Annotated in this window: 59 protein-coding genes, 1 tRNA gene and 2 pseudogenes (2 of these 62 running past the window's edge); 30 read left to right on the top strand and 32 right to left on the bottom strand. The window is 64.8% G+C overall.

What is annotated here, in order from left to right:
• The 6 genes and pseudogenes from rpe to ABDW49_RS00865 form a co-directional block, all read left to right on the top strand.
• A protein-coding gene (gene rpe, locus ABDW49_RS00890) for a ribulose-phosphate 3-epimerase (RefSeq protein WP_343609007.1) crosses the window boundary here: on the top strand, nt 1–180 show its 3' end. It extends 483 nt beyond the left edge of the window; only the last 180 of its 663 coding nucleotides appear in the window; its start codon lies off the left edge, out of view; its stop codon occupies nt 178–180.
• A 3-nt stretch (nt 181–183) separates the two neighbouring features.
• Nucleotides 184–2,136, top strand: a complete 1,953-nt coding sequence (locus tag ABDW49_RS00885) for a heparinase II/III family protein (protein WP_343609005.1) — start codon at nt 184–186, stop codon at nt 2,134–2,136.
• A gap of 390 nt (nt 2,137–2,526) precedes the next feature.
• The gene (gene purH / locus ABDW49_RS00880) at nt 2,527–4,101 is read left to right on the top strand and encodes a bifunctional phosphoribosylaminoimidazolecarboxamide formyltransferase/IMP cyclohydrolase (protein WP_343609003.1); all 1,575 of its coding nucleotides are present in this window, start codon (nt 2,527–2,529) and stop codon (nt 4,099–4,101) included.
• Between the two features lie 211 nt (nt 4,102–4,312).
• Nucleotides 4,313–4,456, top strand: coding sequence for a hypothetical protein (locus ABDW49_RS00875; RefSeq protein WP_343609002.1), 144 nt, complete (start codon nt 4,313–4,315; stop codon nt 4,454–4,456).
• A gap of 13 nt (nt 4,457–4,469) precedes the next feature.
• Nucleotides 4,470–5,184, top strand: a pseudogene (msrA, locus tag ABDW49_RS00870) (peptide-methionine (S)-S-oxide reductase MsrA).
• 277 nt (nt 5,185–5,461) lie between these two features.
• Nucleotides 5,462–5,935 (top strand): transcriptional repressor, encoded by a 474-nt coding sequence (locus ABDW49_RS00865; RefSeq protein ID WP_343609000.1) that lies wholly within the window; start codon nt 5,462–5,464, stop codon nt 5,933–5,935.
• A gap of 4 nt (nt 5,936–5,939) precedes the next feature.
• On the opposite strand, the gene ABDW49_RS00860 is transcribed toward ABDW49_RS00865, so the two are convergent.
• Both ABDW49_RS00860 and ABDW49_RS00855 read right to left on the bottom strand, forming a co-directional pair.
• Nucleotides 5,940–6,323 (bottom strand): VOC family protein, encoded by a 384-nt coding sequence (locus ABDW49_RS00860; RefSeq protein WP_343608998.1) that lies wholly within the window; start codon nt 6,321–6,323, stop codon nt 5,940–5,942.
• A 79-nt stretch (nt 6,324–6,402) separates the two neighbouring features.
• The gene (locus ABDW49_RS00855; protein ID WP_343608997.1) at nt 6,403–8,172 is read right to left on the bottom strand and encodes a peptide MFS transporter; all 1,770 of its coding nucleotides are present in this window, start codon (nt 8,170–8,172) and stop codon (nt 6,403–6,405) included.
• 171 nt (nt 8,173–8,343) lie between these two features.
• Between ABDW49_RS00855 and ABDW49_RS00850 the strand changes: the two genes are divergently transcribed.
• The 3 genes from ABDW49_RS00850 (at nt 8,344) to ABDW49_RS00840 (ending at nt 9,312) form a co-directional block, all read left to right on the top strand.
• Nucleotides 8,344–8,691, top strand: a complete 348-nt coding sequence (locus ABDW49_RS00850; RefSeq protein ID WP_343608996.1) for a GntR family transcriptional regulator — start codon at nt 8,344–8,346, stop codon at nt 8,689–8,691.
• 191 nt (nt 8,692–8,882) lie between these two features.
• The gene (locus ABDW49_RS00845) at nt 8,883–9,167 is read left to right on the top strand and encodes an integration host factor subunit beta (protein WP_343608994.1); all 285 of its coding nucleotides are present in this window, start codon (nt 8,883–8,885) and stop codon (nt 9,165–9,167) included.
• 60 nt (nt 9,168–9,227) lie between these two features.
• A tRNA-Leu gene (locus tag ABDW49_RS00840) sits at nt 9,228–9,312 on the top strand.
• Nucleotides 9,313–9,537: 225 nt separating this feature from the next.
• Here ABDW49_RS00840 and ABDW49_RS00835 read toward each other — a convergent pair.
• The 3 genes from ABDW49_RS00835 to ligK form a co-directional block, all read right to left on the bottom strand.
• Nucleotides 9,538–10,413 (bottom strand): amidohydrolase family protein, encoded by an 876-nt coding sequence (locus tag ABDW49_RS00835; RefSeq protein ID WP_343608993.1) that lies wholly within the window; start codon nt 10,411–10,413, stop codon nt 9,538–9,540.
• A gap of 21 nt (nt 10,414–10,434) precedes the next feature.
• Entirely contained in the window at nt 10,435–11,496 is a 1,062-nt protein-coding gene (locus ABDW49_RS00830) for a 4-oxalomesaconate tautomerase (protein WP_343608991.1), read from the bottom strand.
• A gap of 242 nt (nt 11,497–11,738) precedes the next feature.
• The gene (gene ligK / locus ABDW49_RS00825) at nt 11,739–12,410 is read right to left on the bottom strand and encodes a 4-carboxy-4-hydroxy-2-oxoadipate aldolase/oxaloacetate decarboxylase (protein ID WP_343608990.1); all 672 of its coding nucleotides are present in this window, start codon (nt 12,408–12,410) and stop codon (nt 11,739–11,741) included.
• 103 nt (nt 12,411–12,513) lie between these two features.
• Between ligK and ABDW49_RS00820 the strand changes: the two genes are divergently transcribed.
• The 11 genes from ABDW49_RS00820 (at nt 12,514) to ABDW49_RS00770 (ending at nt 22,560) form a co-directional block, all read left to right on the top strand.
• Nucleotides 12,514–13,686 (top strand): LysR family transcriptional regulator, encoded by a 1,173-nt coding sequence (locus ABDW49_RS00820; RefSeq protein WP_343608989.1) that lies wholly within the window; start codon nt 12,514–12,516, stop codon nt 13,684–13,686.
• Nucleotides 13,687–13,753: 67 nt separating this feature from the next.
• Entirely contained in the window at nt 13,754–14,587 is an 834-nt protein-coding gene (locus tag ABDW49_RS00815) for a DUF1932 domain-containing protein (RefSeq protein ID WP_343608987.1), read from the top strand.
• Nucleotides 14,588–14,644: 57 nt separating this feature from the next.
• A complete protein-coding gene (locus ABDW49_RS00810; protein ID WP_343608985.1) occupies nt 14,645–15,673 on the top strand; it encodes an amidohydrolase family protein in 1,029 nt (342 codons plus the stop codon).
• On the top strand, nt 15,666–16,139 hold the full coding sequence (gene ligA, locus ABDW49_RS00805) for a protocatechuate 4,5-dioxygenase subunit alpha (protein ID WP_343608984.1): 474 nt from the start codon (nt 15,666–15,668) through the stop codon (nt 16,137–16,139). The genes ABDW49_RS00810 and ligA overlap by 8 nt, the downstream gene beginning before the upstream one ends.
• Before the next feature lies 1 nt (nt 16,140).
• On the top strand, nt 16,141–16,983 hold the full coding sequence (locus ABDW49_RS00800) for a class III extradiol dioxygenase subunit beta (protein ID WP_343608983.1): 843 nt from the start codon (nt 16,141–16,143) through the stop codon (nt 16,981–16,983).
• A gap of 11 nt (nt 16,984–16,994) precedes the next feature.
• Nucleotides 16,995–17,954, top strand: coding sequence for a Gfo/Idh/MocA family oxidoreductase (locus ABDW49_RS00795; protein WP_343614074.1), 960 nt, complete (start codon nt 16,995–16,997; stop codon nt 17,952–17,954).
• Nucleotides 17,951–18,955 (top strand): aldo/keto reductase, encoded by a 1,005-nt coding sequence (locus ABDW49_RS00790; RefSeq protein WP_343608982.1) that lies wholly within the window; start codon nt 17,951–17,953, stop codon nt 18,953–18,955. The genes ABDW49_RS00795 and ABDW49_RS00790 overlap by 4 nt, the downstream gene beginning before the upstream one ends.
• Nucleotides 18,956–19,086: 131 nt before the next feature.
• Entirely contained in the window at nt 19,087–20,325 is a 1,239-nt protein-coding gene (locus ABDW49_RS00785) for a glycosyltransferase family 2 protein (protein ID WP_343608980.1), read from the top strand.
• A gap of 1 nt (nt 20,326) precedes the next feature.
• On the top strand, nt 20,327–21,031 hold the full coding sequence (locus ABDW49_RS00780; RefSeq protein ID WP_343608978.1) for a class I SAM-dependent methyltransferase: 705 nt from the start codon (nt 20,327–20,329) through the stop codon (nt 21,029–21,031).
• Complete coding sequence (locus tag ABDW49_RS00775) at nt 21,032–21,463, top strand: GtrA family protein (RefSeq protein WP_343608976.1); 432 nt, start codon at nt 21,032–21,034, stop codon at nt 21,461–21,463.
• Nucleotides 21,460–22,560, top strand: a complete 1,101-nt coding sequence (locus ABDW49_RS00770; protein WP_343608974.1) for a glycosyltransferase family 4 protein — start codon at nt 21,460–21,462, stop codon at nt 22,558–22,560. Before ABDW49_RS00775 ends, ABDW49_RS00770 begins: the two co-directional genes overlap by 4 nt.
• Before the next feature lie 242 nt (nt 22,561–22,802).
• Here the strand turns inward: ABDW49_RS00770 and ABDW49_RS00765 are convergent, their stop codons facing one another.
• The 11 genes from ABDW49_RS00765 to ABDW49_RS00715 all read right to left on the bottom strand — a co-directional run bounded on the left by ABDW49_RS00765 (nt 22,803) and on the right by ABDW49_RS00715 (nt 32,447).
• Complete coding sequence (locus ABDW49_RS00765) at nt 22,803–23,339, bottom strand: demethoxyubiquinone hydroxylase family protein (protein ID WP_343608973.1); 537 nt, start codon at nt 23,337–23,339, stop codon at nt 22,803–22,805.
• Nucleotides 23,340–23,342: 3 nt separating this feature from the next.
• On the bottom strand, nt 23,343–23,810 hold the full coding sequence (locus ABDW49_RS00760) for a disulfide bond formation protein B (protein WP_343608972.1): 468 nt from the start codon (nt 23,808–23,810) through the stop codon (nt 23,343–23,345).
• A gap of 11 nt (nt 23,811–23,821) precedes the next feature.
• Nucleotides 23,822–25,168, bottom strand: coding sequence for a S41 family peptidase (locus ABDW49_RS00755; protein WP_343608971.1), 1,347 nt, complete (start codon nt 25,166–25,168; stop codon nt 23,822–23,824).
• A 269-nt stretch (nt 25,169–25,437) separates the two neighbouring features.
• Nucleotides 25,438–26,658, bottom strand: coding sequence for a peptidoglycan DD-metalloendopeptidase family protein (locus tag ABDW49_RS00750; RefSeq protein WP_343608969.1), 1,221 nt, complete (start codon nt 26,656–26,658; stop codon nt 25,438–25,440).
• The gene (locus ABDW49_RS00745; protein WP_068091992.1) at nt 26,658–27,080 is read right to left on the bottom strand and encodes a 23S rRNA (pseudouridine(1915)-N(3))-methyltransferase RlmH; all 423 of its coding nucleotides are present in this window, start codon (nt 27,078–27,080) and stop codon (nt 26,658–26,660) included. Before ABDW49_RS00745 ends, ABDW49_RS00750 begins: the two co-directional genes overlap by 1 nt.
• Before the next feature lie 49 nt (nt 27,081–27,129).
• On the bottom strand, nt 27,130–27,534 hold the full coding sequence (gene rsfS / locus ABDW49_RS00740) for a ribosome silencing factor (protein WP_343608964.1): 405 nt from the start codon (nt 27,532–27,534) through the stop codon (nt 27,130–27,132).
• Between the two features lie 18 nt (nt 27,535–27,552).
• Entirely contained in the window at nt 27,553–28,239 is a 687-nt protein-coding gene (locus tag ABDW49_RS00735; RefSeq protein ID WP_343608962.1) for a nicotinate-nucleotide adenylyltransferase, read from the bottom strand.
• Between the two features lie 12 nt (nt 28,240–28,251).
• Nucleotides 28,252–29,562, bottom strand: coding sequence for a glutamate-5-semialdehyde dehydrogenase (locus ABDW49_RS00730; protein ID WP_343608961.1), 1,311 nt, complete (start codon nt 29,560–29,562; stop codon nt 28,252–28,254).
• A 369-nt stretch (nt 29,563–29,931) separates the two neighbouring features.
• Nucleotides 29,932–30,651, bottom strand: coding sequence for a DUF1013 domain-containing protein (locus ABDW49_RS00725; RefSeq protein WP_343608959.1), 720 nt, complete (start codon nt 30,649–30,651; stop codon nt 29,932–29,934).
• Nucleotides 30,652–30,813: 162 nt separating this feature from the next.
• Entirely contained in the window at nt 30,814–31,440 is a 627-nt protein-coding gene (locus ABDW49_RS00720) for a glutathione S-transferase family protein (RefSeq protein ID WP_343608957.1), read from the bottom strand.
• Nucleotides 31,437–32,447: an NAD(P)H-quinone oxidoreductase gene (locus ABDW49_RS00715; RefSeq protein ID WP_343608955.1), complete on the bottom strand. Its 1,011-nt coding sequence runs from the start codon at nt 32,445–32,447 to the stop codon at nt 31,437–31,439. Before ABDW49_RS00715 ends, ABDW49_RS00720 begins: the two co-directional genes overlap by 4 nt.
• 94 nt (nt 32,448–32,541) lie before the next feature.
• Here ABDW49_RS00715 and ABDW49_RS00710 point away from each other — a divergent pair, with 94 nt between their 5' ends.
• A complete protein-coding gene (locus ABDW49_RS00710) occupies nt 32,542–32,754 on the top strand; it encodes a DUF1192 domain-containing protein (RefSeq protein ID WP_343608953.1) in 213 nt (70 codons plus the stop codon).
• A gap of 279 nt (nt 32,755–33,033) precedes the next feature.
• The gene (gene clpA, locus ABDW49_RS00705) at nt 33,034–35,406 is read left to right on the top strand and encodes an ATP-dependent Clp protease ATP-binding subunit ClpA (RefSeq protein WP_343608952.1); all 2,373 of its coding nucleotides are present in this window, start codon (nt 33,034–33,036) and stop codon (nt 35,404–35,406) included.
• Between the two features lie 305 nt (nt 35,407–35,711).
• Here the strand turns inward: clpA and ABDW49_RS00700 are convergent, their stop codons facing one another.
• The 4 genes from ABDW49_RS00700 to hemB are packed head-to-tail and all read right to left on the bottom strand — an operon-like array spanning nt 35,712 to nt 38,077.
• The gene (locus ABDW49_RS00700; protein WP_343608951.1) at nt 35,712–35,993 is read right to left on the bottom strand and encodes a DUF167 domain-containing protein; all 282 of its coding nucleotides are present in this window, start codon (nt 35,991–35,993) and stop codon (nt 35,712–35,714) included.
• On the bottom strand, nt 35,993–36,550 hold the full coding sequence (locus tag ABDW49_RS00695) for a gamma carbonic anhydrase family protein (protein WP_343608950.1): 558 nt from the start codon (nt 36,548–36,550) through the stop codon (nt 35,993–35,995). The genes ABDW49_RS00700 and ABDW49_RS00695 overlap by 1 nt, the downstream gene beginning before the upstream one ends.
• Complete coding sequence (locus ABDW49_RS00690) at nt 36,547–37,077, bottom strand: GNAT family N-acetyltransferase (RefSeq protein ID WP_343608948.1); 531 nt, start codon at nt 37,075–37,077, stop codon at nt 36,547–36,549. Before ABDW49_RS00690 ends, ABDW49_RS00695 begins: the two co-directional genes overlap by 4 nt.
• Nucleotides 37,070–38,077: a porphobilinogen synthase gene (hemB, locus tag ABDW49_RS00685; RefSeq protein WP_343608946.1), complete on the bottom strand. Its 1,008-nt coding sequence runs from the start codon at nt 38,075–38,077 to the stop codon at nt 37,070–37,072. Before hemB ends, ABDW49_RS00690 begins: the two co-directional genes overlap by 8 nt.
• Nucleotides 38,078–38,356: 279 nt before the next feature.
• Here hemB and xth point away from each other — a divergent pair, with 279 nt between their 5' ends.
• Nucleotides 38,357–39,130 (top strand): exodeoxyribonuclease III, encoded by a 774-nt coding sequence (gene xth / locus ABDW49_RS00680; protein WP_343608944.1) that lies wholly within the window; start codon nt 38,357–38,359, stop codon nt 39,128–39,130.
• Nucleotides 39,131–39,326: 196 nt separating this feature from the next.
• On the opposite strand, the gene ABDW49_RS00675 is transcribed toward xth, so the two are convergent.
• The 11 genes from ABDW49_RS00675 to ABDW49_RS00625 all read right to left on the bottom strand — a co-directional run bounded on the left by ABDW49_RS00675 (nt 39,327) and on the right by ABDW49_RS00625 (nt 46,363).
• Nucleotides 39,327–39,698, bottom strand: coding sequence for a glutathione S-transferase N-terminal domain-containing protein (locus ABDW49_RS00675; protein ID WP_343608942.1), 372 nt, complete (start codon nt 39,696–39,698; stop codon nt 39,327–39,329).
• A 113-nt stretch (nt 39,699–39,811) separates the two neighbouring features.
• Nucleotides 39,812–40,423 (bottom strand): cell wall hydrolase, encoded by a 612-nt coding sequence (locus tag ABDW49_RS00670; protein ID WP_343608940.1) that lies wholly within the window; start codon nt 40,421–40,423, stop codon nt 39,812–39,814.
• A 208-nt stretch (nt 40,424–40,631) separates the two neighbouring features.
• Nucleotides 40,632–40,970 (bottom strand): DUF1491 family protein, encoded by a 339-nt coding sequence (locus tag ABDW49_RS00665; protein ID WP_343608938.1) that lies wholly within the window; start codon nt 40,968–40,970, stop codon nt 40,632–40,634.
• On the bottom strand, nt 40,967–41,413 hold the full coding sequence (locus tag ABDW49_RS00660) for a PaaI family thioesterase (RefSeq protein WP_343608936.1): 447 nt from the start codon (nt 41,411–41,413) through the stop codon (nt 40,967–40,969). Before ABDW49_RS00660 ends, ABDW49_RS00665 begins: the two co-directional genes overlap by 4 nt.
• 22 nt (nt 41,414–41,435) lie before the next feature.
• Nucleotides 41,436–41,897 carry a PTS sugar transporter subunit IIA gene (locus ABDW49_RS00655; RefSeq protein ID WP_343608934.1) on the bottom strand — a complete coding sequence of 154 codons (462 nt, stop codon included), beginning with the start codon at nt 41,895–41,897 and terminating at the stop codon, nt 41,436–41,438.
• Between the two features lie 251 nt (nt 41,898–42,148).
• On the bottom strand, nt 42,149–42,718 hold the full coding sequence (raiA, locus tag ABDW49_RS00650) for a ribosome-associated translation inhibitor RaiA (RefSeq protein WP_343608932.1): 570 nt from the start codon (nt 42,716–42,718) through the stop codon (nt 42,149–42,151).
• A gap of 36 nt (nt 42,719–42,754) precedes the next feature.
• Nucleotides 42,755–43,447, bottom strand: coding sequence for a DNA polymerase III subunit epsilon (dnaQ, locus tag ABDW49_RS00645; protein ID WP_343608930.1), 693 nt, complete (start codon nt 43,445–43,447; stop codon nt 42,755–42,757).
• Nucleotides 43,448–43,501: 54 nt separating this feature from the next.
• Complete coding sequence (gene coaE / locus ABDW49_RS00640; protein ID WP_343608928.1) at nt 43,502–44,098, bottom strand: dephospho-CoA kinase; 597 nt, start codon at nt 44,096–44,098, stop codon at nt 43,502–43,504.
• The gene (gene aroE / locus ABDW49_RS00635) at nt 44,095–44,925 is read right to left on the bottom strand and encodes a shikimate dehydrogenase (RefSeq protein WP_343608926.1); all 831 of its coding nucleotides are present in this window, start codon (nt 44,923–44,925) and stop codon (nt 44,095–44,097) included. The genes coaE and aroE overlap by 4 nt, the downstream gene beginning before the upstream one ends.
• Complete coding sequence (locus ABDW49_RS00630; RefSeq protein WP_343608925.1) at nt 44,922–45,521, bottom strand: nucleoside triphosphate pyrophosphatase; 600 nt, start codon at nt 45,519–45,521, stop codon at nt 44,922–44,924. The genes aroE and ABDW49_RS00630 overlap by 4 nt, the downstream gene beginning before the upstream one ends.
• Nucleotides 45,518–46,363 (bottom strand): pyruvate, water dikinase regulatory protein, encoded by an 846-nt coding sequence (locus tag ABDW49_RS00625; RefSeq protein ID WP_343608923.1) that lies wholly within the window; start codon nt 46,361–46,363, stop codon nt 45,518–45,520. The genes ABDW49_RS00630 and ABDW49_RS00625 overlap by 4 nt, the downstream gene beginning before the upstream one ends.
• A 345-nt stretch (nt 46,364–46,708) precedes the next feature.
• Between ABDW49_RS00625 and hemE the strand changes: the two genes are divergently transcribed.
• From hemE to rho, 3 genes and pseudogenes are all read left to right on the top strand, one after another.
• A complete protein-coding gene (hemE, locus tag ABDW49_RS00620) occupies nt 46,709–47,734 on the top strand; it encodes a uroporphyrinogen decarboxylase (protein WP_343608921.1) in 1,026 nt (341 codons plus the stop codon).
• Nucleotides 47,735–47,749: 15 nt separating this feature from the next.
• On the top strand, nt 47,750–48,193 hold the full coding sequence (locus ABDW49_RS00615; protein ID WP_343608919.1) for a CopD family protein: 444 nt from the start codon (nt 47,750–47,752) through the stop codon (nt 48,191–48,193).
• A gap of 428 nt (nt 48,194–48,621) precedes the next feature.
• Nucleotides 48,622–49,882 (top strand): annotated as a pseudogene (gene rho / locus ABDW49_RS00610) (transcription termination factor Rho).
• Between the two features lie 320 nt (nt 49,883–50,202).
• Here the strand turns inward: rho and ABDW49_RS00605 are convergent.
• Complete coding sequence (locus ABDW49_RS00605; protein ID WP_343608917.1) at nt 50,203–50,901, bottom strand: dienelactone hydrolase family protein; 699 nt, start codon at nt 50,899–50,901, stop codon at nt 50,203–50,205.
• 113 nt (nt 50,902–51,014) lie between these two features.
• Here ABDW49_RS00605 and ABDW49_RS00600 point away from each other — a divergent pair, with 113 nt between their 5' ends.
• The 4 genes in view from ABDW49_RS00600 to rsmG are tightly spaced (at most 57 nt apart) and all read left to right on the top strand, a layout consistent with a single transcriptional unit that may run on beyond the window.
• Complete coding sequence (locus ABDW49_RS00600) at nt 51,015–51,260, top strand: DUF6489 family protein (protein ID WP_343608915.1); 246 nt, start codon at nt 51,015–51,017, stop codon at nt 51,258–51,260.
• A 13-nt stretch (nt 51,261–51,273) separates the two neighbouring features.
• Nucleotides 51,274–52,563 carry a tRNA uridine-5-carboxymethylaminomethyl(34) synthesis GTPase MnmE gene (gene mnmE, locus ABDW49_RS00595; RefSeq protein WP_343608913.1) on the top strand — a complete coding sequence of 430 codons (1,290 nt, stop codon included), beginning with the start codon at nt 51,274–51,276 and terminating at the stop codon, nt 52,561–52,563.
• 57 nt (nt 52,564–52,620) lie between these two features.
• A complete protein-coding gene (gene mnmG / locus ABDW49_RS00590; RefSeq protein WP_343608911.1) occupies nt 52,621–54,468 on the top strand; it encodes a tRNA uridine-5-carboxymethylaminomethyl(34) synthesis enzyme MnmG in 1,848 nt (615 codons plus the stop codon).
• On the top strand, nt 54,465–54,520 hold the 5' portion of the coding sequence (gene rsmG, locus ABDW49_RS00585; protein ID WP_343608909.1) for a 16S rRNA (guanine(527)-N(7))-methyltransferase RsmG. It continues 622 nt past the right edge of the window; 56 of the gene's 678 nt are visible here — the first part of the coding sequence; the start codon lies at nt 54,465–54,467; its stop codon lies off the right edge, out of view. Before mnmG ends, rsmG begins: the two co-directional genes overlap by 4 nt.

Here is a 54,520-nt window from a genome sequence, read left to right as displayed (position 1 = left end):
AAGAAGATCGAAGCCACCGGCAAGGCCATTCACCTTGAGGTGGATGGCGGTGTCGATGTGGAAACCGCTCGCCAGTGTGTATCCGCGGGGGCGGATGTGCTGGTGGCGGGAACGTCCAGTTTCCGGGGTGGGCCGGAACATTATGCCGCGAACATCGCGGCGCTGAAAAGGGCCGGGTAAACGATGTGGGAGGTCGAGGGAACGTCAGGTGCCAGTCCATCGGGTTCCCGCGAAGGGACAGCGCGTTCGCGCGCCATTCCCCTGACCTCCGCCCAACCCTCGCATGAGGAAACCGCGCTGCTGGCCGATGAGCGCCAGAGCGACGAACGGCAAAATGGCGCCCGCCCGCGTGATGCCCGGCTGATCGAGCCCAGCCGCGCGCTGGCACTGGCCGATTTCGGCCCGCCGAAAGTCGGCGCGGGTGAACGGCTGATCCGCATGGCCTATCGCATGGGCGTGTCGGGCGGCATGCTGGCCGCACCTTTCCGCAAGCCCGCGCGACCGCGCCTGCTGGCCGCCGTCGCCAATCCGCTGCCGGGCGATCGTACCTCCGGCATGGCGCTGCGTTCGGGCCATTTTCTGGTGCATGGGCTGAGGCTGCCGATCATGCAGGTCGATTTCGCGGGCGTGGCGCGTCTGGCCCCGCCCGTCGAGCAGGCGGTGCATGGCTTTGGCTGGCTGGCCGATCTGGAAGCGGCGGGTCAGGTCGACCGCGCCGGGCAGGTCGATCGCGATGGCCGCGATCAGGTCACTCCGGTGGCCGAGCGTATTCTGGGCGCCTGGATGCTGGCCAACCCCAAGGCGCCCTCGCGCCCCGGCAAGGGCCCGGCGTGGAGCGTGGACAATGCGGGCAACCGGCTGCTCAACTGGCTGGTGCATGCCCCGCTGATCCTCTCCGGCCCCGACCGGGCGCAGCGCGAACGCATCATGGAGGCCATCGAGGGCACCGCCCGCTGGCTCGACCGCAATGTGGGCCGGGGTGAGGATTTGCTGGCGCAGGTGATCGGCTGGACCGGCATCGTCGCCGCCGGGCTGCTGCTGCCCGATGGCCGCCCGCGCCGCCTCTATGGCGAATCCGGGCTGATCGCCGCTTTGGGCGAATTGCTGGGCGACGATGGCGGCGTGATGAGCCGCAGCCCACTCGGCCAGATGGAGGCGATGAGCGCGCTCGTCCGCCTGACCGCCTGCTATCGCGCCACCCGCCGCGAGCCGCCGCGTGCGCTCGAATCGATCCTGCAACTGATGGTGCCGCCGCTGCTGGCGCTGGCGCATGGCGATGGCTCGCTGGGAAGCTGGCAGGGCAGTTGGGCGGTTTCCGCCGATGCCGTGTCGCGGCTGGTGGCAGCGACCGGCGTGCGCACCCGCCCGCTGCGCGATGTGCGGCAGTGGGGCTATCAGCGCGTCAGCGCGGGCAAGAGCATGATGCAGTTCGACGCCGCACCCCCGCCGCTGGCCCGCCATGCGCGCACCGGCAGCGCCTCGACGCTGGCGTTTGAGCTGAGCCACGCCGGGCAGCGCATCATCGTCAATTGCGGCGGCGCGGCGGCGGCGGGCGGACTGATGCCGGTGCGCCTTGAGCAGGGCCTGCGCGCCACGGCGGCGCATTCCACGCTGGTGCTCGACGATGCGAACTCCACGGCGGTGCTGATCAATGGCGCGCTGGGCAACGGCGTCGGCGAGGTCGAGGTCGACCGCCGCACGCTGGAGGGCGAGGGCACCGCGGGAAGCTGGGGCGCCACCCGTCTGGAGGCCAGCCATGACGGCTATTCCACCCGCTATGGCCTGATTCACCGCCGCATCCTGATCCTGCGCGACGATGGCACCGAATTGCGCGGTGAGGATCTGCTCGTGCCGCAGGGGCGCAAGGGCAAGCGCGGGATGGTGGGCTATGCCATCCGTTTCCACCTCGGCCCCGGCATCGATGTCGGCCTGTCGCAGGACAAGCAGGGGGTGGGGTTGGCTCTGCCCGATGGGTCCTACTGGCAGTTCCGCGTCGGTTCCGGCGAGATCGGGATCGAGGAGTCGATCTGGTGCGACGGGCAGGGGCGCCCGGTGCCGGTGCAGCAGATCGTGATTCAGGGCATGGTGTCCCGTGGGGGCGGGAATTTTGCCTGGTTGTTGAAGAAGATGGGGTAGTTAAGTGAAGATAGATGCGAGGGGGTTACCCCCTCGCGCTCCCATAACGTCTTCCGGCGATAGGGCAGGGGCTCCCCATCGTGGCGCCCAGACTATCCACCTGCACCACCTCTGGCGCCGCAGGCTTTAATCCTCCAACGCTGACCTATCGTTCCTGCCTGCGGCGCAGCGACGCTGCTCTGTCGCCGAACCCGAAGCGCGGCGTAGACATTAATGGGAGCGCGAGGGTTATGACCCTCGCATTTAATCTTTCTCTTCCTGCCCCTTACCTTTCCGAACCCTTCAAAACCCCGCAGCACCCCTAGCCAAACCGGCCAAAATCCTTATGGGGGCGCGCAACAGCAGGGCGTTATCAACCCGCCCACCAGCCTCCGCAGGAAAGGCCGCATCATGACCGACATCGTTCCCATTCGCCGCGCATTGCTCTCCGTTTCGGATAAGACCGGTCTGGTCGATCTGGGCAAGTCTCTGGCGGCAAAGGGCGTTGAGCTGGTTTCGACCGGCGGCACGGCCAAGGCGCTGCGCGATGCCGGTCTGGCTGTGAAAGACATTTCCGAGCTGACCGGCTTCCCCGAGATGATGGATGGCCGCGTGAAGACGCTGCACCCCAAGGTCCATGGTGGCCTGCTGGCGGTGCGCGACAATGCCGAGCACGTCGCCAGCATGAACGAGCATGCCATCGGCGCGATCGATCTGGTGGTGGTGAACCTCTATCCCTTCGTGCAGACGGTCGCCAAGGGCGGCACGCGCGAGGAGATCATCGAGAACATCGACATCGGCGGCCCTTCGATGGTGCGCAGCGCGGCCAAGAACCATGAGTTCGTCGCCATTGTGACCGATCCGGCGGATTATGCCGCTGTGGCTTCGGGCGAAACCACGCTGGCCCAGCGCCGCAAGTTCGCCGCCAAGGCCTATGCGCTGACCGCCAGCTATGACGGCGCGATCAGCCAGTGGTTCGCCCATGCCGACCAGGGCGAGGCCTTCCCCGAGACGCTCGCCATCACCGCCGAGCGCGCCACCGAACTGCGCTATGGCGAGAATCCGCACCAGAAGGCGGCGCTCTATTTGCCCAAGGGCCCGGCGGCCAAGGGCATCGCCAATGCCGTGCAGGTGCAGGGCAAGGAGCTGAGCTACAACAACTACAACGACGCCGATGCCGCGCTGGAGCTGGTCGCCGAATTCCGCGATGCCGAGCCGACCGTCGTGATCGTCAAGCACGCCAACCCCTGCGGCGTCGCCACCGGCGCCACGCTGGTGGAGGCCTATGAGGCTGCTCTGAAGTGCGACTCGGTCAGCGCTTTCGGCGGCATCATCGCCGTGAACCGCCCGCTGGATGGCCCGACTGCCGAGGCGATCAGCGGCATCTTCACCGAAGTGGTCTGCGCGCCCGATGCCGATGACGCCGCCAAGGCCGTCTTCGCCAAGAAGAAGAACCTGCGCCTGCTGCTGACCGGCGAGCTGCCCGATCCCAAGCGCCCCGGCCTGACGGTGAAGCCCATCGCCGGTGGCCTGCTGGTGCAGAACCGCGACAATGGCAGCATCACGCGCGATGACCTCAAGGTCGTCACCCAGCGCCAGCCGACCGAGCAGGAGCTGGAAGACGCCCTCTTCGCCTGGACCGTGGCCAAGCATGTGAAGTCCAACGCCATCGTCTATGCCAAGGACGGCATCACCGCGGGCATCGGCGCTGGCCAGATGAACCGCCGCGATTCCAGCCGCATCGCCGCCGCCAAGGCCAAGGAAGCTGCCGAGACTCACGGTTTCGCCGATGTCCACACCAAGGGCAGCGCGGTCGCCTCGGACGCCTTCTTCCCCTTCGCCGACGGCCTGCTGGCCGCTGTCGAGGCGGGTGCCACCATGGTGATCCAGCCGGGCGGCTCGATGCGCGACGATGAGGTCATCAAGGCCGCCGATGAGGCCGGGCTGGCGATGGTCTTCACCGGCATGCGACACTTCCGCCACTAATCGTTACAAAGGTGAACCGCTCCGAAAGCCCCGGTTCATCGACTCCAGACTAAACAGGCGCTGCGATGAGCCGTTCGTCGCAGCGCCAAACCTTTTGGTCGCGCCCGCACGCGGGTGAGACCAAAGAGGGGCTGGAACTTTTCGACGGCAGTACCATTTAGGGCCTCCCCCCGAGGGCTTTCCCGAGCCCGCCATACAAGTCGATCCTCCCATGAGCCTTTTCAAATCAGACCTTTTCCGCTCCTTTGCTGTCGGCTTCACGCTGGGCGCTGTGGCGATCTGCCTGTTTCTGAGCATGCACAACGGTGCGAGCAACCCGGTGATTCCCACCGCGGTCGCCGCCCCCTCGCGCTAAGGCGCTCCGCATCATGCGCCCGGCCTTTGCCGCTGCGGTGCTGATGCTGGCGGCGGCCTGCTCGCCAGCCGATACGGCGCAGGCCGGAGGCCAGAACCGTGGCCAGTCCGCCGCGCCGATGGGCGAAACCATACTCCTCACCCCCGAAGCCCGCGTGCCCGCTCAGGAAGCGCCCGGCCTGAAGACAGCCATCTTCTCCGGCGGCTGCTTCTGGGGCATCGAGGCCGTTTTCTCGCATGTGAAAGGCGTGACCAGCGCCGTCTCGGGCTATCAGGGGGGGCAGCGCCTCCACCGCCAATTACGACCGCGTCAGCGAGGGTGACACCGGCCACGCCGAAAGCGTGCGCGTTACCTATGATCCGGCGGTGATCCGTTACGACCAGTTGCTGCGCATCTTCTTCGCGGTGGGCGCCAACCCCACGCAGTTGAACCGGCAGGGCCCCGACAGCGGCACGCAATATCGCAGCGCGCTGGTGCCCCAGAACCCCGAGCAGGAGAAAGTCGCCCGCGCCTATCTGGTGCAGCTTGATGCCGCGCATCTGTGGAAGGGCGCGGTGGTGACCCGGATTGAGCCGATGAAGGGCTTCTATCCCGCCGAGACCTATCATCAGGATTTCATGCTGAAAAATCCGGGGCATCCTTACATTCAGTATTGGGATGTGCCCAAGGTGGAAGGGCTGAAGAAGCTGTTTCCGCAGGTTTATAAGGCTGATTTTACAAGAAATTGAAGGGATTAAGCAGGGGGCGTTACGCCCCCTGCACCCCCGTTACGTCTCCCGACACAGGTGGAGCGCCAAACCAGATCGCAGCGCCAACGTCCCACCGCCGGAGGCAGTCATTTTTCCCTGCGGGGCGGACAGGGCGCGCCGGTGGGGGACCACTACCCTCTCGTCGGAAGACGTCATGGGAGCGCGAGGGCCGGAGCATTTCTCTTGAGAAATGCGACCAATTGACACGCCCCCCTCGCATCTTCCTTCTTTCCCCTAACCCAGCTACAAGCCCCCCATGTCCGCACACCACCACCATCACGAACTGACCGGCGACGGTCTTGTCCACGCCGCCCGCGCCGCTCTGGAGGTGGCTGGCGAGCAATGGACCGACATGCGCGGCGATGTGTATGATGCGCTGGCAACCGAGGGCAAACCGGCCTCCGCCTATGACATTGCCGAGGCGGTGTCGAAGCTGCGCGGCAAGCGCGTGGCGGCCAACAGCGTCTATCGCATTCTGGACCTGTTCGTGCGGACCAATCTGGCGCGGCGGGTGGAGAGCGCGAATGCCTATATCGCCAACCCGCATCCGGGATGCCGCCACGACTGCATTTTCCTGATCTGCGAGGTTTGCGGCAAGGCCGTGCACATCGACGACGACAAGCTGACCGGCGCTCTGGTCGAGGCGGCGAAGGCTGCCGGTTTTGCCGATGTGCGCCCGGTGGTCGAGCTGCGCGGCATGTGCTCCGACTGCACCGCCGGGGCCGAATAAATCTTCAGAACTGCGTCAGGCTGAGCAGATTGCCCTCGGGGTCGGGGAACCACGCGACCAGCGTGCTTCCGCCCGGCGCTGCCCACACGCCATCGGCATCCTGACCGAAGCCTTCATAGGTTTTGAACACCACGCCTTTGGCTTTCAGCGCGGCGATGGTCTCGCGGATGTCCGCAACGCTCCAGCCGAAGGCGGTGTGGGGCTCGGGCTTGTGGCTGGGCAGGTTGGTCAGGCGCAGCATCGCGCCCTGGCCCAGATCGAAGGCGATAGCAAAGCCGTCCTCGCTGACCAGCGGCAGGCCCAGCACATCGGCGTAGAAAGGTTTGAGCGCCTGAGGGTCGGCGCTGAAGACGAAACCGATGGGGCGGGCGCTGGGCAGCAAACTCATGGCAGGCTCCATGGCTGGAACCTTGCCAATCTCTCACCGCCCAGGGCTGCCGTCAACGCCAGCGTTCAGGTTTCGGTGCTTAGCGCACCCCGTGCATCAGGCGCTTGAGCAGCGGCGCCAGCGCCAGCAGCACCACGCCCACCGCCACCGAGGACCAGCCGATCTGACGATAGGTGGCGATATAGGTCTCAAGGCTGAGCTTGAGGTTGGTCACCTCGCCGCCCACAGTCTTCACCGTCGCCAATTGCGCCAGCAGGCCTGCGCCATACTCGCCCAGCGCCATGGAGAGGTACCATGTGCCCATCATCAGGCCCACGACGCGCGGGATGGCCAGCTTGGTGATCATCGAGAGCCCCACGGGCGAGAGGCACAGTTCGGCGATGGAATGGATCACATAGAGCCCCGCCAGCCAGATCAGCCCCACCTTGAAGCTGGGCCCGACGAATTGCGCGCCCAGCACCAGAAACAGGAAGCCCGCGCCCACACCGATCAGGCCCAGCGCGAATTTCACGGGAATCGAAGGCTCCCACCCCTTGCGGCCCATCAGGCCCCACAGCGCGCCCATCACCGGCGCCAGCAGGATGATGGCCACCGAGTTGAACTGCTGCGTCTGCGGTGCCGACATCCGCAAGGATCCCCAGATCGTCAGGTCGGTGTTGCGGTCGGCAAAGAGGGTGAGGGAGGAACCGGCCTGCTCGAACAGGCTCCAGAACACGGTGTTGAAGGTGATCAGCACCATGGCGGCGACCATCATCTGGAACTCGGTGCGGCTGCCCACGCGCCATGACCAGATCAGGATCGCGGGCAGGGCGATGGCAAAGGTGCCGCACAGGAACTTGCCCATCAACGGCAGGCCCAGCAGGTAACCGGCCAGCCCCGCGCCAGCGACAGGCTCGGGCGTGTCCATCAGATTGACGAACAGCAGGTAGAACAGCGGGATGGCCAGCACGGCCAGGGCATAGATCGTCCATGCGCGATCACCGCCCGCGCGCTGCGGGGTTTCCCCATAGCCCGCCAGACGACCGCCATCGAAACGCAGCATCGCCCAGGCCAGCAGCATCACCGCCCCTGCCGAGCCGAAACCGGCGGGCCAGCCATAGGCGTCGGCCAGCCAGGGCGCCACCGTCTGCCCGATCATCGAGCCCAGGTTGATGCCCATGTAGAAGATGGTGAAACCGGCATCGCGGCGGCGGTCGCCCTGCTCATAAAGCGCGCCGACCATGGTCGAGATGTTCGGCTTGAAGAAGCCGTTGCCCACCGCCACGGCGGACAGCGCCATCAGCATCAGCGCCACGCGCCAGCCTTCGCGCACGGCGCCTTCCTTCAGCGCGCCGGGGGCCAGGTGGCGGGCGATCTGGCCATCTGTGGCCAGAAGGTCGATGCTGCCGTCGTCATTGCCGCGAATCTGCTCGGGCTGGCCTTTGACGATGACCACGCGGCGTTCCTGCGCGCCGCTGGTGGGGCCATCGTGGAAATGTTCGATCACCACATCGTGGCGCGCACCGTCGAACTCGACCCATGGTTTGGCTGCCGTGCCGCCGAAGGCCAAAGCGAAATAGCCCGAGGCCATCACCAGCGCGCCGAATTTCACCGAGCGTTTCGAGCCCAGAAACTGGTCCGCCACCAGACCGCCCGCCAGCGGCGTCAGATAGACCAGCGCGGTATAGCCGCCATAGATCCCGGTCGAGGCGTGATCGCCCAGCACGAAATGCTTGGTCAGATAAAGGGTTAGCAGTGCCCGCATGCCGTAGAAGCCGAAACGCTCCCACATCTCGATCGAGAACAGGCGGGCAAGCTGTACGGGGTGCCCCATCCATTGGCGGGGGGCGGTGTTCGAAGCATCTCTCATCGCGGGGGGTTTAATGCATCGCGCGCGAAAGTGGGAACCGGATTTTCGCAAAAAGCGATGTCGTAACGAAACGTCAGATCGGGCTTGAAAAGCGCCCGATTGCATTACGACCAAAGGCCAAACCCCGCAGGAAAGCTTGCGTGAGAGGCTGTATTATGGCACTGATGCACCATGGTCGCATCACCCAAACCCGTCTATCTCAAGCTGCGCGACATGATCGCCGCAGCCATCATCGATGGCACCTATCCGGAAGGGACATTGCTCCCCTCGGTGCGGGCGCTGGCAGCGGAGCAGGGCGCCAATCCGCTCACCGTGGCCAAGGCCTACCAGCAGTTCCAGCTCGACGGTCTGGTCGAGGTGCAGCGCGGCGTCGGCATGCTGGTCGCCCCCGACGCAGCAACCCGCCTGCGCAAGACCGAGCGCGAACACTTCCTGACCGAGGAATGGCCCGCCATCCGCTCGCGCATCGACCGGCTCGGCCTGAACGCGCAACTGCTGCTGGCCGGCCAGGAGGGCTGACCGGTCAGACGAGCAGGGCGGCATGTAAAATCAGCCTTTGCCCCATATGCGGACAGGCGCTAGCCGCCGAGAACTCTTGACTGTTCCGCAACTTATGTCACTTATAAGCATTGCTCTGATGAAATGATGCCGTCGGCCGGAAGAGGGACTGGCGGACGCATCGGCAGCTTTCACGGGTTGGGGGATAGTCAATGATCCGATCGGAATTGCTTCAGGAACTGGCCAAGGCCAATCCAGACCTGCGCGCCGACGATGTCGAGCGCGTGGTCGACGTGTTCTTCGACGAAATCGCACAGCGCCTGGCCGAAGGCGGCCGGGTCGAACTGCGCGGCTTCGGCGCCTTTTCCTCGCGTGAGCGCGAACCGCGCAAGGGCCGCAACCCGCGCACCGGCGAAGCCGTCGATGTGCCCGGCAAGCGCGTGCCCTTCTTCAAGCCCGGCAAGGAAATGCGCGCACGCCTCAACGTCGAGGCCTGATTCGCGCAGATTTGCAGGGCTCTTGCCCCGTCAGGCACGATCTGCCACAGGCACCTGCGCGCGGACGTGGCGGAATGGTAGACGCCGGAGACTTAAAATCTCTTGAGCTTTGCTCGTGCGGGTTCGAGTCCCGCCGTCCGCACCATTTTTAATGGTTTTAAGGGATGAAAGCAGGGGGCCATCGCCCCCTGCACCCCCGTTACGTCTCCCGACACGGATGGAGCGCAAGGCCAGATCGCAGCGCAAACGTCCCACCGCCGGAGGCTTTGATGCCTGCGGCGCTGCGTGCCTCGCTCCATGGCCGAACCCATGGCGCGAGGTAGACATTCATGGGAGCGCGAGGGGGTAACCCCCTCGCTTTTTCCTTTTCTTACAATTCTTCCGGCCAATACAGCCGCATCGGATTGGTCACCAACAGCTTCTGCTGCAGCTCCGCCGTGGGCGCGATGCGGGGAATCATATCGACGATATGCCCGTCATCGGGAATGTTCGTTTCCATGTTGGGGTGCGGCCAGTCGGTGCCCCAGATCACACGGTCCTGATAGTCCGCGACCAGAGGCGCGATGGCGGCGGCGAAGTCGTTCCAGGGGTCGCCACTGGCATCCAGACGATCCGGGCAGGTGGGCTTGAACCAGATGTCCTCGCGGCTTTCGAGCAGACGGCGGAAGGCCTTCAGATCCTCACCATCGGGGCCCTGCGAGACATCGGGGCGCCCCATATGGTCCACCACCACGGGGACGGGGATGGCGGCGATGAAGGGGCGCAGCTCTTCGAGGATATCGGCCTCGAAATAGATCACCACATGCCAGCCTTCGGGCAGGCGGGCGGCCAGGTCGAGGAACTTGTCCTTGGGCGCGTTGTCTACCAGCCGCTTGAGGAAGTTGAAGCGCACGCCGCGCATGCCCTTGGCATGCAGATCAGCCAGTTCTTCCGCCGAAATATCGGGATCGACCACGGCCACGCCGCGCGCCTTGCCGCCGGAGAGTGCGATGCCGTTCAGAGTCGCGGCATTGTCGGTGCCGTGGCACGAGGCCTGCACGATCACATTGCGCGAGAAGCCGAGGTGGTCACGCAGGGCGAAGAGCATGTCCGGGCCGGCATCCTCGGGCAGATACTTGGCCTTGGGGCTGAAGGGGAACTCCGCCATCGGGCCAAAGACGTGGCAATGGGCGTCCACCGCGCCGGGGGGCGGGGTGAAGGCGGGCTTGGACGGGGCGCTGTGCCACGAGGTGATACGGTCGGTCATTGAAACTCTCCCTATCGGGGTTTATCCGAAAACGGTGCCATCCATCAGCTTGCGCGCAGTGCGCAGCAGGGCGGCGGTGGCGACCTGCCCCTTGTCATCCAGTTCCAGCACGCAGCTCATCTCGCCGGTGGGGTGCTCGACCGAGAGCGTCTTGCGATTGCCCTCAGGAATCTGCGCCACCTCGGCGGCGGGCGAGCCGGGGATGAGGCAGGCCGTAGCCACACTGACGGCACCCAGCACGCCGATCGTGGCATGCGCGCGATGCGGGATGAAACTACGCACGGTGACGGCGCCGCCATTCTTGGGAGGCGCCACCAGCATCATCTTGGGGACGGATTTTTCCTTCACATCGCCCAGATTCATGGTTTCGCCCACGGCCAGCCGGATCGCCTCGATCTTCGCCTTCAGCTCGGTGTTGGCATCGAGGCTCTCACGGTCCTCATAGCCGGTGATGCCGACGTCTTGCGCCTTCATCACCACGCAGGGCATGCCATTGTCGATCAGCGTCACCGGCACGCCATTGACCACATCCACCGCGTTCCCGCTGGGCAGCAGAGCCCCACAGGACGATCCCGCCGTATCGCGGAACTCCAGAGGAATGGGGGCATGCGAGCCCGGCACACCATCGATCTTGGCGTCGCCGTTGTAGGTCACAACCCCACCCGGCGTCTGCACCGTGGCGACAGCAACCTGCCCGGTGTTCTCCATAAAGATCGCCACACTTGTTTCGTCGCCCGTGGCCGGGATCAGACCGCGCTCGATGGCGAAGGGCCCGATCCCCGCCAGAATGTTGCCGCAGTTCTGCGCATCCGTCACAATCGCCTGATCGACAAACACCTGCAGGAACAGGTAATCGACATCGATCCCCTCCCGCGCGGACTTGCTGACGACCGCCACCTTGCTGGTCAGCGGATCGGCGCCGCCCATGCCATCGATCTGGCGCTCGTCCGGGCTGCCCATCACGCCCAGCAGGAAAGCATCGCGCTCGGCCGTGTCGGCGGGGAGGTCGCTCTTCAGGAAGAAACCGCCCTTCGACGTGCCGCCGCGCATCCACAGGCAGGGGGCGGAAAATCCGGTGGTCATGATGGGGTGTCCTCTCGTTTTCAGGCTCAAGAAGGAAGGTAAGATGCGAGGGTCATAACCCTCGCGCTCCCTTTAATGTCTACATCGCGCCACGGGTTCGGCCTTGGAGCGAGGCACGCAGCGCCGCAGGCATGAAAGCCTCCGGCAGTGGGACGTTTGCGCTGCGATCTGGCCTTGCGCTCCATCCGTGTCGGGAGACGTAATGGGGGTGCAGGGGGCGTAACGCCCCCTGCTTTCATCCCTCAGATATACTTCAGGCCTTCCTTCTCAAGACGCTCACGCATCTTGTACATATCGAGGCCCAGCACGCCCGAAGCCAGCTTCTCGCGCTTCTCGCCCTCATTGGCCTCGCGCGCCTGAGCGGCGGCCAGCACCTCGGCAGCCTTCTCGCGCGGCACCACGACAACGCCGTCATCGTCAGCCACGATCACATCGCCCGGCTGCACGGCGGCATTGGCGCAAACCACAGGCACGTTCACCGAGCCCAACGTGTTCTTCACCGTGCCCTGCGCCGAAACGGCCTTCGACCACACGGGGAAGTTCATCTCGGTCAGGTCGCGCACGTCGCGCACGCCGGCGTCGATGATCAGGCCACGGCAGCCGCGCGCCTGGGCGCTGGTCGCCAGCAGGTCGCCGAAATAGCCGTCCTCGCAAGGGCTCGTGGGGGCCAGCAGGAGGACATCGCCTTCCTTCAACTGCTCGATAGCGACATGGACCATCCAGTTGTCACCGGGGGCGGCGCTGATCGTCACGGCGCTGCCCGCGATGCGCGCACCGGCATAGATGGGGCGCATATAGGCAGCGAGCAGGCCCGTACGGCCCTGGGCTTCATGAACGGTGGCCACGCCGCATTTGGCAAGGCCGTCGATCACGGCTGGATCGGCACGGAGGATATTCTGGACGACGACACCCATGGGGGTTCTCCTCTGATCTGTTTGGGTCGCTGGATGCGCCCTTGGCCGCGATCAGGGAAAGCGGAAGTCTGGCGCAGCTATTAGATTTCGCTAAGATGGCGCGATGGAGATCTGGGATTTCAACCTGAGGCATCTGGCCGCTATCACGCGGATTTCGGAGCTTGGCACGATGATTGCGGCCGCCGAGGCGGTGAGTCTGACCCAACCGGCCATAACACAGGCCTTAGGACGGATGGAAGAACAGCTCGGCCTGCCGCTGTTCGAGCGGCGGCACAATGGCATGGTGGAGACCGAGGCGGCGCGTTTGCTGGTGCCGCGATTCCGCGCGGCGCTCGATCATATCGGCTCGCCGCATGTCACCATGTCGCGGTTGAGGGCAATGCTGGCGCTGGCCGATGCCGGGTCTTACGTGGGGGCGGCGCAGATTACCGGGCTGTCGCTGCCTTCGCTGCATCGCGCGGTGAACGATCTGTCGCTGTCGATGCGGCGGCAGTTGGTGGCGCGGCGCGGCAAGGCGATCATGCTGACCGAGGCGGGGCGGGCCATGGCCCGCTCGTTGCGACTCGGGCGGATCGAGCTGGAGACGGCGCTGGCGGAACTCGCCTCGCTGAAAGGCGACGAGCAGCGCAGTCTGGCCGTGGGGGCGATGCCTCTGTCGCGGGCGCGGGTGCTGCCTGCGGCGGTGACTCGCTTTGTGCGGCGCCATCCTCAGGTGCGGCTGCGCATTGTGGAGGGATCGCGCGCCGAGCTGGTCGAGCCCCTGCGCAACGGCGCCATCGATCTGATGATCGGCGCGCTGCGCCAGCCGCTGATGGAGCCCGATCTGGTGCAGACGCCGCTGTTTCTTGACCATCCGGTGGTGCTGGGGCGGCGCGATCACCCGCTGGCGGGGCAGGCGCCCACTTTGGAAGATTTGGCGCGATGGCCATGGATCATTGCCGCCAAGGGGGCGCCTCTGCGTGATGCCTGGGAGCAGATGTTCACCCGCGCCGGACTCGATCAACCGCAGGTGCTGGTGGAGGCAGGGTCGGTGATGACCATCCGCCAATTGCTGATCGAAAGCGATTGCCTGACGCTGCTGTCCCCAGATCAGGTCTCGGTGGAGTTGGAGGCGAGGTGGCTCACCACGCTCTGCGCCGCGCCGCCGGGGCTGGCGCGCACGATTGGCGTGACGACGCGTGCTTCATGGGTTCCCACGCAGGTTCAGGTCGATTTTATCGAGCAACTGCATCAGCTTACTTTGCCAAGTCCGGATCATAACTCACAGCAGGATTAGCACAATCTTATAGCTGGCGAGCAGTTCCGATTGGCTGTTTCCCGCGATCGGGGGCAGGTCCGGCGGCATGACGCTCAACCCTGCCACCTCGCTGCCCCTATCGCTCACCCTGATCGGCTTTGGCGAGGCGGGCGAGACCTTTGCCAGTGCCGCCGGATGGCGCGCGGGCAACGACCTCAATGCCGGGGCCTGCGATCTGAAGTCCGAGCGACTGGTTCTGGCGCAGACGCTGGGGCTGGGCACGGGCGATGCCGCCACTGTGCTGACTGGCGCCGATCTGGTGCTGTGCCTTGTCACCGCCGATGAGGCGCTGCCCGCTGCCGTGGCCGCCGCGCCGCTGCTGCCCAAGGGCGCGATCTGGTGCGATGGCAATTCGGTGGCCCCCGACACCAAGCGCGCCGCCGCCGAAGCCATCGAGAAGGCGGGCGGCATCTATGTCGATGTGGCGATTCTGGCGCCGGTGAATCCGGCCAGGCTCGATGTGCCGCTGCTGCTGAGCGGCGCGGCTGCCAAGGATGCCGCAAAGCTTTTGGCCCGCGCCGGTTTCCGCAACATCCGCGTGGTGGGTGACGAAGTGGGCCGCGCCAGCGCGATCAAGATGATCCGCTCGGTGATGGTCAAGGGCATGGAGGCGCTGACCGCCGAGATGATGATGGCCGCCCAGAAGGCGGGCGTGGTGGACGAGGTTCTCGCCTCGCTCGACGCCAGCGAAAATCCCAAGCCCTGGGCCGAAAAAGCCGCCTACAACATCGAGCGCATGGTGACTCACGGCGCCCGCCGCGCCGCCGAAATGGAAGAATCGGCCAAGACTTTGGAAGGCCTCGGCATCGAGCCGCTGATGACCACCGGCACGGTGGCCCGCCAGCGCGAGATGGCCGGGCGCAAGGATCGCTTGATCTAAATCCGGTTGAGCATCGCTCACCGAAACCGCACATATTTCGAAGGGAAGGATAGCAACGTGACTTTGGTGATCGACTGCCACGGGCATTACACCACGGCGCCCGAAGCCCATACCGCATGGCGCGACGCGCAAAAGGCCGCCTTCAAGGCCGGCGAGGCGGCCCCCGCCTATCCCAACATCAGCGACGACGAGATCCGCGAAACGATCGAGAAGAACCAGCTTCGCCTCATCAAGGAGCGCAAGGCCGATCACACGATTTTCTCCCCGCGTGCCTCCACCATGGCGCATCATGTCGGCGACCAGCAGGTTTCCGAAAGCTGGTCGATCCATTGCAACAATCTGATCGCCCGCGTGGTGGAGCTGTTCCCCGAAACCTTCACCGGCGTCTGCCAGCTTCCCCAGAACCCGCAGAGCGATCTGTCGGTCTCGATCAAGGAGCTGCGCCGCTGCGTTGAGGAGCTGGGCTTTATCGGCTGCAACCTCAACCCCGATCCGGGCGGCGGCCACTTCACCAGCCCGCCGCTGACGGATGAATACTGGTTCCCGATGTATGAGGCGATGAGCGAGCTGGACGTGCCCGCCATGATCCACGTTTCGGGTTCGTGCAATCCGGCGCAGCATGCCACCGGCGCCTTCTACATTGCCGCCGACACCATTGCCTTCATGCAGCTGCTGGAAGGCGATCTGTTCAGCCGCTTCCCCAATCTGCGCTTCATCATTCCGCATGGCGGCGGCGCTGTGCCCTATCACTGGGGCCGTTATCGCGGTCTGGCCGATATGCTCAAGAAGCCTGCGCTCGACGGGCATCTGATGAACAATGTGTTCTTCGACACCTGCGTCTATCATCAGCCGGGCATCAACCTGCTGAACGAGGTGATCGAGACCAAGAACATCCTGTTCGGCAGCGAGATGGTCGGCGCGGTGCGCGGCATCGATCCCACCACCGGCCAGTATTTCGACGACACCAAGCGTTATGTCGACGCCCTGCCCGTCACCGACGAGCAGCGCCATGCCATTTTCGAAGGCAATGCCCGCCGCGTCTTCCCGCGTCTGGATGCCAAGCTGAAGGCGATGGGTCATGTCTGATACCCCCGAAGATCTGGGCGAGCCCAAGGGCCCGGCCACGGGCGCCGTGGGCCCCGTCGGCAATCAGGGCGACATCGCGGAATATCTGGAGGAGCTGGAGGATATCCCCGGCACGCGCGTCTACACCGCCGCGCGGGCGCGCAAGGGCTATTGGCTCAACCAGTTCGCGATGAGCCTGATGAAGGAAGAAAACCGCACCCGCTGGCGCGCGGACGAAAAGGCCTATCTGAACGAATGGCAGCTTTCGGACGCGGTCAAGCAGGCGCTGCTCGACCGTGATTACAACCGCCTGCTCGATCTGGGCGGCAACATCTATTTCCTCGCCAAGGTCTTCTCGACCGACGGGCTCAGCTTCCTGCAGGCGGTCTCCACCATGACCGGCATGAGCGTGGTTGAGTACAAGGCGATGATGGATGCCGGTGGCCGCAGCCCCGAGGGCGTGCGGTCGATCAAGGGAGGTTATTGATATGGCGCGGATTACCGCCGGTGTCGGCTCCAGCCATATCCCCCTGCTGGGTGTGGCGGTCGATCAGGGCAAGACCAAGGACGACTATTTCACCCCGATCTTCGAGGGTTACGAGTGGACCAAGGAGTGGATCAAGGGCGAGAAGCCCGATGTGATCATTCTGGTCTACAACGACCATGCCTCGGCCTTCGATGCGAACATCATCCCCACCTTCGCCATCGGCACGGGCGAGCGCTACAAGCCCGCCGATGAGGGCTGGGGCCCGCGCGAGGTGCCCGATGTGATCGGCGAGCCCGATCTGGGCTGGCATATCGCCCAGAGCCTGATCCTCGACGAATTCGACATGACCATCATCAACGAGATGGATGTCGACCATGGCCTGACCGTGCCGCTGTCCATGATGTTCGGCCAGCCCGAGGCCTGGCCGGTGAAGGTCATTCCTTTGGCCGTCAATGTCGTCACCTATCCCGTCCCCACCGGCAACCGCTGCTGGATGCTGGGCGAGGCGATCAAGCGCGCCGTGGAAAGCTATCCGGAAGATCTCAACGTGCAGATCTGGGGCACGGGCGGCATGAGCCACCAGCTTCAGGGCCCGCGCGCCGGGCTGATCAACGCCGATTGGGACAATAATTTCATGGACGGGCTTGTCGGCACCTCCGACAAGAACCGCACCATCCCCCATATCGAATATCTGCGGGAAACCGGCAGCGAGGGGATCGAGATGGTGATGTGGCTCATCATGCGCGGCGCGCTGGGGGCCGAAACCCGTCTGCTTCATCGTCATTATCACGTGCCATGCAGCAACACCGCTGTCGGCCATATCGTTCTGGAGCCTGTTACATGAGCGCCTCCCCCTTGCGTATCGCCGTCGTCGGCGCCGGTGCTTTCGGTGAAAAGCACCTCGACGCCCTGAAGAACATTCCCCACGCCGAGGTGAAGGTGGTGGTCTCGGTTTCCGTCGAGGAAGCACGGAAGGTCGCCGACAAATTCGGCATCGCCGAGGTCAGCGATTCCTATGAGGAGGTGCTCAAGCGCGATGATATCGACGCGGTAATCCTCACCACGCCGACCCCGATGCATGCCGCGCAGGCGATTGCCGCGATGAAGGCGGGCAAGCATGTCGAGGTGGAAATCCCCGTGGCTGACTCGTGGGCCGATGCCCAGGAAGTGCTGCGCGTGCAGCAGGAAACCGGCAAGGTCTGCATGGTGGGCCACACCCGCCGCTTCAACCCCAGTCATCAGTGGGTGAAGCACAAGATCGACGCGGGCGAGTTCAACATCCTCGCCATGGACATCGAGACCTTCTTCTTCCGCCGCAAGAACATCAACGCCAAGGGCGAGCCGCGCAGCTGGACAGACCATCTGCTGTGGCACCACTCGGCTCACTCGATCGACATCTTCCAGTATATGACCGGCGCCAAGGTGGTGAAGGCCAACATCCTGCAGGGGCCCAAGCATCCCGAGCTGGGCATTGCTCTGGACCAGTCGATCCAGCTCAAGACCGACAAGGGCCAGATCCTGACCCTGGCGCTGTCGTTCAACAATGACGGTCCGCTGGGCACCTTCTTCCGCTACATCGGCGACACCGGCACCTATATCGCCCGTTACGACGATCTGGTGAACGGCAAGGAAGAACCCATCGACGTCTCGAACGTTGATGTCTCCATGAACGGTATCGAATTGCAGGATCGCGAATTTATCGCCGCGATCACCGAAGGGCGCGAGCCCAACTCGTCGGTCGCCAGCGTGCTTGACTGCTATCGCGTCATGGGTGAACTGGCCGCCAGTCTGGAAGAGCAGGACGGTTGGTCATGACACAAGCAGTGACGGTTGAACGGAACATCGGGGGGGTGTCGCTGCCCCCCATTGGCCTTGGCTGCATGTGCCTGTCATGGGCTTACGGCCTGCCTCCCTCGACGGCGGACGGCATTGCGCTGCTCCATCGCGCGGTGGATCTGGGATACCGTCACCTTGATACCGCCCGGCTCTATGGGCTTGGCCAGAACGAGATCCTTGTCGGGCAGGCCATCAAGGGCATGCGCGACAAGGTGTTTCTCGCCAGCAAGATGGGCATCATCGTCGATGGGGCCAGCCGCCGCATCGACTGCAAGCCCGCCACCATCCGCGCGGAGGTCGAGAAAAGCCTCTCCGCGCTGGAGGTCGACCATATCGACCTCTATTACATGCACCGCCGCGACTTCACCGTGCCCATCGAGGAGTCGGTGGGCGCGATGGCGGACCTCATCAAGGAGGGCAAGATCGGCGCGATCGGCCTCTCCGAAATGAGCGCGGAGACGCTGGAAAAGGCCGTCGCGACCCATCCCATCGCCGCGATGCAGACCGAATATTCGCCCTGGACGCGCAATGTCGAGATCGCCGTGTTGGAGGCCACCAGGCGCCTGGGCACCGCGCTGGTCGCCTTCTCGCCGGTGGCGCGCGGCGTGCTGGCCAATGGCGTGCGCGACCCGGATCTTTTCGCGGAAAAGGACATCCGCCGCGCCATGCCGCGCTTCTCGACCGAGAACTGGCATCGCAATCTGGCACTGGTCGATGCCTTCAACGTGCTGGCCGCCGAGGCGGGCGTCACCCCGGCGCAACTGTCGCTGGGCTGGGTGCTGTCGCGCGGGGAGCACATCCATGTCATCCCCGGCACGACGCATATCGCCCATCTGGAAGAAAACGTCACCCAGCCGCAATGGCGCCCCGATGCCGCGCTCTCGGCCAAGATCGACGCGCTGATCAACCAGCAGACCGTGGCGGGCGAGCGTTACGACGCCAGGACCCAGACCTCCATCGAAACCGAGGAATTCGCCTGAGCGGGCGAAACGCGGGGTAAACTCGCGCCATCCCCCTGTTCTTGCTCCCTTTCGCCTGTTAGGCAAACCGGGGGCAGGATGGTGGGCGGACAACCGACCCGGCCACGCCCCTTTGGGGAGCACGCCGGGTTTTGACCGAGACAGAGACATTCAGCCAGAGTGATCGGGCATCGCTTCAAACCGGGCCCGATGTCTCGATCATCATGCCCTGCCTGAACGAGATCGAATCCCTGCCTCATTGCCTCGCCAACGCCCGCGCGGCGGCGGAGGCGATTCAGGCAAAATACGGCCTCTCCAGCGAGATTCTGATCGCCGACAATGGCTCGAGCGACGGCAGTCAGGCCTATGCGCAATCACAGGGCGCGCGCGTGGTGCCGGTGCCCCGGCGCGGCTATGGCGCGGCGCTGATCGGCGGATGCGAGGGCGGCCATGGCCGCTATCTGCTGATGGCCGACGCCGATGGCAGCTACAATTTCCTCGACGGCGTGGCGATGATCGGGCGGCTGGTGGCCGGCGCGGACCTGTGCATGGGCAGCCGCTTTGCCGGGGGCATCGCCAAGGGCGCCATGCCCTGGAAGAACCGCTACATCGGCAATCCCATCCTGACCGGCGTGCTGAACCTGTTCTTCCGCGCCGGGATCGACGACGCGCATTGCGGCATCCGCGCCATTACCAAACAGGCCTTCCTCGCCTGCCGCCTGTCCTCCACGGGGATGGAGTTCGCCAGCGAGATGGTGATCAAATCCACCCTGCTGGGTCAGCGCATCGAGCAGGTGCCCGCCACCCTTGGCCCCGATCTGCGTGACCGCGCGCCTCATCTGCGCCCATGGCGCGATGGCTGGCGCCACTTGCGCTATCTGCTGATGCTCAGCCCGACATGGGTGTTCGGCGTGCCCGCGCTGCTGGCGATGCTGGTGGCGGCGCTGATCTTCGGCGTGGCCGCGCTGCATGATCTGGCCATCCTGCCCGGCGAGGGGCCCTTCGGCGTCAGTTGGACGGTGCTGGCCGGTTTCCTGCTGACGCTGGGCCATTTCTCCGGCCTGATGGCGGTGGCGACCCATTTCTACGGCGTGCGCACCGGCTATCGCCGCCTGCGCTCCGGTTTCGACCGCTGGAGCAGCATGCTAACGCTCGAACACTCGCTGATGGCCTCGCTGGCGCTGATCGCGCTCTCCGCCCTGTGGCTGGGCGAGATCGGCATCCGCTGGCAGGGCGGGGGCTTTCTGGCGCTGCCCTCGGTGCTGCCGCTGGTGCTGGCGCTGTCGCTGGGCTCGGTGGGGGTGCAGACCGCTCTGGGCGGCTTCCTGATTTCGATCCTCGCCGGGCATGACGCCAGCTTCGTGCCCCCCGCCACGCCGGAGACCCGCTGACATGCAGGAGAACGCCCGCCGCGTCGCCCCGCGTCTGTGGGATACCGACTGGCTGCAACTGCGCCCGCTGGCCCGCCTGCTGCGCGAAAAGGCCGCCGCCCATCTGCGCCCCGGCGGGGTGATGGTGGACCTTGGCTGCGGTGCCATGCCCTATGCGCAGATGATGCGCGACATCGGCTGGAATTACCAGGGTGCCGACATCGACACCGATGCCGTCGCCAAGGGCAAGCTGCCCATCGATGCGGATGGCCATGTGCCCTGGCCCGACCATGGCGCCGATGCGGTGCTCTCGGTGCAGGTGCTGGAGCATGTCGCCGACCTCGACGCCTATTGCGCCGAGATCCGCCGCCTGCTGGCGCCGGGCGGTCTGGTGCTGCTTTCCACCCATGGGAGCTGGTTCTATCACCCCCATCCCGAAGACCACCGTCGCTGGACCCGCACCGGGCTGAAGCTCGATCTGGAAACGCGCGGCATCATGGTCGAGGAGATGCACTCGATCTGCGGGCCGCTGGCGACCACCACCATGATCCGGCTGACGGCCTTCGCCTTCGTGATCAAGCGCATCCCGCTGGTGGGCAAGCCCATCGCCGGGCTGCTCTCCATCGTGATGAATCTGCGCGGGGTGATCGAGGATGCCGCCACGCCCCCGGTGATGCGTGACGACAACGCCTGCATCTATCTGGTGCGGGCGCGGGTCGCCGCGTAAATGGCCCCAAAGTTCTCTGTCGCGCGCACCGGCATCGCTTACGGCCTGGTGGCCGCCACCTGCCTTGGCCTGCACAATGGCATCATGATCGCCACCGATTGGGCTTTGCGCAAGCATGTCTCCGACCTGACGGTGCTGGTGACGGGCTTTGCGCTCTCGCTGCTGGTGGTCTCCATCGCGGGCTATCTGCTGCACAGCCGCTTCACCTTCCGTGAGCACACCAGCCTTTCCCGCTATCTGCGCTACACGCTGGCGATGAGCGCCAACACCCCCATCGCTTTCGCGGTGACATGGGTGTTGAAAGAGCCGCTGCATCTGCCGATGGCGCTGGCCGCGCCGATTGCCTCGGGCGGGATGATCCTGGTCAACTTCCTGATGAGCCGCTGGGCAATCCGCCACCCAGGCAAAAGTCCGGGGCGGGGCGCGCCATGACAAGCATCCTGACCATCAGCCATTTCTACGAAAGCCATCTCGGCGGCCTTGAACGCGTCGCCGGCCACCTCGCCAGAGCCCTGGAACGACAGGGCGCAAAGGTGACATGGGCCGCCAGCACGCAGGATGCCTCTCCCACCGACCTCGCCACCCTGCCGCTGCCCTGCGCGAACCCCACAGAGGCGCTGACCGGCCTGCCCATGCCTCTGCCCGGCCCGCGCGCCCTTGCCGCCCTGTGGCGCGCCGTGGGGCGGGCCGACGCGCTGGTGATCCACGATGCGCTCTATGTCACCAGCATCGCCGCCATGGTGATGGCCAGGCTGCGCCGCCGCCGCGTGGTGCTGGTCCAGCATATCGCCGCCATTCCCTTCGCCAGCGGAGCGATGCGCGCACTGATGAGGCTGGCGAATACGCTTGTGACCCAACCGATGCTCTCTGCCGCCGATGAGGTCGTCTTCATCAGCGCCACCGTGCGCGAGGATCTGCTGGGCACTCCACCCCGCCGCCCGGCCCACCTGCTGTTCAACGGCGTGGACGCTGCGATCTTCCGCCCCGATGGGCCCGCGGTCCGCCCGGTCCCCGATGCCGCGCGCGCATGCCTCTTCGTGGGCCGCTTTGTGGAGAAGAAGGGCCTGTCCATCCTGCACGCCCTGGCTCGCCTGCGCCCGGATCTCACCCTGCTGATGGCCGGAGACGGGCCCCTCCGCCCCGAAAGCTGGGGCCTGCCCAATGTCCATGTGCTGGGGCCGCAGAATGCTGCGCAACTCGCTGCCCTCTATCACGGAGCGGATCTGCTGCTGCTGCCCTCGGTCGGCGAAGGCTATCCACTGGTGATTCAGGAAGCCATGGCCTGCGGTCTGCCCGTGATCTGCGGCGCGCCGACCCACCACGCCGATCCCGAGGCCGCGCGTTGGCTGCATGGAGTGGCGGTCGATCTGGGAGATGCTGAAGGGTCTGCAGCGCGCTGTGCCGAAGCGGTGGACGGGTTTGCGATCGCACCCGAAGATCGGGAAGCGATGGCCGCCTATGCCGGGCAGGCCTATCGCTGGGATGCGATGGGGCAGGGGGTTTTGAAGCTGGTTTTGAAGAAGGTTTGAAGGAAGAGGAAATGCGAGGGCCATCGCTCTCGCGCTCCCTTTAATGTCTGCCTCAGCGCTACGGGTTCAGCCAAGGCGCCCAGCTTGCCGCGCCGCAGGCTTTAAAGGATTTCTGCCTGCGGCGCCTTGGGTTGCGCAGGTGGATAGTCTGGGCGCCACGATGCGGCACCGCCACCCCATCGTCGGAAGACGTTCTGGGAGCGCGAGGGGGTAACCCCCTCGCATCTTCTTCCTTTTAAACCTTAAATCCGCTCAGACAAAGCAATCGCCACCTTGCACCCCAACCGGATCGCCCCCGACAGCAGCGGATAGGCCGGAGCCTTCTCCGCCCCCTGCTCAAAGGCGATATCGCGGTGCTCACGCTCTTCATCGCGCGCCTTGGCGATCTTTTCGGCGATCTCGGGCTCGTCCTGGCCCAGTTCTTCAAGCTGCTTGGTGTAGTGCAGGTCGATCTCGGTCTCCACCGCCGCCGTGCAGGCCATCGCGGCCTCGGGCCCGATCAGCGCCGTCGCCGCGCCCAAAGCAAAGCCGGCCACATGCCAGAAGGGCTGGAGCAAGGTAGGCCGCGCCCCGCGCTCGACAAGGAACTGATCGAACCACTGCCGGTGGACGACCTCCTGCTCCATCATATGGGCGATGCGACCGCCGTGGGGGCCACGGTCACCCATCACGGCCATCTGGCCAGCGTAGATACGCACCGCGCCATATTCGCCCGCCTGATCGACGCGGATCATCCGTTCGATGGCCTTGGGGAGGGGCTTTTTCACCGGATCAGCCATGGTTCACGCCTTCTTGCGGAAGAGCAGCGTGAAGACCGCCCCCGCGCCCAGTGCCGACAGGATGAAGTTGAACCCGGCCAGCGAAATGCCGAAAATCTTCCACTGCACGACATCGCAGCGGATGATCGGCGCGTTGAGAATGGCCTGAAGCGGATCGCTGCCGGCGCCGAACTTGACCAGCGTGGTGCATTCGGTGAGGCCTTTGAACCAGCCATACTCGACGCCCGCATGGTAGCCGCCGATCAGCGCCGAAACGGCGATCGCCAGCCCGGCCAGCGCCACCCACAACCGCTTGGCGGGCAGCACGAAAGCCGCCGCCGCAAAGCCGATCGCCGCGAAATGGGCGTAGCGCTGCCACCAGCACATTTCGCAGGGGAACAGCCCGCCCAAATATTGCGAAGCATAGGCCCCGCCAACCAGCGCCGCAGGCACCACCAGCGCCACCGCGCGGGCCAGATTCACATTCGCCATCCGTGCTATCCCTATTTCGCGGCTTTGGCCTGAGGCGGCAGGCCGCCGGTGTGCTTCAGCGTCTCCTCGGCATACCAGAGCTGGAAGTCCTTGATGCCCTTGGCCTTCAGCTCATCGGCGGTCAGCTTGAAGCGCGGATCGTCCTTCAGGTCGTTTTCCAGCTTCTTGTCATCGATGCCCACCTCGTTGACAAGGTGGCGGGCCAGATCGCTCTCGCGCTCGGCCAGCTCGTTGCGGCGGCGGGCGTCGGGATCGGTGAGCTGAGGCACGCGGATATCGGGGTGGATGCCGCCCTCCTGCACCGAATGGCCGCTGGGCGTGTAGTAACGCGCGGTGGTCAGCTTGACGGCGTGATCCTTGTCGAGCGGGATCATCGTCTGCACGCTGCCCTTGCCGAAGCTGCGCTCACCCATGACCAGCGCGCGATGCTGGTCCTGCAGCGCGCCCGCGACGATCTCGGAGGCCGAAGCCGTGCCCGCATCGATCAGCACCACGATGGGCAGCCCCTTGGCGGCATCGCCGGGGAAGACCGTCTCGGCATGCCAGACCGCGTTTTCAGAGGCCACGCGCCCGCGCTGCGAGACGATATCGCCCTTGGTCAGGAACAGGTCGGACAGGGCCACCGCTTCATCCAGCTCGCCGCCCGGATTGCCGCGCAGGTCGAGGATCAGGCCGGTCAGCTTGTTGCCCGATTGCGCGCGCAGCGTCTGGATCGCCTGATAGACATCGCGCCCGACATTGGTGGAGAACTCATTCACCGAGATCACGCCAACGCTGCCGTCGAGCTGCGAGGTGACGGGCTTCAAGTCGATGGTCGCCCGCGTCACGGTCACATCGAAGGTGCCGTCGCGGCCGGGGCGGTAGATGGTCAGGCGGATGCTGGTGCCCGGCGGGCCACGCATCTTGTTGACCGCATCGTCCAGATCGCCGCCATAGATCAGCTTGCCATCAAGGTGCGTGATGTAGTCGCCCGGCTTGATCCCGGCCTTTTCGGCGGGGCTGCCCTTCATGGGCGAGACGACCTTCACCGTGCCCTCATCCATCACCACGGAGAGGCCAAGGCCCTGATAATTGCCGTCGATCATCGTGCGCAGCCGGTCGAGGCTGGAGCCTTCGAGATAGGCCGAATGCGGATCGAGGCTGGCCAGCATGCCGTCGATGGCGCCCTTCACCAGCTTGTCGTCATCGGTCTGGTCGACGTAATTGGCCTTCACCAGCCGGTAGACGTCGAACAGGCGCCCGAATTGCGGCGCCACGCGCCCGTCCACCGCCGAGAGGGCCGCCGTGGTGGCCGGCACCAGCGCCACCGTGCCCAGCAACAGGGCGGCACGAAAGGTCGTGGCAAGACTGGAGCGCATCCCGTTCAAACGCATTTCGGGGCCTTTCAACTGCTTTAAGGATCGAGTCTAGCCGCTCACGCGGGCCAGCGCCAGATGGATCAAGGTGTTAACCCCGCCCGATGTTCCTGAATTGCTTTTCGGGGGGCAAGAACAGGTTGATCGTGCACGCGGTAGCGGCCCGCTACCCTGCCCGGTTACCCTGACGGCGGTATCCTCTGGGTGGCCGGGCGGGGGAGCGGGCCGGTGCCGCAAAATCCGGCTCTTCCGCCGGATTTTCAAACAAACTCTCAACGCCGCACAATCTGGTCGAGCGGATTGGCAGGCTGGCCATCCTTGCGCAGTTCCAGCCCCACCACCGGGCGCCCCGGCCCGGCCAGACCCAGCGGCGCGCCTGCCACCAGCCTGTCGCCCACCCGCACATCGACGCGACCAAGGCCGGTGACAAGGCTGGTCCAGCCGCCGTCATGCTCGATGATCGTGATCTGGCCATAGCCCGGATAGGGCCCGGCAAAGGCGACCCGCCCCGGCGCGGGTGTGACCAATTGCGCGCCCGCAGGCACGGCCAGAGAAATCCCGCGAGAGGCCGCGCCATTGCTGCTGGCGCCGAACCCTGCGACCAGACGCCCGGCGACCGGCAGGATGTAATCGGCCAGGCGGGCGGGGGCAGGGGTGTGATCCTCCTCCTCGCTGGCCTGGGTGGCTTCGGGGCGGTCGGGGCGGATGATCGGGCCGGGGAGGTGGGCCAGCTTCTCACGCAGGCCCGCCGCCTTGTCCAACGTGTCGAGCAGACCACCGAGATCGCGCGCCTGTTCGGCCAGCGCCAGAGCGCGCTCCGATTCACGATCCGCGCTGCCCGAGACATCGCGCGCGGCCAGACGCTGGCGCGTTTCCAGCGCGGAGAGCGCCTGCTTGCGGTCGCCCAGATCCTTCCGCCCGGCAATCAGCGTGGCCTGCGCCTTGCGCTGCTGCGCGGCGAGGGCTCGGGCCTTGTCGATCTCCTGCCGCAACGCCGCCGTGCGCTGGCGCACCTCGGGCATCATGGTGGCGAGCAGCGCGCGCAGATGCGCCGCATCCTGCACCGAACCGGGCCGCAGCAAGGACACGATCAAGGGACGGCGCGAGAGATGCTGCAAGGCCCCCGTCAGCTTCAGCAAAGGCTGCTGGCGCCGGGCCAGAGTCGCCGACAAGGCCGCGCGCTGCTGCTCGATCAGGCGGATGCTGGCTTCGTCGGCGGCGATTTCGGATTCGGCCTGCTGAATGCGCGCGGCAACGGCGGCGGCTTCGCGCGCGGTGTGGTCGGCGGCGGCATTGGCGTTGCGCGCATCGGCTTCGAGCTTTTCGGCGCGGACTCCGGCGGCTTGCGCCGCAGCCTTGGCATCGAGCAACTGGCGGCGAGCCTGCGCCGGATCGTCACCCGCAGTGAGGCCGGGGATCGTGCCCTGCGCCATGACGGTGGCCGCAACCAGAGCCGCCACGCCAGCCGTCGCGATCCACAGACCTCTGCGCATCAACCGGCCCGGTGATAGGGATGGCCGGCCAGAATGCTGGTCGCGCGCCACAATTGCTCGGCCAGCATGGCGCGGGCCATCATATGCGGCCAGGTCATCGCGCCGAACCCCAGCAGCAGATCGGCATGGGCGCGCGCCGCATCGCCATGGCCATCCGCCGCGCCGATCAGGAAGCGGCACTCACGCACGCCATCGTCGCGCCAGCGGCCCAGCAGCGCGGCGAAATCCTCCGAGGAGATCTGCTTGCCGCGCTCGTCGAGCAGCACGTTGCGCACCGGGGTCTGATGCGCGGGGATCGCGCCGCCACGATCGGGAAGCTCGGTATGCTTCACCGGCCAGGCGATGCGCTTGAGGTAGCGCTCGACCATCTCCCCCTCGCTGGAGCGGCCAATCCGCCCCCGCGCGATGATATGCAGCAGCATGCGCGCCCCTTGTTCCTAGCGCATTGGTCCGGTCAGGGACGCCGATGGGTCAGGCAGCAGCCGAGGCGCCGCCAAAGGCCCACATACGCTCCAGATTGTAGAAGCTGCGCACTTCGGGGCGGAACAGATGAACCACCACATCGCCGCAGTCGATCAGCACCCAGTCGGCAGCGGGCAGACCCTCGATGCGGACATGGCCGAAACCGCCATGCTTCACGCGCTCGGCCAGCTTCTGCGCCATGGCGGCGACCTGACGGGTCGAGCGGCCCGAGGCGATCACCATATGGTCGGCGATCGTGGTCTTGCCTTCGAGCGGGATGGAGACGATTTCCTGCGCCTGATCGTCATCGAGCGAGTTCAGCACCAGCTCGTGAAGCGAACCCGGCTCAGAGGCCGGAAGCGGGGCAGGGGCGCCTGTAGAGGCGGCGGGGGATTGGGGGACAGGCTCGTTCATTGAGAGGATAAGCACTCCTTAAGGGCGCGTTGAAAGGGCCGCCGGGCGGCCGATGGTTGAAGAAGGTGCGGAAGAAATCAAACGGTGGGTCAACCCATCACGCAGGGCCAAAGGCCCGTTTCCGGGCGTTTGAGCCCAGAGCGGATCGGCCTGCCGGATGGCGCTGGCCGAACGTGGATCGGGATCGAAGGCCAGAAGCACCAGGGCCGGCGCGCTCCAGTCAATCCGGTTGACCACACTGGCCACAGGCCGCCGGAAACGGCCCAGCCAGGCCATGGCCGGGGCGGCCAGGGCAGCGCCATCATAACCCGGACGGGCGACAACCGCAATCGGCATCGCCCGCGCCATATCGCGCCAGCGGTGCCATTGGTGGAATTGCGCCAGATTGTCTGCCCCCATGATCCAGATAAACCGGTCGCTGGGATAGCGCCGACGCAGGGCCTTGAGCGTATCGGCCGTATAGCGCGTACCGAACTCCCGCTCGATGGCGGTGACGCGGATTCGCGCAAGGCGGGCCTGCTTGACGGCGGAGGCAAAGCGCCGGGGCAGGGGGGCCATGCCCTCCACCGGTTTCAGCGGATTGCCCGGGGAGACCAGCCACCACACCTCATCCAGCCCCAGCGCGCGGAGCGCGCCAAGGCTGATGCGGCGATGTCCGCCATGGGCCGGGTTGAACGACCCGCCCAATATGCCGATGCGTCTCATGAGGTCAGTGCGTTACGGGCGTGTCTGCCCGGTTCCGCGCACCAGCCACTTGTAGGTGGTGAGCCCCTCCAGCGCGACCGGGCCGCGCGCATGCAGGCGCCCGGTGGCGATGCCGATCTCCGCGCCCAGGCCGAACTCGCCGCCATCGGCGAACTGGCTGGAGGCATTGACCATGACGATGGCGCTGTCGACGCGAGTGAGGAACTCCTCAGCCACGGCGTCATCGCTGGTGACGATGGCATCGGTGTGGCGGCTGGAATGCGCATCGATATGCGCCAATGCCGCGTCCAGACCATCGACAATCGCCACCGAGAGAATGGCGTCGAGATATTCGGTGTCCCAATCCGCATCGCTGGCGGGCAGGATGCGCGGATCGAGAGCGCGGGCGCGCGCGTCACCGCGAATCTCGCAGCCCGCATCGAGCAGATCGGCCACCACCGCCTGAGCCGCCGGGAAGGCCGCATCGATCAGCAGCGTTTCCATCGAGCCGCAGATGCCGGTGCGGCGCAGCTTGGCGTTCAGCACGATCGAGCGCGCCATGGCCACATCGGCGCTGGCGTGCAGATAAGTGTGGCAGATACCGTCGAGATGGGCGAGCACCGGAACGCGGGCGTCATTCTGCACGCGCTCGACCAGGCTTTTGCCGCCGCGAGGGACGATCATGTCGATCAGGCCCTGCGCCGTCAGCATGGCGCCCACCGCCGCGCGGTCCTGCGTGGGGATGAGTTGAACGGCCTCGGCAGGCACACCCGCCTTGGCCAGGCCCCGCTGGAAGGCGGCCATGATGGCGCGGTTGGAATGCACCGCCTCCGTGCCGCCACGCAGCAGCGCCGCATTGCCTGAGGCCAGGCACAGCGCCGCCGCATCGGCGGTGACGTTGGGGCGGCTCTCGTAGATGATGCCGATCAGGCCGATGGGCACACGCACCCGGCTCAGCGCCAGCCCGTTGGGGCGGCTGGAGGCATCGATCACCTGACCCACGGGATCGGGCAGGGCGGCAACCTGCGCCACGGCATCGGCGATGCCCGCAAGGCGCTTGGTATCAAGCTTCAGCCGGTCCAGCAGCGCGCCCGACAGGCCACGCTCCGCGCCCGCTGCCATGTCCTTGTCATTGGCGGCGAGGATGTCGGTTTCGGCGGCACGCAGCGCCTCGGCGGCGGCGATCAGAGCCGCGCCCTTCTGTGCCGTGGTCATCCGCGCCAATTGCGCCTGCGCCGCGCGGCCCGCTTTCGCCAGACGGGCGATCAACGCCTCTGGGGTCTCCGCAGCATGGGTTGCTGCGGGGGCCTCGGATTCGATCTGGGCGGTTTGCGTGTCGGTCATGGTGCAGCCCCCTAGCAGGAATATGGGGATATGTCAGGGGTTGAGTCTTTTTTGACTGTTTCAAGACAGGAAGAAGGAAATGCGAGGGCCATCGCCCTCGCGCTCCCTTTAATGTCTACCTTGCGCACAGGGTTCGGCCTTGCGCTCGGTTTGCCGCGCCGCAGGCCTTAAAATTCACTGCCTGCGGCGCCTTAGGTGGTACAGGTGGAGAGCCAATGCGCACCATATCGGCACCACTGCCGCTTCATCGGAAGACGTTATGGGAGCGCGAGGGGGTAACCCCCTCGCATCTTCTACTTTTCTAAATCCCTGAAAAACAAAACCCCCACAGAAACCTGCGGGGGTCATGCTTAGCTCAAAAAACGAAGCTTACTCGCCCCAGCCCGGAGGCGGCGTCTGCTGCTCTTCGTTCTCCGAGGCGCGCTTGGCGGCCAGCCATGCGGCGGCTTCGGCTTCCTGAGCGGCTTCCGAGGCGATGCGGGCCTGGGCCTGACGGGCGGCGCGCAGTTCCTCGATCAGCGCCTCGCGGTCGCTGCCCAGGCGTGCTGCGGTTTCCTCATCGTCGGGCTTGCCCTTGGCGGCCTTAGCGATCATCGCGTCCAGCTCGCGCTGCGAGCTGAGGCCGAGGGTCACCGGATCCTTCGCCGTGATGTTGGCGATGTTCCAGTGGCTGCGGTCGCGGATCGCGGCGATGGTGTGGCGGGTGGTGCCGATCAGCTTGCTGATCTGGGCGTCCGACACTTCGGGGTGGTTGCGCAGGATCCAGGCGATGCCGTCGGGCTTGTCCTGGCGCTTGGACACCGGCGTGTAGCGCGGGCCCTTGGTGCGGTTCACGGTGGCGGGCACCTTGAACATCTTGAGGCGATAGTTGGGGTCGTTCTGACCCTTCTCGATCTCGGCGTTGGTCAGCTCGCCCGAGCGGAGCGGATCGCGGCCGGTGTATTTGGCGCTGGTCAGGTCATCGGCCATGGCCTGCACTTCGAGGATATGCAGCCCGCAGAAATCCGAGATCTGCTCAAAGGTGAGCGCGGTGTTGTCGACGAGCCACGAGGCCGTTGCATGCGGCATCAGCGGGGTGGGCTGGGTCACGGGATCTTCTCCGGCGCGTTGGGGCGAAATCTGGTGAGACAGGCCCTACAGAAACAGCAAGGCCGCCCCTTACCGGAGCGGCCCTTCAACCGCGTTGCCTATCCGAAATCACCGCGTCCGGCAAGCAGAGTCTGTTGCAGGGGCAACGATTCAGTCCATGGGTCAGTCCATCGCCACATAGCCCGGCACGGCGGCCACGCGGGCGATCCACCGCTGGATATGCGGATAGTCGGCCAGTTGGAAGCCGCCCGGCTCGCAGACATGGGTGTAGGCGTAGAGGGCGATATCGGCCAGCGTGATGCTGTTGCCGACAAACCAGTCATGGGTGGCGAGATGCTCGTCCATCAGGCGCAGGGCGGCTTCGCCGGCGCTGCGCTTGGCGGAAAGCTGGGCGCGCTGCTGGTCGGAAAGGTTCTCCTCGCCCAGCTTGCCGAGCCAGAAACGCAGCGTCGCGACGTTGGGCTCATGGTTGTACTGCTCGAAGAACATCCAGCGCAGCATGTCGGCCTGCGCGAAGCGGTCCGTGGGGATCAGCGCCGAACCATAAGCCAGATACCAGCAGGCCGCGCCGCTTTCGGGCAGGAACGTGTCGCCCATTTCCAGCACCGGGATGCGGCCATTGGCGTTGACCTTGGCGAGGAACTCCGGCGTGCGGGTCTCGCCCTTGGTGATGTCGTAAAAGCGCCGCTCCAGTTCCACGCCGACCAGCGCGGCGGTCAGGCGGATCTTGTAGCAATTGCCGCTGAAGGGATCTTCATGGAGAACAAAGGCGTTGTTTGTTTCGGTCATTGGGGCGCCACCTCCAGCACGATCTTGCCGATATGGTCGCCCGCCTCCATCCGCGCATGGGCGGCGGCGGCGGCGGGCAGGGCGAAGGTCTGGTCCATGATCGGACGGCAGGCGCCACGCTCGATCAGCGGCCAGACGTTGCGCAGGATCTCCTGAGCGACCAGCCCCTTGAAGCCCACGTCACGCGCGCGCATCGTCGATCCGGTCAGGGTCAGGCGCTTGGTCATCACCAGCCACATCGGCACTTCGGCCTTGGCACCGCCCTGCACGGCGATGGTGACATGGCGACCATCCTCGGCGAGGCAGGCGATGTTGCGGGCCACATAGTCGCCCGCCACCATGTCGAGCACCAGTTGTACACCCTTGCCCTCGGTGATTCGCTTCACCTCGGCCACGAAATCCTGATCGCGGTAGTCGATGGCGTGATCGGCGCCGATCTCCTTCGCGCGGGCGCATTTCTCGGCGCCGCCGCAGGTGACGATCACCGTCATGTCGAAGGCCTTGCAGAGCTGGATCGCGGTGGTGCCGATCCCGCTGGTGCCGCCGTGAATCAGGATCGTCTCACCCTCGCGCGCCCAGCCGCGCTCGAACACATTGTGCCAGACGGTGAAGAGCGTTTCAGGGATAGCCGCCGCCTGATCGAGCGGCAGGCCCGCAGGCACCGGCAGGCACAGCGCCGCATCGGCCAGGCAATAGTCGGCATAGCCGCCGCCCGTCACCAGCGCGCAGACTTGCTGGCCCAGCAGCGCCTCATCCACGCCCTTGCCCAGCGCGACGATTTTGCCCGAAATTTCCAGTCCGGGAATCGGCGAGGCCCCCGGCGGCGGGGGATAATTGCCCTGTCGCTGTATCACATCGGGGCGGTTCACCCCGGCATAGGCCACCTTCACCAGCACCTGACCCGTACCGGGATGGGGCACCGGGGCCTGTGTGGGATGCAGAACCTCGGGCCCGCCGGGGGCTTCGAAGCCGACGACCGTCATGAAATCCGGGATTATTTCCGCCATCGCTACCCCGCCAGGCTCGGTAAACTCACGCTTGTCAGCCCTAAACGCGCAAGCGGTTGACAGCAAGCGCCGCGACGTCAAGGATGTGCTTCCAATGGAAGACGATGACCGCCCCGTTCCGTCCGGTGGCGTCAGCAAGGACGCCGCCCAAGCGCTCGCCAGCGAAAGCCTCGATCGCTATTCGCAGGACGAGTTGAGCGCCCGTATCCATTTGCTCGAAATCGAGATTGAGCGCGTCAAGGCGCATGCTTCGCGGGCCAGTGCCCACAGGCTGGCTGCCGATGCCCTGTTCAGGCCGCGCGCATGAAGGCGGGCGGGATCATTCAGGCCATGGGCATCCGGCGCATGAACGCTATGCGTGGAGCCCCCCCTCGCAATCCGGCGAGGGTGCCCCATATAGAGATTGTCGATGGAGCCGACTTCCGTGATCGGTTCCCACATCAGATCCCATGCGGACGCCAAAGCCGCATGGACCGCCAGCCCCTTCCGGGCGTTTCATTCCTCCAGCCCCGCTCGCTGTTTTCATCAGGCGCCCGTCCACACGGCGCCGACTCACGAACGTTGAGTTCCTAGCGAAAGTGCCAAGATGCCCAGTTTCGCCCAAAGCCTCGAAAAGACCCTTCACGCCGCGCTGGCGCATGCCTCGGAGCGCAGCCACGAATATGCCACGCTTGAGCATCTGCTGCTCGCGCTGATCGATGACGTGGATGCGGCTCAGGTGATGAACGCCTGCGGGGTTGACCTTGGCGAACTGTCCGAGGCGGTGAAGCAATATCTGGATCAGGAATATCAAAGCCTGAAAACCAAGGACAAGGCGGAACCCGCCCCAACCGCCGGTTTCCAGCGCGTGATCCAGCGTGCCATCCTGCATGTGCAATCCAGCGGGAAGGACACCGTCACCGGTGCCAATGTGCTGGTGGCCCTGTTCTCCGAGCGGGATTCCTATGCCGTCTATTTCCTGCAGCAGCAGGATATGAGCCGCCTGGATGCCGTCAGCTTCATCAGCCATGGCATCGGCAAGGGCGGCAAGCGCATCGAGGACAAGCACCCCAAGGGCGCGGAAGAAACCCCGCATGAGGACAAGCCCGAGACCAAGAGCGCATCGGCCAACAAGAAGGATTCCGCGCTCGACCAGTTCACGGTGAACCTCAATGAGAAGGCGCTGGGCGGCAAGGTCGACCCGCTGATCGGGCGCGGGCCCGAGGTGGACCGCACCATCCAAATCCTGTGCCGCCGTTCCAAGAACAACCCGCTCTATGTGGGCGATCCGGGCGTGGGCAAGACCGCCATCGCAGAGGGTCTGGCGCGCAAGATCGTCGAGGGCGACGTGCCCGAGGTGCTGGCCAATGCGGTGATCTATTCGCTCGATATGGGCAGCCTGCTGGCGGGCACGCGCTATCGCGGCGATTTCGAGGAACGCCTGAAGCAGGTCGTCTCCGAGTTGGAGAAGATGCCGCATGCCGTGCTGTTCATCGATGAAATCCACACGGTGATCGGTGCCGGCGCCACCTCTGGCGGCGCCATGGATGCCTCGAATCTGCTGAAGCCCGCGCTGTCGGGCGGCACGATCCGCTGCATCGGCTCGACCACCTACAAGGAGTTCCGCAACCACTTCGAGAAGGACCGCGCCCTGCTGCGCCGCTTCCAGAAGATCGACGTGAACGAGCCCAGCATCGAGGATACGATCAAGATCCTCAAGGGTCTGCGCACGGCGTTTGAGGATCACCACAAGGTGAAATACACCGCCGAGGCGATCAAGACGGCGGTGGAACTCTCCGCGCGCTACATCAACGACCGCAAGCTGCCCGACAAGGCGATCGACGTGATCGACGAGGTGGGCGCGATGCAGATGCTGGTGGCGCCCAGCAAGCGCAAGAAGACGATCACCGGCCGCGAGATCGAGCAGGTGATCGCCACCATGGCGCGCATCCCGCCCAAGAGCGTCTCGTCCGACGACAAGAAGGTGCTGGAGCATCTGGAGCGTGACCTCAAGCGCGTGGTCTTCGGGCAGGACAAGGCCATCGAGGTGCTGTCCCGCGCGATGAAGCTCTCGCGCGCCGGTCTGCGTGACCCGGACAAGCCGATCGGCTCGTTCCTGTTCTCGGGCCCGACCGGTGTGGGCAAGACCGAAGTCGCGCGCCGTCTGGCCGAGATCATGGGCATTCCGCTCCAGCGTTTCGACATGTCGGAATATATGGAGCGGCACTCGGTCTCGCGCCTGATCGGTGCCCCTCCGGGCTATGTCGGCTTCGATCAGGGCGGTCTGCTCACCGATGCCATCGACCAGCAGCCCCATTGCGTGCTGCTGCTCGACGAGATCGAGAAGGCGCACCCCGATCTGTTCAACATCCTGCTGCAGGTGATGGACAATGGCCGCCTGACCGATCACCACGGCAAGACGGTGGATTTCCGCAATGTGGTCCTGATCATGACCACCAATGCGGGGGCCAGCGACATGGCGCGCAACGGCATCGGCTTTGGCGACATCTCCAAGGCGGACGCCGGCGAGGAAGCGGTCAAGAACCTGTTCACGCCGGAATTCCGCAACCGTCTGGATGCCATCGTGCCCTTCGCCTACCTGCCCACCTCGGTCGTCAGCATGGTGGTGGACAAGTTCATCCTGCAACTGGAACTGCAGCTCGCCGACCAGAACGTCCACATCCAGTTCGACGCCGAAGCGCGCGCCTGGCTGGGTGAACGCGGCTATGACAAGCTCTATGGCGCCCGGCCCATGGCCCGCCTCATTCAGGACAAGGTCAAGCAGCCGCTGGCGGAGGAACTGCTGTTCGGCAAGCTGGCCCATGGCGGCGAGGTGAACGTCACGCTCAAGGATGATGAGGACGGCAAGCCCGCCCTCAACTTCCAACTGACACCCGCCGCGCCCAAGGTGGTCAACAAGAAGGCCCGCGGCCAGAAGAATGCGCCCGAAGCCCCCAGCAAGGCCGACGGCAAGGAGTAAGCGCTGGACCGCGCAAGAAGGGGCGCCACTCGCGAGGGTGGCGCCCTTTTTTGATTCAGGAAGAATAGAGAAATGCGAGGGCCATCGCCCTCGCGCTCCCTTTAATGTCGGCCTTGGCGCATCGGGTTCGGCGTTGCGCTCAGTTTGCCGCGCCGCAGGCATGAATCGTCAGCGCAACCTGTCATTTTGATTTGATTGCCTGCGGCGCCTTGTCTTGCGCTGGTACGCTCGGATCGGGAACCACCGCCGCTTCGTCGGAAGACGTTCCGGGAGCGCGAGGGGGTAACCCCCTCGCATTTTCCTTTTTAATCTTGCAACCCCAACAACTTGTCCCTTGAAGTCGCCCCACGCAGCAACGTCAATCGCGACGGCGCCACACCCAACCCCTGCGCCACCAGATCGATCACCGCGGCATTGGCCTTGCCATCCTCCGGCTTGGCGCGGACTTTGGCCAGCAGCCGCCCATCCGCGACCTCAAGCCCTTCCGAACGGGCCCCCGGCGTCACACGCAAGGCCAGGCGGCCTTCCTCATCCAGCAGAGCGCGAATGGCTTCCGCTTCCGGCAAATCAGCTTTGGGACGGGCCATCAGCCCTCCAGCGCCTCTCGATGCAGGCGACCGTTCGTCACATAGCGCGCCACGCCATCCTGCATCGCGGCCAGTTGCTGGTCGTTCAGGGTGCGGCTGAAGGCGGCTGGGCGGCCAACCCATAGCTCTCGGGGCGGGATCACCTTGCCGGGGCTCAGGAGGGCTCCTGCGGCCAGCATGGCGTCGCTGGAGATGCGGGCGGCGTCCATCACCATGGCGCCCATGCCGACGAAGGCACGGTCTTCAAGGATGCAGCCGTGGATCATGGCCATATGGCCCACCAGCACATCCTCACCGATCAGTGTGGGGAAGCCGTCGGGACGGTTCGGCTTGGGGGAATCGCAATGGACGACGCTGCCGTCCTGAATGTTGCTGCGCGCGCCGATGCGGATGTGGTTCGCATCGCCGCGAATAACGCAATTGTACCAGATGGAAACGTCGGGCCCGATCTCGACATCGCCGATGATGCGGCAGCCGGGAGCGATAAAGGCGCTCTCATGGATGCGCGGCCAGATGCCCTTGAAGGGGGCGATGGTGATATCGGGGCGCTGAGTCATGGCCTGTGGATACGGTAAAGCCGGTGCAGGCGCAAAGGGTGGCCCTCGGGCAGGGAGGGATGCTCGAAATCCTCGTCTGCCGCGCGGGTCATGCCGATGCGCTCCATCAGGGTCCAACTGGCGCGGTTGTCGGGAACGGTGATCGCAACGATGGTCGGCATGGGGCGGTTGGCCCAGGCCCATGCCAGCGTGGCCCGCGCCGCCTCCTGCGCATAGCCCCGGCCCCAGGCATGGCGCATGAGGCGCCAGCCCACCTCATACTCCACCAGCGGATCGCGGGGAGGGGCCATCCCGCACATGCCGAGGAAAGCGCCATCCTCGCGCCGTTCCAGCGCCCAGAAACAGTGCCCATGCTCGACCTGCATCGCCACGCCACGCGCTAGCGCGGCATCGGCCCCGGCGCGATCCAGCGCGGGCAGATAGCGCATAACCTCCTCATCCTGAGCCATCGCCCAGAAAGGCTCGCGGTCCGAATCCCGCCAACTGCGCAGGATCAGCCGCTCGGTCTCAAGGCGGAAATCAGCCATTCAGCAGGCGCGCGGCATGGGCCGCATGGTACGTCAGCACCCCCGAGCAGCCCGCACGGCGGAAGGCCAGCAGCGTTTCCAGCACCATCGTGTCACGGTCGGCGGCGCCGGCGGCCACGGCATGCTCGATCATCGCATACTCGCCGCTGACCTGATAGGCGAAGACCGGCACGCCGAATTCGTCCTTCACGCGGCGGGCGATGTCCAGATAGGGCAGGCCGGGCTTGACCATCACGCTGTCGGCGCCCTCGGCCAGATCGATGGCGACTTCGCGCAGGGCCTCGTCGCTGTTGGCAGGGTCCATCTGATAGGTCTTCTTGTCGCCCTTCAGCAGCCCGCGCGAGCCCACCGCATCGCGGAACGGGCCATAAAAGGCGCTGGCGTATTTGGCGGCATAGGACATGATCTGCACGTTCTGGTGGTTGGCGCCTTCCAGAGCCGCGCGAATGGCGGCGATGCGGCCATCCATCATATCGCTCGGCGCGATGATATCGGCGCCGGCATTGGCCTGATTCAGGCTCTGGCCGACCAGCGTTTCCACCGTGGCATCGTTGAGCACATAGCCGTTGTCATCGATCAGCCCATCCTGCCCGTGCGAGGTGTAGGGATCGAGCGCCACATCGGTCAGAATGCCGATATCGTCGCCGCAGGCGTCCTTGATGGCGCGAATGGCGCGGCACATCAGATTGTCCGGATTGAGCGCTTCCTTGCCGTCCTCGCTGCGGCGCTCCTTCTGGGTGTAGGGGAATAGGGCGAGGCAGGGGATGCCGAGGCTCACCGCCTCCTTCGCGCGCTCCACCATCAGATCGACACTCCAGCGCGAGACGCCGGGAAGGCTGGCGATGGGATCTTCCACACCTTGGCCATCGGCCACGAACAGCGGCCAGATGAGGTTGGCGGGGGTGAGGATCGTCTCGCGGTGCATCGCGCGGCTCCAGGGGGTGGAGCGGCTGCGGCGGGGGCGCTGGGCGGGGAAGGGGGCAAGGATGGTCTGGGTCATATGGGAGGTCTAGACCCGATAAAGGCAAGGGGGAATGCGATTTTGGTCGAAAGGGGAAGAAGAGGAAAATGCGAGGGCCATCGCCCTCGCGCTCCCGTTAATGTCTACGCTGCGCATCATCTCATCGCGGCGCCATGCCGCGAAGCGGCTTTCATTTATGGCCTCCGGCGGTAGAGAGGGAGCGTAAGGCTGCGCACTTGCGCCCCCTCTCGTCGGGAGACGTAATGGGGGTGCAGGGGGCGTAACGCCCCCTGCTTGTCTCTTCCTAGGAACCTTCACATGAAAATCGCCAGCTTCAACATCAACGGCATCAAGGCCCGCCTGCCGCGCCTGCTGGAGTGGCTGGAAGAGACGCGCCCCTCGGTCGCCTGCCTGCAGGAGATCAAGACCCAGGACGAGGGCTTCCCCGCCGATGAGTTCGAGAAGATCGGCTATCACGCCATCTGGCACGGCCAGAAGGGCTTCAACGGCGTGGCGATCCTGGCCGATGGCGAAAAGCCCGTCGAAACCCAGCGCGGCCTGGCCGGAGAACCCGAGGATGAGCATTCCCGCTACATCGAGGCCGATGTTTTCGGGGTCCGCATCGCCGGCATCTATCTGCCCAACGGCAACCCGCAACCCGGCCCAAAGTTCGATTACAAGCTGCGCTGGATGGAACGCCTGCGCAACCGCATGGCCGAGCTGCGCGCTCTGGAAATCCCGGTCGTGGTGACAGGCGATTTCAACGTCATCCCCACCGATCGCGACATCTGGTCCCCCAAGGCCATGGCCGATGACGCGCTGATGCAGCCGGAATCGCGTGATGCCTATCTGCGTTTGCTCAACGATGGTTGGACGGACGCCATCGCCACCCACAATCCCGATGGCGGCGTCTGGACCTATTGGGACTATCAGGCCGGAGCATGGCAGCGCGATCATGGCTTCCGCATCGATCATGCCCTGCTCTCGCCCGAGGCAGCGGATCGTCTGGTGGCTTGCGGAGTCGACAAGGACCATCGCGGGCGGGAAAAGGCCAGCGACCATGCGCCGATCTGGGTTGAATTGCGGAAGTAAGAAAAGAAGCGGATGCGAGGGGGTTACCCCCTCGCGCTCCCATGAATGTCTAGGCTGCGCATCATCTCATCGTGGCGCCATGCCGCTTCCATTGATGGCCTCCGGCGGTGGAGAGGTCACGCACCACGATGCCCTAAACGCTTCCCCATCGTCGGGAGACGTAACGGGGGTGCAGAGGGCGTAACGCCCCCTGCTGTTACCCTTTCCCCTTCAACTCCGCGATTTCCTTCCTGAGCGCGGCCATGGTCGCCAAAGGCCCGCGCACATATTGATCCAGCGTCGGCAGGCTGGCCACATCCACACCAGCCTCTTGCGCATAATGATCGATGATCGCCCCGGAATCAGGCAGATACCGCCCCGGCGCGATCTGGGCGATGGGGAAGGTCACCTTCTCGACATGCGGCTCCAGCTCGGCGCGGATCGCCGCCTCCTGATCATCGCCGGGCACGAAGACGCGCAGTTCGAAGCCGCCGATCAGCCCCGCCTCGAGCAGAAACAAACGCAGCTTCAGGCACCATGGGCAGCGGTCCTTGAGATAGAGAACCGGGCGGAAGGGCGTGGTGGTCATTGGGGCGCTCCGTGCGAGGTCAGATCACCGGTCTAACTCCCGAGCCACAAACAACAAGGCCCTCTGTTCCACGTGAAACAGAGGGCCTTGGCTGGCGCAAATGAAGACCGTCTTCAGCGATAGAAGACGTGATTGTCGATCCGGGCCACGCGCTGGCGATGCCAGCGGGGCGAGATACGTGCGGAATGGAAGAACATCGCGCCTTCAACGGGGCTCTGCCAGCTACCGTCATGGGCGATTTCGGCGATCGCCAGCGCACGGTGCCAACCGGCCGAGGCGTGGTTGATCACCGGCATCATGCCGCCATGGATGAAGGAGAACTGGGAAGGCTGGTAGACCACGCCGCAATAGCTGTCCGGGAAACGGCCAGAGCGCGAGCGGGCGACAACCACACGGGCCACAGCAAGCTGGCCATCGAGCGTTTCATTGCGCGCCTCGAAATAGACGGCGCCGGCCAGACAGTTGATTTCGGAGGAAACCTCTTCGCCCTGCGGCTGCCGGGCGACCAGTTGGGTCAGCGTCGCGGCATTCACGGCAGGGGCCGGTTCAAGGTCGAGAGCAGCGGCGTTCGCGGTGCCATTGGCCAGAGGCGCGGCGGCAGGAACAGGCACGGTCTGCAGAGTCGGTTCATTCTGCTGGGCAGAGGCGCCGGAACCAACGGCGGTCAAGATCAGGACGGTCGCAGCCAGAGACAGGCTTTTGGCGCGGGTGAGAAGCTGACGCATTCCAGGCAATTTCTAATGCGGTGAACCCTCCAGACGCAGCACGCGCAGACAGAAACAGAGCCGCTTGTCCGGGCTCTTCCCATCCACCAGCGATCCTGCCGGCAGCCCCCCGTCTGCGTGCCAGCCTGCCAACCCCCCGGTCAACTTGGCCGCCTGCGCGTTATGGACGCGCCGCAGTGCGGGAGGCAGGTCGCCGAGTCAATCGCGCCTAAACGGCCAATCCGATGAATCGTTCCGCCCCCGCGATGTCTAGTTCGACGATCCACAGGTCGCGGTCCTGCCGGCTTCGGCGGTCAAGCCAATCCTGGAAGGGTTGCGGGTCATCGGGATCGCGGCGTTTGGCGCAATGCCAGCCGCGTGTGCCATCCGCCATGGGCATGCGTTCATAGACGCGCTGGTCATGACCGTTCTCGCAGAGCAGCAGCAGGATCGTGCCCGCGTCCGCCTCACCCTTGGTCAGCACCGTGGCGAAACCGCCCTGTGCATTCACCTGCCTGACCAGCGCCGAGACTTCCACAGCGGCGGGCAGGCGAGGGGTCTCGCTCATCCGCCGTAACCGGGCAGCGAGGAAAGCGCGATATGCGAGCGCATGAAGGTGCCGGTGCCGCGCCCGACCTCCTCGCCTTCCTCGTCGATCAGCCGGGCCTCGGCCACCAGCACGCGACGGCGACCGCTGACCCAGCGCCCCTCCGCCGTCACGCGCCCACCGCGCACCGGGCGTGAGAACAACAGGTTGAAGGAGGTGGTCAGCAGGAAACGGTCGGTGACGAGCGTGTTGGCGGCGTAGAAGGCCGCATCGTCGAGCATCTTGAAATAGATCGTGCCATGCGCCGCGCCGCCCGCGTGGAAAACGGACGGATCGATGTCGAAGAGGATGCGCGCATGGCCTTCGCCGACAACCTCAAGCCGCGACGAAAAAAGCTGGTTGATCGGCGCCGAAGCGTAAAGCCCCTCCAACGCGCGCCAATGCAGGCCGGCCCCTGAATCCACGTCGTTATCCTTGGGGCCCATCTTACGCCGCGTCGCGGTCGAGGACGTTGGCGAGGAGGGCATACAGCGCCTCGTCGCTGGGGGCTTCGATCAGGGCGGCATGCATCTTGTCGTCGCGCATCATGCGGCTGATCGCGGCCAGCGCATGGAGGTGAACGGCCCCGGCCTGTTCGGGCGAGAGCAGGCCAAAGACGATATCCACCGGCATATCGTCGGCGGATTCAAAACCTACCGGCGATTCCAGCCGCAACACCACCGCCACCGGCCGCACCAAATCGGGCATGCGCGCATGGGGGATGGCCACACCGCGGCCAAAGCCGGTGCTGCCGAGCTTTTCGCGTTCCTCGATCCGCTCGCGCACCTGCTCCTCATCGAGCGCATAGACCCGGGCGAAACGCCCGGACAGATGCTCGATGATCGCGGGTTTGCTGTCGGCCGAAATGGTGCCTACCGCCTCTGGCATGAGCGTGAACAGCGCTGTCATCGCCAATCTTCAACTTGCCTTTTCATGCCCGTCGCCCAGTGGTCGGGTCGGGCGGGGCGATAGCTTGTTTCGAAGGAACACGCAAAGCCGTTTGCCATGCGTATTATCCTGTAGGAAACACGGAAGATCGCGCACCAGGTTATCACTGAGACCTCGTCAAAGCTGGGTACTCGTCACAACCGGACGCGCGCTCCTCCGTAAGGGCTCGCTATCCCCGCCGTTACCGACGGGGCAACGACGTGTTTCGTCTGTTACGAGGGTTCGACCCAGCCGATCGAGCCATCACCCCGGCGGTAGACCATATTATGCTTTCCGGTGCCAGCGTTTTTGAACAGCAAGGCATTGGTGTTGCGCAGATCCAGCATCATCACCGCATCCGAAACGGTTGCTTCGGGCACGTCGACGCGCAGCTCGGCAATGACCAGAGGCGCCTCGGCATGGGCTTCCTCGCCCTCTTCGTGAACGGGTTCCTCGAAGATGGTGTAGGCCGCTTCCTGCGACTGCACGGCATGGCTGGCCTGCTCGTGGCGATCGTTCAGGCGCTTCTTGTAGCGGCGCAACTGGGTCTCGATCTTGACGGCGGCCGCATCCAGGCTCTGATGCGCATCATGGGCGATGCCGGCGCCTTTGAGGATGAGCCCCTGGCGCACATGAGTCACGATATCGCATCGGAACGAACCGCCGGGCGCCTTGCCGAAGGTCACCACGGAAGACAGCGCCTTGTTGAAGTGCTTGTCCGTGATGGTGTTCAGCCGGTCCTCGACGTGGACCCGCAGCGCTTCGCCGGTTTCCATCTGATGGCCGGAAACGCGAATGTCCATGGTCCTGACTCCTGTTCTGTTGTTGGAAATTTGCTCTTAGTCGGAAAGCCAAAGAGGTGTTTTGATCGACTCCAAAAACTTCGCGTGAGCGGCCAATTCCGCTTCGCTGGCGTGGTGGGGGCGGGCCGGGCGTTGTACCCTTTCCCGCGTGATCACAGTGGTTTCGACCACGGTGGATTCAACAAGTCCCTGCTCGGCGGCAAGTTCCAGACCGATCTGGCGGCCGCCCAGCAGCTCGACATAGACCTGCGCCAGCAGTTCCGCGTCAAGCAGAGCGCCATGCTTCGTGCGATGGCTGCGATCGATGCCGTAACGCGTGCAGAGCGCGTCGAGCGAGTTTTTCGCGCCGGGATGCCGGGCGCGGGCGATGCGCACGGTGTCGACCATGCGATCGAGTTCGACGATGGGCAGGCCCACCATCGTCAGCTCATTGTTGATGAATCCGAAGTCGAAGCTGGCGTTATGCGCGACCATCGGCGAGTCGCCGATAAAGTCGAGGAAAGCCTGCGCTTCGGCCTTGAACAGGGGCTTGTCGGCCAGGAAGGCCTCGGACAGGCCGTGGACCCGTTCGGCCTCGGCCGGCATGTCGCGCTGCGGATTGAAATAGCGGTGAAATGTGACGCCGGTCTGCACCCGGTTGACCATTTCCACACAGCCGATTTCCACGAGTCTGTCCCCTGTTTTGGGGTCGAGTCCGGTGGTTTCAGTGTCGAAAACGATCTCTCTCATTCACTCGACTATCGTCCTGCCGAGGCCCGCTTACAAGAGGTTATGACGCATTTATTATCGTGTCGGGACCAAGCGTTCGATCAGCGCCGCGACCTGCGCGCGGGTCTGCGCAAGGCTGGTGCCGGTGTCGATCACATGGTCGGCCAGCTTGCGTTTCTGCGCATCGGGCATCTGCCGCGCGAGGATCGCCGCGAACTTTTCAGAAGTCATGCCGGGGCGCGCCAGCACCCTTTCGCGCTGGGCCCGCGCCGGAGCGGAGACGACGGCGACGGCATCGATCCCCTCGCGCCCAACCTTTTCAAACAGCAGGGGAATATCATAAACGACCAAGGGTGCCGCCGCGTGATCGGCCAGAAATTGCGCACGCGCCTGCGCCACGGCGGGGTGGACAATGGCCTCCAGCCGGGCGAGTGCCGCATCATCGCCGAACACCGCCGCGCCCAGTTTTGCGCGGTCCACACCTTGCGGGCCGGTGGTGCCGGGGAAGGCCTTTTCAATCGCAGCCAGCAGGGCGCCAGCCGGGCCTTGCATCAGGCGGACCTGCGCATCGGCGTCGAAGACCGGCACGCCGATCTCTTCCAGCATCGCGGCCACCGCCGATTTGCCCATGCCGATCGAGCCCGTCAGCCCGAGGACGAAAGGACGACTCATGCGGTCAGCAGCGCCCGCAGGGCAGCATCGTTGTTGTCGCGGGGGGGAGGGGCGCCGAAAAACTTCTCGAAGGCCACCGCGCCCTGGCCGATCAGCATCGCCAGCCCATCGATGGTGCGCAGCCCCTGCGCGCGCGCCTGAGCCAGCAAAGGCGTTTCCAGCGGTGCATAGACCATATCGAAGACAATGGTGTCGGCAGCGAAGCCCGACAGGTCGATCGGCACCGGATTTTGCCCACCCATGCCCATGCTGGTCGCGTTGACGATGATATGGCTGTGGTCATGAGTCGGGATCAGACCCGTCAGCGGATGGCCCTTGCCGGATGGCGCTTTCGCAAGAATGGCCAGCTCATCAGCCTTGTGAGCAGTGCGATTGAAGATGCTGGTCGTCGCGGCGGCGCCACGGCTCACACCGAAGATGGCGGCCCGCGCCGCGCCGCCCGCGCCGATGATATAGGCATGGGCATCCTGCCGCGACACCAGCGCCGACAGCGGCTCGGCCACGCCGTCGACATCGGTGTTGTAGCCCGTCAGCCGACCGTCCGCTCCGCGCACCACGGTGTTCACCGCGCCAACCTGTTGCGCCAGCGGGTCCAGCACGTCGAGCAGCGGCATGATCGCCTGCTTGTGAGGCATCGTGACGTTGCAGCCGCGCCAGTTCTCATCGCTCCGGCGGGTGGCGAGAAACGCTTCCAGCCCTTCCGCGGTGACATGGGCGTGGCGGTAATCGCCATCCATCCCCAGCGCCTGCAGCCAGTGCCTGTGGATAATCGGCGACTTGGACTGGATGATGGGGTCGCCGATCACCTCCGCATAAGGGAGCGTCATGCGATAACACCTTGATTCCGCAGCGCGCCAAGCACCGGCAGCAAGGGCATGCCCAGCACCGTGAAATGACTGCCATCCACAGTTTCAAACAGGTTTATCCCCAGGCCTTCCACACGGAATACACCGACGCATCCCGCCACTTCGGGCCATTCCGCGTCGAGATATTGGGCGATGAAAGCCTCATCCAGCGCGCGCACATGCAGCCGCGCCACCTCGCCATGGCGCCACACAGTCTGCCCGGCGCGGGCGAGAGCAGCACCGGAATGCAGCTCCATCACCTTGCCCGAAAAGAAGCGCAGGTGCTCCTCGGCATTCTCGCGGCTGGTGGGCTTGTCGAAGCGGCGGCCCTCGACCACCACCAGCGAGTCACTGCCCAGCACCAGCGCATCGCGCTCAGCTTCGGATACCGCCAGAGCCTTCGCCTCGGCCAGAGCCAGCGCCACATCGGCGGGCGCGGCGTCGGCCAGCGCGGATTCAAGCGCGCGCTCATCCACATCAGCGGGCTGAATCGTATAGGGCACGCCAGCGGCGGTCAGCATCGCCCGGCGCGAGGCACTTTTGGAGGCCAGCACCAGCGGCACAGCATTCACGGTCATATCGGACGATTCCCGGCCTGAGCGCCCACCGACTGGACGCTGCGATCCTTCAACAGCGAAATGATCGCCGCTGCCGTCTCCTCGATCGAGCGGCGCGTCACATCGATCACCGGCCAGCCATTGTCGGCAAACATGCGGCGAGCATAGAGCAATTCGGTCTTCACCCTTTCGACATCGACATAGGATGTCTCGGTCTGATGATTCATCGAGAGCAGCCGGTTGCGGCGCACCTGAACCAGTCGCTCGGGCGCCGTCGTCAACCCCACCACCAAAGGCGAGCGCAGGCCGAACAGCAGGGCAGGCGGCGGGCTTTCCACCACGATGGGGATGTTCGCCACCTTATAGCCGCGGTTGGCCAGATAGATGCTGGTCGGCGTCTTCGAACTGCGCGAGACCCCCGCCAGCACGATATCGGCCTCTTCCCAGTTTTCCCAGTTCAGCCCGTCATCATGGGCGATGGAAAAGTGAATCGCATCGACGCGCGCGAAATAGGCCGCGTCCAGAATATGCTGTTTGCCGGGGCGACCGCGCGCCTGCTGCCCCAGCATATTGGCCAGCGCATCGGTGACGGAATCCAGCACCGGCACGGCGGGCAGGCCCATCGCCAGGCAGCGGTCCTCCAGCATGCGGCGGATGTCGTGGCTGACCATCGTATAGAGCACCAGCCCCGGATTGGCCGCGATATCGCCCATCACCCGGTCGAGATGCGCCTGGCTGCGCACCATCGGCCAGAAATGGCGGTTGACCTCCACATCCTCGAACTGGGCGAGCGCCGCCTTGGCGATCATCTCCAGCGTTTCGCCGGTGGAATCCGAAAGAAGATGCAGATGCAGGCGGTTCATGAATGGGCAAGCCGGGTCTGGGGAAAAAGGAGAAAGCCCGCCGGGGCCTTGTGGATATCCCTTGGCATAAACGGCAGGACAGGAGAACCAACAAAATGGGGGATAGAGACCACCCCCGCTAACCCGGACTCAATCCGGGCGCTGCGCACATGTGGGCAGTCTTTCCCACAGGCTGGGGATAAGGGGCATAAGGATTCCTTGACGATTGGAGTCACGGAGTCGCAGATCGCTTTGCCCTGTTCAGTCCGGGATAATTCAGGCAAGTGGCCGTAATTCCCGCTATCCACAGGCCCAACAACCTTCATCATCCTTTCATGAATCCTCTTTGATCAGGAATGACTCACAATGCCCGGTCCTTTGCTCGCCACCCTCAAAGGAGAGAACCTCTCTCGCCGTCCCATCTGGCTGATGCGACAAGCCGGGCGCTATCTTCCTGAATATCGCGCGCTTCGCGCGGAGAAGGGCGGCTTCCTGCCTCTGGTCTATGACAGCGAGGCAGCAGCAGAAATTACCTTGCAGCCTCTGCGCCGTTTCGGCTTCGATGGCGCCATCCTGTTTTCGGACATTCTGATCGTGCCTTATGCGATGGGGCAGGATCTGGCATTTCTGGCGGGCGAAGGGCCTCATCTCTCGCCTAAGCTTGTGGATCATAGTCTGCAGGCTTTGCAGGGGGTTCCAGACCGTCTGTCGCCCATCTACGAGACGGTGCGTCTGGTCAGAGCCTCGCTGAAGGAAGAGGTGACCATGCTGGGCTTTGCAGGAAGCCCCTGGACGGTCGCTACGTACATGGTGAATGGCGAGGGCAGCAGGGACCAGCATGAGACCCGCGCCTATGCCTATCGCGATCCTGAGGCCTTCCAGGCGATCATCGATGCCATCATCGAGGTGACCGTCGACTACCTCGATGGCCAGATCAAGGCCGGCGCCGAGGCGGTGCAGCTTTTCGACAGTTGGGCCGGCAGTCTGGCCCCGCGCGAATACGAACGCTGGGTGATCGCGCCGAACGCCACCATCGCCGCGCGGATTCAGGCCATGCACCCCACTGTGCCTGTGATCGGCTTCCCCAAAGGTTCGGGCGAGAAGCTGGCCGCCTATGCCCGCGAAACCGGCGTGAATGCCGTGGGCGTGGATGAAACCGTCGACCCGCTCTGGGCCGCGCGCGAATTGCCCGCTGGCATGCCGGTGCAGGGCAACCTCGATCCGCTGCTGCTGCTGTCCGGTGGCGCAGAGTTGGAGAAGCGCGCCACTGAGGTGCTCGACGCCTTTGCCGACCGCCCCCATGTCTTCAACCTGGGCCACGGCATCGGCCAGACGACGCCCCTGGCGCACGTCGAACAGTTGCTTCAGGTGGTGCGCAACTGGCACCGATGACCTATATAGGCCTGTATGGATTGGATACTCTCGATGACCTACGCCTGGCTTAAGGCCGGCCATATCATCTTCGTCATCTTCTGGATGGCGGGGCTTTTCATGCTGCCGCGCTATTTCGTCTACCACCAGGAAAGCCTGCCCGGCACCGAGGAAGAGCGCCGCTGGATCGACCGCGAGAGCAAGCTGCTCAAGATCATCATGTGGCCGTCTCTGGTGGCGGTTTGGGTGTTCGGGCTGCTGCTGGCCCATACGATCGGGGCTTTCTCGCAGGGCTGGTTCCACGCCAAGCTTGCGATGGTGCTGGTGCTGACAGGCTATCACGTCTGGCTGGCGGGCTATGCCAAGGGACTGGCCAAGGGTGACCGCAAGCTGCCGGGGAAGACTCTGCGCCTGCTGAATGAGGTGCCCGGTGTGGCGGCGGCGATCATCGTGATTTTGGTGATTGTGCGGCCGTTTTAAGGTTTTGAAGTAGGAAAATGCGAGGGGGTTACCCCCTCGCGCTCCCGGAACGTCTTCCGACGAACGGGTTGAGGCACCCGACTGTTGCGCCCTGACTATCCACCTGTTGGCGCCGCAGGCTTTAACTCCCCTGCGCTGAGCTATCATGTCCTGCCTGCGGCGCGGCGACATTGCTCTGCCGCCGAACCCTTGACGCCAAGGTCGACAATTAAAGGGAGCGCGAGGGCGATGGCCCTCGCATTGTTTCTTTTTCTGTCTCCCTTCAATTTCCCTCCACCCACCGCCATTTTATTGACGGCAAAGCGCCAAAAGAATATGCGCTAGGCCCTCACCGGCAATGATTTGCGTGCGAGCATAGCGCGCAAAAGGTCCGCCTTCTCCAGGCCCGATGGACCCGCCGGCCGAAAACCTCCTTACGGAAATTATTTATGCATTTGAAAGAATTGAAGAAAAAAACATCGGCCGAGCTGGTCGAAATGGCTGAGGAACTGGGCGTTGAAAGCGCCAGCACGTTGCGTCGTCAGGATCTGATGTTTGCGATCCTGAAGGAACTGGCCGAGGATGGCGAAGAAATCCTGGGCATCGGCACCATCGAGGTGCTGCCGGACGGCTTCGGCTTCCTGCGCTCCCCCGAGGCCACCTACCTGGCCGGCCCGGACGACATCTACGTCTCGCCGAGCCAGATCCGCCGCTTCAACCTGCGCACGGGCGACACGGTCGAGGGCGAGGTGCGCGCGCCCAAGGACGGCGAGCGCTACTTCGCGCTGACCAAGGTGGACGCGGTGAACTTCGACAGCCCGGAGGCCGTGCGCCACCGCGTGATCTTCGAGAACCTGACGCCGCTGTTCCCCAACAAGCGCCTGAAGCTCGAACGCCGGCACGGCCGACCGTCAAGGACAAGTTCCGGCCGCGTCATCGATCTGATCGCGCCGATCGGCAAGGGCCAGCGCGGCCTGATCGTGGCGCCGCCGAAAGCGGGCAAGACCATCATGCTGCAGAACATCGCCAGCACATCACCCGCAACCACCCCGAAGTGCACCTGATCGTGCTGCTGATCGACGAGCGCCCGGAGGAAGTGACCGAAATGCAGCGCACCGTGCGCGGCGAGGTGATCGCCTCGACCTTCGACGAACCGGCCACGCGCCACGTGCAGGTCGCCGAGATGGTGATCGAGAAGGCCAAGCGCCTGGTCGAGCACAAGAAGGACGTGGTCATCCTGCTGGACTCGATCACCCGCCTGGCCCGCGCCTACAACACCGTGGTGCCCACCTCCGGCAAGGTGCTGACCGGCGGTGTCGACGCCAACGCCCTGCAGCGCCCCAAGCGCTTCTTCGGCGCCGCGCGCAACATCGAGGAAGGCGGCTCGCTGACGATCATCGCCACCGCGCTGATCGAAACCGGCTGCCGCAGATGGACGAAGTGATCTACGAAGAGTTCAAGGGCACCGGCAACAGCGAAATCGTGCTGGACCGCAAGGTGGCCGACAAGCGCATCTTCCCCGCGCTGGACGTGGGCAAGAGCGGCACCCGCAAGGAAGAACTGCTGGTGGAGAAGGGCAACCTCTCCAAGATGTGGGTCCTTCGCCGCATCCTCATGCAGATGGGCACCGTCGACGCGATGGAGTTCCTGCTCGACAAGATGAAGGATTCCAAGACCAACGAAGACTTCTTCGCGACGATGAATCAGTAAGATTCGTCGGGTCTGAGATTCAGGAAAGGGGCGGGAGAAATCCTGCCCCTTTTTTGATTCAGGGTTTGAAAAAGAAAGAAGCGAGGGGGTTACCCCCTCGCACTCCCATAACGTCTTCCGACGAACCTGCAGTGGCACCCGGACCTTGCGCCCGATCTCTCCACCAGCGCAACAAAGGCGCCGCAGGCAAGAAGCCTCGGCGCCTTTCTACCGTTGAAAGCCTGCGGCGCTGCAAACTGAGCACAAGGCCGAACCCATAGCGCAGCGTAGACATTAAAGGGAGCGCGAGGGCGATGGCCCTCGCATCTTATCCTTTTTTGTTACCCCACAAACTTCGCAATAAACTCAACCGTCCGCGCATCGGCCAACACGGCTCCGGCCTCATCGCGGCGGCTTCCCTTGGTTTCCGCGAAACCGTGCCCGAGCCCTTCATAATCATACAGAGTCACATTCGGCACTGAATCCAGCCCGGCATGAATCGCCTTCTGCTGCTCGGCCGAGGTGAAGGCATCGGCGGTGGGGATATGGAGCAGCAGCTCTCCCTTGATGTTCCCGGCCTCACCGATCAGCCCATCCAGGCCCACACCATAATAGCCGACTGAGGCGTCGATATCGGTGCGCGCCGCAGCCTGATAGGCGATCAACCCGCCCATGCAGAATCCGACCAGCCCAACCTTGTCGCCCGGATTGCGAGCATGAGCCCAAGCGATCAGCGCGCGAATGTCATCCAGCCCTGCGGGAAAGTCATGGGCGCCCATCATGGACAGGGCGCGAGTCATCTCTTCGGGCACATCGTGGTCCAGTTCCACGCCCGCTTCCTGACGCCAGAACACGTCGGGAGCGACAGCGACATAGCCCTTGTTCGCCCAGTCGTCGGCCTTGGAGACGATGCCGGGATTCACGCCAAAGATCTCGGGCACCACGATCACGGTGCCGCGCGGGGCGCCCTCGGGCTTTGCGACATAGGCGGGGATCTCGCCCTTGTGGTCAAGGCTGGGGATAAGCGTGTTGGTTGTCATGGGGAACTCCGTGGAGGGGCCGATTGTTACGACTGAAGGACAGATGAATGGACAGTCAGCTCTGGCTATGCCAGCTATGTTTGACGGTTCGTCACAGTTTAGGGAGAGGCCTGATGAAGCTCAATCTTGAGATTGATTGCAGCCCGGAAGAGGCGCGGCGCTTTCTGGGCTTGCCCGATGTGACGCGGGCCAATGAGATGTATATGGATGCCGTGCTCAAGGCGATGCAGGGCGGCGGCAGTCTGGAGCAGCTTGCCGAATACACCAAGCAGTTCGCGCCGATGGGTCAGATGGGGCTGAAGATGTTCCAGCAGCTTATCGAGGCGGGCGTGGGCATGGCGGGCAAGCCCAAGGGCTGATAGACGCCTGCGGATGCAGGATACGATTTTCGCGCCCTCCAGCGGGGCGGCTCCAGCGGCGATTGCCGTCATCAGGATCAGCGGACCTCAAGCGGGGGAGGCCTTGCGGGCTTTGGCCGGAAGGCTGCCCGCGCCCCGTCGTGCCAGCTATGGAGCGCTGCGTGATGGTGAGGGCCAGGTGCTGGACCATGCGCTGCTGCTGTGGTTCCCCGGACCGAAGACGGCGACCGGTGAAGATCTGGCCGAACTGCACTGCCATGGCGGCCGCGCGGTGATCGCGGCCGTTGAGCATGCGCTGAGTCAGTTGCCCGGCCTGCGCAAGGCCGAGCCGGGCGAGTTCACCCGCCGCGCCTTCACCCATGGCCGCATCGATCTGGCCGAGGCCGAGGGTCTGGCCGATCTGCTCTCCGCCGAAACCGAACTGCAGCGACAGAGCGCGATGGCTTCTGCCGGCGGTGCCTTGTCGGCCTTGGTGGATAGCTGGCGTCAGGAGGTGTTGTCGCTTTCCGCGCTGGTCGAGGCGGCGCTGGATTTTGCCGATGAAGATGATGTGGGTGGCCTGCCGGCTGATGTGCCGGTGCGGCTGAGCGATCTGCGTTTCACCATTGCCCAGTGGCTGGATCGCCCGCGTGCCGAAGCGCTGCGCGAGGGGTTTCGCGTGGTGATCGCCGGGCCGCCCAATGCGGGCAAGTCGACTCTGTTCAATGCGCTGGTGGAAAGCGAAGCGGCCATCACCGCGCCGATCGCCGGGACGACGCGCGATGTGCTGACTCATCCCGTGGCGATTCAGGGCGTGCCGTTCCGCTTCTTCGATACGGCAGGGTTGCGCGATGAGACCGAGGATGTGGTGGAAGCCATTGGCATCGAGCGGGCGCGGGCGATTGTCGATCAGGCCGATCTGATCCTGTGGCTGGGTGAGGAAGGGCAGGGGCCAAATGCCGATGAGCGCCTGTGGGACATCGAAGCCCAAATCGACCGCATCGATCATCACGCCAAGAGTCATCCCCGTCATCGGGTCTCGGCAAAGAGCGGTGAGGGCGTGGATGATTTGCGTCGCGATCTGGTGACTCATGCGCGCGCCGCCCTTCCCCGTCCGGGAGAGGCGGCGTTGAATCAGCGTCAGCATGCAGCGCTCGCCGCGGTGGTGTCCGCGCTTCAGGACGCCGAAGCGCGACAGGATGATCCGCTGCTTGTGGGGGAGGGGCTGCGCCTCGCCCGCGTCTCGCTCGACCGCCTGCTGGGCCGGGCCACCACCGAGGATATGCTCGACACGCTGTTCGGCCGCTTCTGCATCGGCAAATGATGTTCCACGTGAAACACGCCTTTTGACCTGAGCCCCGGCCTCATGTAGGGCGGGCCCATGCAGAATTTCGATGTGGTTGTGATCGGCGGAGGCCATGCAGGGGTCGAGGCCGCTGCCGTTGCCGCGCGCATGGGCGCGAAGGTGGCGCTGGTCAGTTTCGATCTCGACGCCATTGGCGCCATGAGCTGCAACCCGGCCATCGGCGGTCTGGGCAAGGGCCATCTGGTGCGCGAGGTCGATGCCTTTGACGGCATCATCGCCCGCGCCGCCGATGCTGGCGCGATCCATTACCGCATGCTCAACCGTAGCAAGGGCAGCGCCGTGCAGGGCCCGCGCGTGCAGGCCGATCGCAAGCGCTTCAAGGCGGCGGTGCAAAAGCTGCTGACTCAGCAGGGCGATCTGACTCTGGTGCAGGGCGAGGCCGCTGCGCTGATTCAGCAAGGCGGAAACGTCACCGGCCTGCACCTGGCCGATGGTTCCACGATCAACGCTTCGGCGGTGATCCTCTGCACCGGCACTTTCCTCGGCGGCACCTTGTTCCGCGGTGAAGAGCGCATGGTCGGTGGCCGCATCGGCGAGGCTTCGGCCCAGCGACTGGCAGCGCAGATTCGCGATGCCGCTCTGCCCATGGCCCGGTTGAAGACCGGGACGCCGCCGCGCCTCGATGGCCGCAGCATCGATTGGGCGCGTCTGGAATCACAGCCGTCGGAAACGATCCAATGGTGCATGTCACCGATGGAAAAGGCGCGCGTGAATCCGCAAGTCTTCTGCGCCATCACGCGTACCAATCCCGCGACGCATGATGTGATCCGCGCGAACCTCCATCGCTCGCCCTTGTTCAGCGGGGCGATCGGGGCGACCGGCCCGCGCTATTGCCCCAGCATCGAGGACAAGATTCACCGCTTCGCCGACCGCGATGGCCACCAGATTTTCCTCGAACCCGAGGGGCTCGATACGCCGCTGGTCTACCCCAATGGGGTGTCCACCTCCTTGCCTGCCGATGTGCAGCTCGCGATGCTGCGCACCATGGAAGGGTTGGAAGAGGTCGAGATGGCAGTGCCGGGCTATGCGGTTGAGTATGACCATATCGATCCGCGCGCGCTCTATCCCAGCCTTGAGGTGAGGGCGATGCCGGGCCTCTATTGCGCCGGGCAGATCAACGGTACCACCGGTTATGAGGAAGCCGCCGCGCAGGGGCTGATCGCGGGCATGCATGCTGCGGCATCTGTGCTGGGCAGAGCGCCGGCGCCGTTGGATCGCGCCAATGCCTATATGGCGGTGATGGTGGACGATCTGACTTTGCAGGGCGTCTCCGAACCCTATCGTATGCTGACGGCGCGCGCGGAATATCGCCTAAGACTGCGCGCTAACAATGCGGTGACTCGCCTGACGCCTCTGGCGCTGGCTGCCGGTTGCATTGGTGAGGAACGCCGCGCCTGGTATGAAAAGCGCGAGGCGGATCGCGAGGCCTTTTTGGCCAAGCTCGATCACCTTGTGACCAGCGCTGAACTGGCTCGCAGTGGTGTGCCCGTCCGTGAGGATGTTGGTCGCCTGCCGCTGCGCGAATGGCTCCGTTTTGGTGGCGTGACTCTCGACACGCTGGAACCCTGGATCGAGGATGGTCTGGGAGATGATGCCGATCTGGCGGCGGAGGTGGCGGAGGACGCTGCCTATGCGCCGTATCTGGAACGGCAGGATCGCGAATTGAAGGACATGCGCGCGCATGATGGTTTGGCTCTGCCAGAGAATTTCCCCTATGCCGACACGCCCGGCCTCTCTCGCGAGATGGTCGAGCGGCTCGGCAAGGCCCGCCCCACGACTCTCGCTGCGGCAGGGCGGGTGCCGGGGATCACGCCCGCTGCTCTCGCCGCCCTGCTGGTCCATGCACGGAGGCTTTCGGCATGATCGCTGATGAGAGCGCCGCTCTGGCATGGCTGGCCGCGCGCCCAGAATTCGA

This window comes from Novosphingobium sp., assembly GCF_039595395.1.
Lineage (GTDB): Bacteria > Pseudomonadota > Alphaproteobacteria > Sphingomonadales > Sphingomonadaceae > Novosphingobium.
Note: the sequence above shows the minus strand (reverse complement) of the source record. Positions and strands in the feature narration are given on the sequence as shown.

Bases quoted from the DNA above. Each gene is read 5' to 3' on its own strand.
- aroE (WP_343608926.1), bottom strand. From the start codon at position 44,925: ATGACGCTCCCTTATGCGGAGGTGATCGGCGACCCCATCATCCAGTCC.
- ABDW49_RS00775 (WP_343608976.1), top strand. From the start codon at position 21,032: ATGGCCCCAAAGTTCTCTGTCGCGCGCACCGGCATCGCTTACGGCCTG.
- dnaQ (WP_343608930.1), bottom strand. From the start codon at position 43,447: ATGAGAGAGATCGTTTTCGACACTGAAACCACCGGACTCGACCCCAAA.
- ABDW49_RS00800 (WP_343608983.1), top strand. From the start codon at position 16,141: ATGGCGCGGATTACCGCCGGTGTCGGCTCCAGCCATATCCCCCTGCTG.
- ligK (WP_343608990.1), bottom strand. From the start codon at position 12,410: ATGGGTGTCGTCGTCCAGAATATCCTCCGTGCCGATCCAGCCGTGATC.
- ABDW49_RS00820 (WP_343608989.1), top strand. From the start codon at position 12,514: ATGGAGATCTGGGATTTCAACCTGAGGCATCTGGCCGCTATCACGCGG.
- ABDW49_RS00885 (WP_343609005.1), top strand. From the start codon at position 184: ATGTGGGAGGTCGAGGGAACGTCAGGTGCCAGTCCATCGGGTTCCCGC.
- ABDW49_RS00815 (WP_343608987.1), top strand. From the start codon at position 13,754: ATGACGCTCAACCCTGCCACCTCGCTGCCCCTATCGCTCACCCTGATC.
- ABDW49_RS00790 (WP_343608982.1), top strand. From the start codon at position 17,951: ATGACACAAGCAGTGACGGTTGAACGGAACATCGGGGGGGTGTCGCTG.
- mnmE (WP_343608913.1), top strand. From the start codon at position 51,274: ATGCAGGATACGATTTTCGCGCCCTCCAGCGGGGCGGCTCCAGCGGCG.
- ABDW49_RS00710 (WP_343608953.1), top strand. From the start codon at position 32,542: ATGGAAGACGATGACCGCCCCGTTCCGTCCGGTGGCGTCAGCAAGGAC.
- ABDW49_RS00735 (WP_343608962.1), bottom strand. From the start codon at position 28,239: ATGAGACGCATCGGCATATTGGGCGGGTCGTTCAACCCGGCCCATGGC.
- ABDW49_RS00715 (WP_343608955.1), bottom strand. From the start codon at position 32,447: ATGGCGGAAATAATCCCGGATTTCATGACGGTCGTCGGCTTCGAAGCC.
- ABDW49_RS00860 (WP_343608998.1), bottom strand. From the start codon at position 6,323: ATGAGTTTGCTGCCCAGCGCCCGCCCCATCGGTTTCGTCTTCAGCGCC.
- ABDW49_RS00755 (WP_343608971.1), bottom strand. From the start codon at position 25,168: ATGCGCTCCAGTCTTGCCACGACCTTTCGTGCCGCCCTGTTGCTGGGC.
- ABDW49_RS00630 (WP_343608925.1), bottom strand. From the start codon at position 45,521: ATGACCGTGAATGCTGTGCCGCTGGTGCTGGCCTCCAAAAGTGCCTCG.
- hemB (WP_343608946.1), bottom strand. From the start codon at position 38,077: ATGACCCAGACCATCCTTGCCCCCTTCCCCGCCCAGCGCCCCCGCCGC.
- ABDW49_RS00750 (WP_343608969.1), bottom strand. From the start codon at position 26,658: ATGCGCAGAGGTCTGTGGATCGCGACGGCTGGCGTGGCGGCTCTGGTT.
- ABDW49_RS00730 (WP_343608961.1), bottom strand. From the start codon at position 29,562: ATGACCGACACGCAAACCGCCCAGATCGAATCCGAGGCCCCCGCAGCA.
- ligA (WP_343608984.1), top strand. From the start codon at position 15,666: ATGTCTGATACCCCCGAAGATCTGGGCGAGCCCAAGGGCCCGGCCACG.
- ABDW49_RS00600 (WP_343608915.1), top strand. From the start codon at position 51,015: ATGAAGCTCAATCTTGAGATTGATTGCAGCCCGGAAGAGGCGCGGCGC.
- ABDW49_RS00850 (WP_343608996.1), top strand. From the start codon at position 8,344: ATGGTCGCATCACCCAAACCCGTCTATCTCAAGCTGCGCGACATGATC.
- ABDW49_RS00770 (WP_343608974.1), top strand. From the start codon at position 21,460: ATGACAAGCATCCTGACCATCAGCCATTTCTACGAAAGCCATCTCGGC.
- ABDW49_RS00835 (WP_343608993.1), bottom strand. From the start codon at position 10,413: ATGACCGACCGTATCACCTCGTGGCACAGCGCCCCGTCCAAGCCCGCC.
- xth (WP_343608944.1), top strand. From the start codon at position 38,357: ATGAAAATCGCCAGCTTCAACATCAACGGCATCAAGGCCCGCCTGCCG.
- ABDW49_RS00830 (WP_343608991.1), bottom strand. From the start codon at position 11,496: ATGACCACCGGATTTTCCGCCCCCTGCCTGTGGATGCGCGGCGGCACG.
- ABDW49_RS00760 (WP_343608972.1), bottom strand. From the start codon at position 23,810: ATGGCGAATGTGAATCTGGCCCGCGCGGTGGCGCTGGTGGTGCCTGCG.
- ABDW49_RS00745 (WP_068091992.1), bottom strand. From the start codon at position 27,080: ATGCTGCTGCATATCATCGCGCGGGGGCGGATTGGCCGCTCCAGCGAG.
- ABDW49_RS00690 (WP_343608948.1), bottom strand. From the start codon at position 37,077: ATGGCTGATTTCCGCCTTGAGACCGAGCGGCTGATCCTGCGCAGTTGG.
- purH (WP_343609003.1), top strand. From the start codon at position 2,527: ATGACCGACATCGTTCCCATTCGCCGCGCATTGCTCTCCGTTTCGGAT.
- ABDW49_RS00670 (WP_343608940.1), bottom strand. From the start codon at position 40,423: ATGCGTCAGCTTCTCACCCGCGCCAAAAGCCTGTCTCTGGCTGCGACC.
- ABDW49_RS00655 (WP_343608934.1), bottom strand. From the start codon at position 41,897: ATGACAGCGCTGTTCACGCTCATGCCAGAGGCGGTAGGCACCATTTCG.
- clpA (WP_343608952.1), top strand. From the start codon at position 33,034: ATGCCCAGTTTCGCCCAAAGCCTCGAAAAGACCCTTCACGCCGCGCTG.
- ABDW49_RS00695 (WP_343608950.1), bottom strand. From the start codon at position 36,550: ATGACTCAGCGCCCCGATATCACCATCGCCCCCTTCAAGGGCATCTGG.
- hemE (WP_343608921.1), top strand. From the start codon at position 46,709: ATGCCCGGTCCTTTGCTCGCCACCCTCAAAGGAGAGAACCTCTCTCGC.
- raiA (WP_343608932.1), bottom strand. From the start codon at position 42,718: ATGGACATTCGCGTTTCCGGCCATCAGATGGAAACCGGCGAAGCGCTG.
- ABDW49_RS00845 (WP_343608994.1), top strand. From the start codon at position 8,883: ATGATCCGATCGGAATTGCTTCAGGAACTGGCCAAGGCCAATCCAGAC.
- coaE (WP_343608928.1), bottom strand. From the start codon at position 44,098: ATGAGTCGTCCTTTCGTCCTCGGGCTGACGGGCTCGATCGGCATGGGC.
- ABDW49_RS00625 (WP_343608923.1), bottom strand. From the start codon at position 46,363: ATGAACCGCCTGCATCTGCATCTTCTTTCGGATTCCACCGGCGAAACG.
- ABDW49_RS00780 (WP_343608978.1), top strand. From the start codon at position 20,327: ATGCAGGAGAACGCCCGCCGCGTCGCCCCGCGTCTGTGGGATACCGAC.
- ABDW49_RS00720 (WP_343608957.1), bottom strand. From the start codon at position 31,440: ATGACCGAAACAAACAACGCCTTTGTTCTCCATGAAGATCCCTTCAGC.
- ABDW49_RS00615 (WP_343608919.1), top strand. From the start codon at position 47,750: ATGGATTGGATACTCTCGATGACCTACGCCTGGCTTAAGGCCGGCCAT.
- ABDW49_RS00605 (WP_343608917.1), bottom strand. From the start codon at position 50,901: ATGACAACCAACACGCTTATCCCCAGCCTTGACCACAAGGGCGAGATC.
- ABDW49_RS00700 (WP_343608951.1), bottom strand. From the start codon at position 35,993: ATGGCCCGTCCCAAAGCTGATTTGCCGGAAGCGGAAGCCATTCGCGCT.
- ABDW49_RS00865 (WP_343609000.1), top strand. From the start codon at position 5,462: ATGTCCGCACACCACCACCATCACGAACTGACCGGCGACGGTCTTGTC.
- ABDW49_RS00855 (WP_343608997.1), bottom strand. From the start codon at position 8,172: ATGAGAGATGCTTCGAACACCGCCCCCCGCCAATGGATGGGGCACCCC.
- ABDW49_RS00875 (WP_343609002.1), top strand. From the start codon at position 4,313: ATGAGCCTTTTCAAATCAGACCTTTTCCGCTCCTTTGCTGTCGGCTTC.
- ABDW49_RS00765 (WP_343608973.1), bottom strand. From the start codon at position 23,339: ATGGCTGATCCGGTGAAAAAGCCCCTCCCCAAGGCCATCGAACGGATG.
- mnmG (WP_343608911.1), top strand. From the start codon at position 52,621: ATGCAGAATTTCGATGTGGTTGTGATCGGCGGAGGCCATGCAGGGGTC.
- ABDW49_RS00675 (WP_343608942.1), bottom strand. From the start codon at position 39,698: ATGACCACCACGCCCTTCCGCCCGGTTCTCTATCTCAAGGACCGCTGC.
- ABDW49_RS00665 (WP_343608938.1), bottom strand. From the start codon at position 40,970: ATGAGCGAGACCCCTCGCCTGCCCGCCGCTGTGGAAGTCTCGGCGCTG.
- rsfS (WP_343608964.1), bottom strand. From the start codon at position 27,534: ATGAACGAGCCTGTCCCCCAATCCCCCGCCGCCTCTACAGGCGCCCCT.